The following is a 50174-nucleotide window of genomic DNA, read 5'->3' on the forward strand; positions in this document are numbered from 1 at the left end:
AACTCCACCGAACCCGCGTCATACAGATCCGTCGCGTACTCGATCGTGATGTCCAGACCACCCGGCCGACCATCCACCGAACGATGCTCGGCGAACGAGAACGTCAGATCGAACTTGGCGAACCTCAGCCAGGTGAAATCCGATTCGGTGTCCAGGTCCTCGGCGACGAGCGTCGGCGTGGCCGCGTCCGTCAGTGTGAGCATCACCTGGAACAGCGGGTGCCGGGCTGCGGACCGGTCCGGGTTGAGGGCTTCGACCAGCCGGTCGAACGGCAGGTCCTGGTGGCTCCAGGCGGCGAGGTCGGTCTCCCGGACCCGGGTCAGCAGCTCACGGAAGCTCGGATCGCCGCTGGTGTCCGTGCGCAGGACAAGGGTGTTGACGAAGAAGCCGACGAGGTCGTCGAGCGCCTGGTCCGTACGGCCGGCGATCGGCGAGCCGAGCGGGATGTCGTGCCCGGCGCCCGAACGGGACAGCAGGGTCGACACCGCCGCCTGGGCCACCATGAACACCGATGCGCCCGACTCGCGTGCCAGCTCCGCGAGCGCGGAGTGGACGTCCGGGGAGAGGTGCACGGTGTGGGTGGCGCCGCGGTAGGAGGCGACGGCCGGCCGCTGCCGGACGGCGGGCAGGGTGACCTCCTCCGGCAGGTCGGCCAATGCACCTCGCCAGTAGTCCAGTTGACGGGCGGCGACGCTCTCCTGGTCCGCGGGGTCGCCGAGCACGCTCCGGTGCCACAGTGCGTAGTCCGCGTACTGGGCGGGCAGCGGCTCCCAGGCGGGGCGCTCGCCACGCGAGCGGGTGGCGTACGCGGTGCTCAGGTCGCGCATGAGCGGCTGGTAGGACCAGCCGTCGGAGACGATGTGGTGCATGACCACCAGGAGTACGTGGTCGTGCTCGCCGAGGCTGAACAGCCGGGCACGGAACGGCAGATCGCCCGAGAGGTCGAAGATGCGCTCGGACTCGGCAGTGAGCAGTGCGGCGACGCCGTCCTCGGTCGCCGGGGTGACCGGCAGCTCCACCCGGACACTGTCGGCGGGCAGGATCCGCTGGTAGGTCCGGCCCTCGGCCTGGCGGAACACGGTGCGCAGGCTCTCGTGCCGTCCCGCGACATCGGTGAACGCGGACTCCAGGGCCGCGACATCGAGGTCACCTCTCACCCGGACGGCGAGCGGGATGTTGTACGTCGCCGACGGGCCCTCCAGCTGATCGAGGAACCAGAGCCGTTGCTGGGCCGCCGAGAGCGGCAGCGGTTCCGGCCGTTCCTGGGCGGTCAGGGCAGGGCGGGCGGACTCGCCGCCGCCGGTGGCGACGTACTCGGCGAGCAGCGCCACGGTCGGGTACTCGAAGAACTGCCGCAGCGTCAGCTGGACATCGAGGACGGTGCGCACCCGGCTGACCAGCCGGGTCGCCAGCAGCGAGTGGCCTCCGAGGGTGAAGAAGTCGTCGTCGATGCCGATCGACGGCAGGCCGAGGGAGTGGGCGAACAGGCCGCAGAGGACTTCCTCGACGGGGTTGCGCGGAGCCCGGCCACCCGGTGCCGCGCCGGCCCGGGGAGCGGGCAGTGCGCGCCGGTCCAGCTTGCCGTTCGGAGTCAGCGGCAGGGTCCCCATCGGGACGACCGCCGAGGGCACCATGTACTCGACGAGCTGCTCGCCCGCATACCGGAGGAGTTCGGCTCCGTCCAGGACGCCTTCCTCGACGGGTACGGCGTAGGCCACCAGGCGCTTGTCGCCGGGCCGGTCCTCGCGGACGATGACCGCGGCCTGGGCGACGGAGGGGTGGCGGACCAGCACGGTCTCGATCTCGCCGAGCTCGATGCGGTTGCCGCGCAGCTTGACCTGCTGGTCCGCGCGGCCCAGGAACACGACTTCACCATGCTCGTTCCAGGCGGCCAGGTCGCCGGTGCGGTACATGCGGCTGCCGGCGGGTCCGTACGGGTCGGCGGTGAAACGCTCGGCGGTCAGGGCCGGCAGCCGGCCGTAACCCTGGGCCAGGTGCGGCCCCGCGACATAGAGTTCGCCGGTCTCGCCCGGGGCGGTGTGGCGCAGCTCGGCGTCCAGGACGTACATGGCGGTGTTCGCCATCGGGATGCCGAGGTGCAGCCGGTCGAGGGTGCGCACCTCGGGGGTGAAGGCCTGGTAGCTGCAGAAGACGGTCGCCTCCGTGGGACCGTAGACGTGCACGAACGTGGTGTCCGGGCAGTGGTCGAGAGCCCGTTGGAGGGCGGTGGCGGACAGGACGTCGCCGCCGGTCCAGATCTCGCGCAGCTGCTTGAGGCCGTCGATCGCCTCGCTGGCCATGGCGTCGAAGAGGGCGGTCGTGAAGTAGGCGGCGGTCACCCGGTAGCGGGTGATGGCGTCGGCCAGCTCGCCGATGTCGATCTTCGGTGCGGACAGCACGACCGCCAGTCCGCCACGCAGCAGCGGCACCCACAGCTCGTAGGTCGAGGAGTCGAAGGGCAGCGGCGAGTAGGCGAGCACCCGCTCGTGGGCCGCGGCGCCGAAGCCCGGGTCCAGGGCCAGTTCGACCACGTTGCGGTGGGTGTTCACGACGCCCTTGGGGGTGCCGCTGGAGCCGGAGGTGAACATGATGTACAGCGGCTGGTCGGGGTGGACCGTGACATCGGGTGCGGTGGCAGCCGTGTCGGCCGTGGCGCTCGCGTCGTCGAGCCGCAGGGCGGGCAGCTCCCCCGCGAAACCGGTGTCCCCGGCCGGGCGGTCAGTGACCAGGAGGGTGGCCCCGGTGTTGCCGAGGATCCAGGCGAGCCGCTCCTCGGGCTGACGGGGGTCGAGAGGGACGTACACGCCGCCGCTCTTCAGCACGGCGAGGACCGTGATGACGTAGGCGAACGAGCGGTCGAAGAGGAGGCCCACCGCGTCGCCCGGCCGTACGCCCTCGGCGACGAGCCGGTGCGCGAGGGCGTTGGCCGCGCCGTCCAGCTCCCGGTAGGTGAGACGGCGGTCCTCACGGACGAGGGCGACGGCCTCCGGGGTACGGGCGGCCTGCGCGGCGAAGAGAGCGTGCAGCGCGCCCACGGGAAGGTTCTCGGCCGTGTCGTTGTACCTGGCGACGTGCGCGGGGACGCCGACGCCGGGGGAGAGAGCCGGATCGGTTTGCGGCTGGGACATCTCGACACCTTCTTGGTAGCTCGGATCTCGTGGTCTCGCGGCGTGCCGGGAGACCGACGGAGCCACGGTGGATGACGTGCAAATGGTGCGAAGCAGGGTGGTGGAGCGGGGGGATCAGCCGGTGCGGGAGGCCGTCGCGGCGTCGGCCGGCAGCAGGACGTCGTCCGCTTCCAGGGCGTTCGCGTGGTACTTGCCGACGGAGCTGATCAGCAGCCGGAGTTCCAGGGCGATGGCCTCGACCAGCCGGACCAAGCCGGCTTCGGCGTCCTCGTCCACGGCGAGCAGTGCGGCCCGGCCGAGGCCGACGGCGCGTGCGCCGAGCGCCAGCGCCTTCGCGGCCCTGCTGCCCTCCCAGATCCGCCCGCTGGCGAGCAGGCAGTGGTCGGTGCGGCCGATGCGGGTGAGGCACTCGCCGAGCGGGAGTCCCACCTGGCCGAGGAAGGCGGTCGGCGCCCAGGCGGTGCCGCCCTCCGCGCCGTCCACGGTGACGGAGTCCGCGCCGGCCGCCCAGGCGGTGGCCGCGGCGAGGGCCACGTCGCGGCCGGGGTGCAGCTTCACCCACACCTTCGCGCGGGGGAAGTTGTTCCGCATCAGCCGGATCTGCTGGCGCAGGATCTCCTCGGTGAAGGTGCCGGGGCTGCTGATCCGCAGCACCGAGTCGCTGTCGGCGCCGAACACCGCGTCCATGGCGTACTGTTCGGCGACCCTGCCGCCGGCCTCGCGGCCCAGGACGGTAAGACCGCCGAGCCCCGGTTTGGCGCCCTGGCCCACCTTCAGTTCGAAGGCGAGCCGGCCGGTGGCCAGCAGCGGCTCGGACACCGGGTCGCTGTAGACCAGGTTCCACACCTCGGCGTCCGCGTCCTCGGTGGACTGCTGCACCACCACGCCGCCGTGCTCGTCGTCGGCGGCGGCCGTGTAGGCGGCGATCCGGCCGAGCAGCGGGGAGGCCGCGGAGTCGGCGGCTGCGCGGTAGCCGTTGACCGGCACCACGTTCTCCCCGATGACCATCGGGATGCCGAGCTGCCCGGCCTGGCGTCCGGCTGCCTCGCCCAGGTCGTGGCTGGCGACCTGGGTCGAGCCGAACGCGGACACGTAGAGCGGCAGCCTGGAGGCGAACCCGCCGACCCGGGTGTCCAGTTCGACGTCCGTGTACAGCGGTTCACGGGCCAGGTCGATGAGCTTCTTCAGCCGCTCCGGCATGAACACCGGAGGTACGATCCTGGCGCGCTCCAGCAGGTCGTGCGGGTCCTGGCCGGCCGGGATCGCGCCCAGCATGCTGCTGCCGTAGGACTCCAGCGCGGGGAAGACCCCCGCCGCTCCGGCCCTGGCCCGGTGCCGCACCTGTTCCTCGGGGAAGCCCGCGGCGCTCAGTACCGCACTCATGCCGACACCACGCCGGGGAGCTTCGGGTAGGCGCTGGCCTCCCAGGCGGCGGTGCGGCCGGTGACGTACCGGGTGAAGCGCTCCAGGCCGATGCCGAACCCGGAGCTGGCGGGGATGCCGCGGCGGGCCAGGTCGAGGTACCAGCCGTACTTGGCGGGGTTCTCGCCGGTCTCGCGCATCCGGGTGACCAGGGCCGCGTAGTCGTGCTCGCGCTCGCTGCCGCTGGCCAGTTCGCCGTAGCCCTCGGGGGCGATCAGGTCGAAGTTCCGCAGGACGCCGGGGCGGTCGGTGTCCTCCTGGTCGTAGAAGCCCCGCGAACCCTTGGGGTAGTCGACGACGAAGAACGGGCGGCTGGTCTTCGCGGAGAGGATCTCCTCGCCCTCCCAGTCGATCTCGGCGCCGGGGTCCTGCGGGTGGCCGAGCGCCACCAGGTCCGCGGTGGCCTCCTTGTGCGTGGTGCGGCCGAACGCCCCCTGGACCACCTCCCGGAAGGCGTCCCGGTCCCGGCCGAGGAGCTCAAGGTCCCCCGGCATCTCGCGGACGACCTCGTCGACGACATGCGCGACGAGCCGCTCGGCGAGCTCCATCGCGTCCTCGCGGCGGGCGTCGCGGATCTCCACGTCGATCTGGTGGAACTCGGCGAGATGGCGGTGCGTGACGGCCGTCTCCAGCGGTTCCAGCCGCACGTTGGGCGCGATGTAGAAGATCTTGTCGAAGGCCAGCAGCGATGCCTGCTTGTAGAGGATCGCGCTGGTCATCAGCTTGTACTTGTGGCCGTAGAAGTCGACGTCCACCTGCTTGGAGCCCCGGATTCCCGGGTCGGTGACCGGTCCGATGACCGGCGGCAGCAGCTCCTGGAACCCCTGCGCGGTCAGGAAGGCGCGGGTCGCCGCGAGCATGCGGCTCTGCACCCGCAGCGTGGCACGGGTCGGTTCGGCGATCAGGTGCTGGTCGGGAGAGGCCGGGAACGAGGGCGCGACGCGGCCGTGGGACTCGGCGATCGTGCTGGTCATGGTGCTACCTCCTGGGTGTGCTGCCGATGGGCTGCCGGGCGACGGGCCGCCGTGGGGAGCGAGGGGCGGGAAGCGGACGAGGGAACGATGCGGTCGTGCCGGCGCTGGACGAACGACAGGGCGTCGAACAGCCCGGCGGCGGTGAGCCGCCGGCCGCGGTCGCGGACGGGCCCGAGGGGCATCGCCCCGATCTCGGACCAGGTGAGGCGGCCGGACCCGTCGATATGACTCCGGGTGCGGCCCGCGTTGTCGGGGTGCAGGCAGTAGGGAACGTCGAGGTATCCGCGGGCGAAGGCCTTCAGCAGGGCCTGCCCCAGGTCGTCGTCCAGGTTCAGCACGGCATCCACCAGGGCACGGGCCTCGGCGTAGACGGCGTTGTCCGCCGGGTCGGAGCTCGGGACGGGTACGTTCCCGGGCCGGTGGCCGGTCGCCGTGCGGTGCCGGGCGGCGGCCCGCGCGGCGACCCGGAGGGCCTCGACGTTCTCCGCCACGGTCGGGATGCGGTGCGCCTCGGCCTCGGTCTTCACGATCAGCCGGGCCGCCCCGGTCTCCACGGCCAGTTCGGCCGAACGTTCCAGGAGTTCCAGGGAACCGTGCCGGGTCTGCGGGTAGAGGCCCATGTAGGTGTAGAGGACGATGTGCCAGTCGGTGTCCGACAGGAACTCGCCGGCCAGCCGGTGCAGCGCGTGCATCGCGTCGCGGTCCTGGGCCGCGTTGGTCTGCTGGGCGTAGCTGAGCGAGATGCTGCGCAGCCCCGCCCGGTGGAAGAAGAGTGCCTCCAGCGCACTGATCGCGACGAGCAGTCCGGGCGGGCACAGCTGCCCGAGCATGCAACCGCCGAAGGTCTCCAGATGCGGTTCCGCCCCGGTGGCGCGCAGTCCGGCCAGGAAGTCGCAGCTCTCCTGCCAGTTGCGTACGGAGTCCAGGAGCGGGGTGCGTCCGTAGGGCAGGCAGTAGGAGACCGGTCCACCCTCCGTCGCGTCCAGGCCGAGCCGGGCCAGCGCGGCCACGATGCGCTGGGGACGTGCCGATCCGTGCCGGATCTGCACCGGGAAGCCGGCGTCCCGGACGCCGTCGAGGACCCAGCGCGAGGTGTGCGGGCTGTAGGAGGTGATGGGGAACCCGTTGAGCGGGACGCCGCCGTTCAGGGCGCGGGCCGCGGACGCCTCGTCGTTGACCCGGGTGTAGCTGTCGATGGTCATGGTGCCGACGACCGCGTCGGCCGCTCCCTTGGTGGCCAGCAGTCCGGCCCTCATCAGAGCGGGGTCGGAGAAGCCCATGCGGGGCTGCACCACGAGTGTTCCGCGGGCCTGCGCCCCGGCGACGAAGCGGCCGAAGGAGAGCGGTCGCCGGTGCACGGTGGTGCGGCTCCCGGGGACTGCCTCCTGGACCGGCGCGGTCATCGTTCCACCTCCTTGGGAAGCGAGTCGACGTAGGACTCGAAAGCGGCGATGTCGACGCCGTCCTGGAAGACCGCGTCGAACCCGGCCCTCATGAGGGCGTCGGCCTCTTCCTCCCCGTCCCCGGACACGCCGAGCTTGCCGCCGATGACCGCGGGCAGGCCGGTCAGCTCCCAGCGCGACCGGATGGCCCCGATCAGGGGCTCGGCGTCGTGGAAGCCGTGCCCGTTGACACTGCTGACGACCAGGAGGTCGGGCTGGAACTTGCAGCAGGACTCGATGATCTCGTCCTCGGGCACGCAGGAACCCAGATTGACGACCTTGTGCCCGAGGTCTTCGAGCAGCAGTTGGATGTAGATGAGATTCCAGGTGTGAGCATCGGATTGCAGTCCGGTGACAACAACATCCAGCGGCCCGGATCGATGACGAGCCGCCCATTCCGCAGGCTTCATTGTTCGCTTCGTCCACATCATTGGATGACAAGGGGAGAAAGAGGTCCAGGCTTGCCCGGAACTTCCTTTCGGCCACAACCGTAGATTCGCTCCCGAGGCGTTTCCGGCGTCACCGGCGGCAACTGGGCGGCAACAGAGGAGCAGTTGACCGACAGTCCGGTGCCGGGCCCGCGGCGGGACGTGAGACTGGCCGCACTGCACCCGCAGAATTCAGCGCCCGGCCCCGTGCACACCGCCGGCGAAAGACCGAGGAGTCATGACATGGCAGAGACCGGCCACAGCGTCCGTGCGGCGGACGTGCTCGCGGACGTCCTGGCGGAGGTACGGGAACGGGTCGACCGGCGGGAGGCGCTGGGTGAGGCCCAGGTCGCCGTGCTCGAAGCCGCGGTGAACATTGTCCGCGCAGGTCAGCTCGGGTTCGAGGTGATGCCGGTGGAGCGTTCGGAGCTGGTGCGCGAGGCGCTCGGCGCGGTGCGCGCGGCCACCGTGGCGACCGGGGTCGCCCTCAACTACGCGCACCAGGCGGCCCGTGTGCTCACCTGATCCGGCGGTCCGTCGATCCAGCGGTCCGTGGTGCCGCCGATCTGCCTGGACTTCTGCCCGGCGAACCGGTCCGCGGCTCCTAGCATTTGATGCAGCCGAAACACTCAGACACACCCGACGACATCGCGTACAACTTCGTCCAACCGAGGTGGAAATCATGGCAACCAACCCGTTCGAGGACTCCCAGGGCCGCTATGTAGTGCTGGCCAACGAAGAGGGTCAGTATTCGCTGTGGCCGGCCCGGATCCAGCAGCCGGCGGGCTGGGAACTGGTGAAGGACGAGGGCAGCAAGCAGGAATGCGGCGAATTCATCGAGGCGAACTGGACCGATATGCGACCGCGTTCGGTGGTTGCGGCCATGGGTGGCTGAACCCATCGGTCGTCCCGTTCCGGAAGGGCGGGTGCGGGGCGCAGCACGCGCCCCGCACCCGCCCCTTTTCCGTACGGCGACCGGCGCGGGTCCCCGTACCCGGGACATGCGAAAGGCCCCTGGCGGACATGGGTGGTCTCGGTCGTGAACCCATGTCCGCCAGGAGCCGATGGTGCGGGGCGGTCAGTCCTGGACGCCGCGTACGCACCACTCCAGGACCGCCGCAGCGGCGGTCATCTTGTGGTGGGCCTGCCGCCAGGCCCGGCTCGACGGGCCGTCGAGGACCTCGTCGGTGACCTCCTCGCCACGGACCGCGGGCAGGTCGTGCAGGAAGACGGTGCGCGGGCCTGCGAAGCGGTCCATGAACGCGCGGTTGATCTGGAAGCCGTCGAAGTCCCGGAGCCAGTCGGGGTTGTCCTTCGTCACGCCCATGGTCTGCCACCGGCTGGTGTACACCGCGTCCACCGGCCCCTCGACCGCGTCGGCCGTCACGACCTGGCTCACCAGGGCCTTGCCGCCGCTGAGTTCGTCCGCCAGGTCCAGGGTCTCCTTGGGCACCTCGTAGCCCGCCGGGCACAGCAGGGTGAGGCGCAGGCCGGGGGTGAGGGCCGCGGCGAGCGCGAGGGCCGCGCCCGAGCTGTTGCCCTCGCCGACGGCGAGCAGGTGCAGACCGTCGAGCGAGCCGAACTCCTCCGCCAGGGTGGCGAGATCGGCGATGGCCTGGGTCGGGTGCTCGTCCAGGCTCAGGGCGTTGACGACGGCCAGGTCCTCGCTGCTGCCGAGCCGGCGGATCTCCTCCACGTCCCCGTTGGTGCGTACGACGAGCGCGTCCAGGTACTGCCCGAGCACCCGGGCGGTGTCCTCGACCGTCTCGCCGGTGGAGAGCTGCAGTTCGTTCGGACCGAATGTGATCACATCGGCGCCGAGGCGGGTCGCCCCGCTCCAGAAGGATGTACGGGTCCGGGTCGAGGACTTGCGGAAGTAGAGACCGACCTGGCGTCCGGCCAGCGGCTTCGGCACGATGCCGTCGCGGCCGAACGTCACGGCGCGCCGGACGAGGTGGTCCAGCTCGGCGGGCGTCAGGTCGGCCAGGGAGATCAGGTTGCGCATGGGTGAGGTGCCTTTCACGAGGACGAGGACGGGGTCGGGGTCGGGGTCGGACTGCGGAACGGGGGGCGAGAGGCCCCGGGTGGCGCGAGGGGGCGGGAGGGACACGAAGGAGGGCGCGGGGAGGCCTCGGACGGGACGCGGGCGGGGCTTCCCCGGCGTCCCGGCGGGGCGGTCCTCATTCGGTCAGTGCGACGGCGAGAGCGGCGGGCCGGGTCTCCTGCTCCGCGTCGAGGACCGCGCGGACCAGATTGAGCACGGTGAAGCCCACCGGGTCGCCCGCCGTGGTGGGGAGCCGGCGGATCAGGCCGCGGACCAGCAGGGCATGCACATCACGGGCGGTCTCGGCCAGGGAGGTGCCGCAGGCACGCGCGGCGCCGTCCACCGTCCACGGGTCCTCCAGCGTCGCCAGCGTGCGGAGCAGAGCGGCGGACTGCGGGTCGAGCCCGGTCACGGCGGCGGTGAGCCGCTCGCCCAAGGTGGGGCCGGCGGCGGGATCGGCGGGCGTGACCCCGTCGAGCAGGACCAGCGGTGTGGTGCGGGCGATGTCCAGGAGCTGCTGCGGGGAGTACAGCAGCAGCCATGAGGCGGCGGCTTCCAGCGCCTGCGGCATGCCGTCCAGGGCCCGGCAGATGTGGGCCACGGTGGTGACGACGGAGTCGGTGGGAAGGAAGTCGGGTCGCATGTAGCTGACATGAGAGAGCGTCAGCTCGACGGCGTGCCGGTCCGCGACGAGGGAGCCGCCCACCGGCTCGGCGGCGAGATCGGCGGCGGTCGGCACCGCCAGTGGAGCCAGCGGGAGCAGCCGTCCACCGGGCAGCTGGACCGGACGGTCGGTGGTGGTGAGTATTTTCAGGCGCTCGCAGACACGCAGCAGACTCAGCAGGCGAGGGGTGACAGATGGTGACGCATCGTGACCATCCAACACGATCAAGGTCACCTTGGACCCTATGAGCGCGGCCAGTTCCTCGAATTCCTCGCCGTCCCGGACAAGTGCGCGAACCCACCCGGTCACGGTCGCCTGCGGATTGTTGGGGTCCGTTCCGGTGGTCTCCGCGGTGTCGTTCAGGGAGACCCACAGCACCGGAACCCGGTCCCGGGCGTGAATCACCGAGGCGGCCTCCTGGGCGAGCCGCGACTTTCCCACTCCCGGCAGACCCACCAGGGTCAGCAGCCGCTCGTGATCCGTGCGCAACCGGGCTGTCAGCGCTTCCAGTTCCGGGCGCCGCCCGATCAGCGGGCGCAGCGGAGGGGGCGGTGTGGCGAGGCCGGTGCCGTAGATGTCCTGGAAGACGCGCCCCACGGCCTTTGCATCGACGGCGAGTTCCAGCTCGACGCGCCGCGCGTCGCTGAGCCTCATGGCATTGGCGAGCAGCTTCAGCGTTTCCCTGCGCGGGTGCTGGACCCGACCCAGTTCCAGGTCTCGAATGGCTCGGACACTCACCGTGGAAAGCCCGGCGAGCTGTTCCTGAGTGAGTCCCGCCCGCCGGCGCGCATTCTGCAGCAGAACGTCGAGCCCGGGTGCGGGCTGGGAATTCATCATTGTCTCCTCGGTCTCCACATGCTCAGAAAACGCAATGGCCGGTTACCCGACCGCCCAGGACTGTCCGGAACACACGGCCCGGTCCGGGATCTTTCCGGTCCGCTCACGCTCCGTACGCTCCGTACTCTCCGTGGCAGCGAAGGCCTGCCGTCGATGAACAGACTCCATCGAGCCATTCCCGAACTCTTCCCGGTGCAGTACCGCGAGTTCCTTCTGCAAGGGCTACGATCGCCTCGCGCTGGTGAGGCGCTGCGGGTGCGCAGAGCTGAGGGGGAGGATGCGTGTCAACTGCAGAAGAGTTTCGGCTGCGCTTCAACATTCTTGGCCCGATTGAGGGTTGGTCCAACGGGAAGCGCCTCCGGCTGGGCGGTGTCATACAGGAGCGAGTTCTGGCCACTCTGCTTCTGGAGCCCGGAAAAGTGCTTCCGGTTTCCCGGCTGGTCGAGGCGGCCTGGGACGAGGAACCGCCGACGACCGCACCGCACCAAGTGCGCAAGGCAGTTGCCGATCTCCGAAGACGGATACCCGGCGGTGCCGACGTCCTCGTCACCGACGGGCCCGGCTATCGCGTAGCCCATGAACAATGTGAAATCGACGTGGCCGAATTTGGCCTACTGATACGCAAAGCGAAGCTCGCGGCGTCCGACGGCCGGACGGCCGAAGCCGCCGAGATATTGCGCGGCGCCCTCGCACTCTGGCGCGGACCTGTTCTGTCGGGCGGCGGCGGTCCGGTCATCGAGGCCGCGTCGACCTCCATCGAGGAGCGCCGGCTGACCGCGGCGGAACAGCTCTTCGAACTCCACCTCGCACTCGGCGAGGCCGCCGAACTCGTCGTCGAACTGCGGGAACTGGTCCAGCAGCACCCCTTGCGCGAGTCCCTGCGCGGCCAGTTGATGATCGCCCTGTACCGGTCCGGGCGGCAGGCCGAGGCCCTGGACGAGTACGGCAAGGTGCGCGAGCTCCTCTCCGAGGAACTCGGCATCGACCCCGGCCCCAATCTGACCAAGCTGTACGAGGGAATCCTGCGGGAGAGCCCCGAACTGGCCGGCCCCGAGCCGGCCGCCGCCCCCGTCGTCGCCGTGGCGCTGCCCGCCGAACCCCCCAGCACCCTCCCGTACGACCTCGCGGACTTCACCGGCCGGGACCGGGAACTGGCCGAAATCCTGCACGGCGCCAAGAGCGGCGGCGAGCAGGGCCCCCAGATCGTGGCCATCGACGGCATGGGCGGCTGCGGCAAGACCTCGCTCGCGGTGCGGGCCGCGCACCGGCTCGCCCCGGACTACCCGGACGGCCAGCTCCACATCGACCTGCGCGGATACACCCCGGGCGACCAGCCGGTGACCGCCGGCATCGCGCTCGACACTCTGCTGCGGGCCGTCGGCGTGCCGGGCAATCTCATCCCCGACGACGCGCCCGCCCGCACGGCCCTGTGGCGTGCCACCCTGGTCGGCAAGCGGCTGCTGATCCTCATCGACAACGCTGCCGACGCCGCCGCCATCCGTCCGCTGCTGCCCCTCTCCCCCGGCTGCCTCGTCATGGTCACCAGCCGGGCCCGTCTGGTCGATCTGGACGGCGCGCAGTGGATCTCGATCGGGGTGATGCCGCCCGAGGACAGCGCGATGCTGGTGGCCGAGACGCTCGGTGCCGAGCGCGTCGCCGCCGAGCCCGAGGCGGCCGTGGAACTCGCCCGGCTCTGCGGCCACCTCCCCCTCGCGCTGCGGATCGCCACCGCCCGGCTGCGCAACCGCCCGCGCTGGACGCTCCAGTACCTGGCGGAACGGCTGCGCGACGAGACCCGCAGGCTCGACGAGCTCAGCTCGGGCGCCCGCAGCGTCTCCGCCACCCTGCGCCTGTCCTACCAGGCCCTGGACGAGGAGTGCCGGAACGCGTTCTCGACGCTGGCCCTGCACCCGGGCAGCGAAGTGGACGTTCACGCGGCCGGTGCGCTGCTGGGCTCCTCCGCCCGGGACGCGGAGGACCTGCTGGAGATGCTGCTCGACGTCCACCTCGTGCAGCAGCCGGAGATCGGCCTCTACACCTTCCACGACCTGGTCCGCAGCTTCGCGCAGAGCCTGCTCGTCGAGTCCCCCGAGGACTCCGGGGCGGTGGAGCGGCTGCTGGGCTACTACCTGACCGCCACCGAGGTGGCGTGCGACCTCCTCTACTCCGGGCGGCGCAGGCGCAGCACCGGTATCGAACCCTCCGCGGCCGAACTGCCGGACCTCGGCACGCCCGAGCGGGCGCGGAAGTGGTTCCAGCGCGAGCAGACGTCGCTCCTCGCGGCCGTCACGCTCGCGGAGCGCCGGGGTCACGACCGCTATGTGGTGTGCCTGGCCCGCAATCTCGTCTTCCAGCTCAACGACCTCGGTCTCCTGGAGGAGTTCGGCGAGCTGAGCCGGGTCGCGGTCGCCGCCGCCGGCCGCCTGGAGGACCTGGCGCTGCTGGGGGTGAGCCTGTCCAACCTGGGCGTCGCCTGCTGGAAACTCGGCCGTCTCACCGAGGGCCTCGAAGCCGCCCGCAAGAGCCGGGACGTCGCGATCCGGCTCGGCGACCTGCACACCCAGGCCCACAGCGAGAGCATCCTCGGCCAGTTCAACAGTCTGCTCGGCGACTTCTCCGCGGCCCTGGGCCACATGGAGACGGCGATCGCGCATGAACGCGACCTGGACATGCCGCGCGCGGAGGCCGAGAGCCTGACTATCCTCAGCACGCTCTACGAACAGTGGGGACGGTACGAGGAGGCGCGGGACGCGGCCCAGCGGTCGGCCGAACTGAGCCGGCAGCTGGGGCAGCACGAGGGGTTGCCCGGCGCCGTCACCGACCTCGCCTTCGCCCACGTCGGCCTGGGTGCGTACGAGGAGGCCGACCGCTGCCTGGCGGAGGCCCGCGCACTGTACGGGGACGCCGGCAACGAGGTGAACCTCGCCCTGACCCTGGCGTTGTCCGCCGATGTGGAGAACCGGCTGGGAAGGCCGCCCTGCGTCCCGGACCAGGCGGAGCTCGCCCTCGACATGATGCGGACGAACTCCTCGCCCCTGCGCCGGGCCAAGGTGGAGAACGTGGTGGGCCGGCTGCGCCGCCGGCAGGGCGACGCGGCGGCGGCGCTCGCGCTGCACACCCACGCGCATGAACTCGCCTCGTCCCTCAGCTACCGCATCGAGCAGGCCTACGCGCTCGCGGGAATGGCCGACGTCCTCGGGGACACACCGGACGCGGCCCGGTACCGGGCGGAGGCCGAGCAGCTCTTCACCGAGATGGGCGTACCGGCGGATCACCGGCGCAGCTGACGCCCGCCCGCCGTCGCCGTACCCCGGAACAGCCCGCGCGCACGGCAGCCGCCCGGCCGGGGCCGCCGCCCCGGGACGGACAGCGACGAGCCCCGCACCGTGACTCCGGTGCGGGGCTCGTGTGTCGAGGCGGTGGGATCACATGGCGGGGGACGTCGGGCCCTTGTCGTCGTCGGTGCCCTGCGTGCCGATCACGGTCGGACCCTTGTCGTCGGTGATCGTCCGGGCGACGATCGTCGGGCCCTTGTCGTCGGCGAGCACGTGGGTGCCGATGACCGTCGGACCCTTGTCGTCGTCGGTCCCCCGGGTACCGATGATCGTCGGGCCCTTGTCGTCGGCGACAACCTGCTGAACACCCCGGGAGTCGTGCGACTGCCCCACCTCGACGGCCGTGCCGATACCGAAGGCCAGCGTCGCCGCGATGATCCCGAAGAGTCCAGCAAGCTTGCGTCCCATGTCCCGCCCCTAAGTGGTGTTTGTGAGGTTCTGCGGTGTTCCGCTTCCCGACACCACTGATGTTGCTGATCGGCGTTCCCGGTCCGTTCCTGCCCCGATACCGCCGCAGGGAACTGCCGCGGGAACGGACCGGCAACGGCTATTCCACGTCGAGCTGACAGGCGGCGACCCGGGGCCCGAGGGGGGTGAGCACCACACGCGTACGGGCCGTTCCCGACTCGTGGCCGGCCAGGTCGAGCAGCGATCTCACGAGGGAACGGAGCACCGCGCGCTCCGTCTCGTCCAGGACCGCCGGACCGGCACCGTTCCCGGGCGGCCACTCCACGATCCCGGCCACCGTGTGCATGCCGTTCTCGGTTCTGGTCTCGACGCTCAACTGGGGGCCCTCCAAGGACTCCGGCGCGGTGTACGGATGGGACTGCACACCGGACGCCACACGCTCGGCCCACCGTTCCACGGTGGACAGGTCCTGGAGGGCCTGGCGCAGTTCCGTCCCGTCGGGCGAACGATCCCTGGGGTCCTTCACGGAGTACTCCTTCTGCAGACAACTACAGAACGACCCTTGCCCTACCCGCTCCCGGTTCCCTCCCGAACAGTTCCCGCTTTCTTCCCGTTCCCGCGTTCGCTAAGGGAACGCAGCGGTAATCGATGGCCGCATGATGGCCCCGTTCCACTCAGACAGGGATCCGTGGTGATCCGCAGAGGATGCGACTTCCTGGGGGATTGAGGCGTGGCAACCAAACCATTCGTCGGCTCGGGCACGATGTGCCGGATGCCGGCGCACAAGGGATCCGGATCCTGATGGGCACCCGGATATCAACGGACATTCCCGGTCGTTTTTCGGGAATGGGGCCCTTTCTCCTCGTCTGGTCCGGTCAGGCGGTATCCCTGGCAGGAAGCGCGGCGGTCCGGTTCGCCTTCATCGTCGAGGTGTGGTCGTCCGGCGGGAACGCGACCGCCGTCACCATCCTCTCGCTGTGCGCCATGCTGCCGCAGGCCGTGTTCAGTCCCATTGCGGGCGCAATCGTCGACCGTATACCCAAGCGCACCGCGCTCCAGATAGCCGATGTCGGCGGGCTCCTCGTGGTGGGCACGCTGGCGCTGCTCCACTACCTCGGCACCTTCCACGCCTGGCAGGTCTATCCGGCCGCCGTACTGCTCGGCGTCTGCGCCGCCTTCCAGTTCCCGGCCCTGTCCTCGGCCGTTCCCCTCCTGGTCCGCAAGGACCAACTGGACCGCACCAACGGCCTGCTGGCAGGTGCGAAGAGTGCCGCCGGGATCGGCGGCCCCGCGCTGGGCGGTCTGCTCGTCACGCTCTTCGGGATCGGCCCGACGCTCCTGGTCGACCTGGCCAGCTACGCGTTCGCCCTCATCGGCATCCGGATCGTGCGCTTCAACGGCGACCGGGTGACGAAGGACGCCGCCGCGCCGCGCAAGCGGATCACCGCCGACGCCGTCGAGGGGCTGCGCTACCTGTTCCGGGTGCCCAGCCTGCGCGACCTGATCGTCAACTTCTGTGTCGTCAACCTCGTCATGGTCTTCGGCTTCGCCCTCATCTCGCCGATGGTGCTGATGCGGGCCGGCAACGGCGCACTCGCCGCGGTCAACACCTCGGTCGGTATCGGCGGAGTGGCCGGCGCCCTGCTGATGGCGGCCTGGGGCGGTCCCGCAAACCGGGGCCGGGGCATGATGCTCGGCGTGGTCGGCATGTGCCTGTCCGCCCTGGTGGTGATGAGCCTGGTGGACGGGGTGACCGGCTGGTGCCTGGCCATCCTGGTCGGCGCCCTGCTCATGACGGTGGTCAACGCCTCGATGCAGACGATCGTGCAGACCAAGGTCCCCCACGAATGGCAGGGCCGGGTCTTCGGCGCGGTGATGTTCCTGTCACAGATCTCCGTGCCCATCGCCATGGCCATCTCCGGACCGCTCGCCGACCACGTCTTCGAACCGCTGGCCGCCCGGGGGTCCGGGCTCTTCACCGTGCTCGGTCCCCTCGTCGGCGACGGTCCGGGCAGCGGCATGGCGGCCATGTTGTTCCTCGCCGGCATCGGCGGGACCGGGGTCGCCCTCTGGGGACTCGCCAGCCGCTCGATCCGGGACATCGACACCCTGCTGCCCGACCTCGACGCGCCGCAGGAGCCCGTCGAGCAGAGCGGCGGGCAAGGAGGTGAGCGGGATGAGGTGCGTGCATGAACTGTTCGAGGAGCAGGTGGCACGGACGCCCGGCGCGACAGCGCTGATCCACGGCGGCGAACGGATCGACTACGCCGGACTCGACGCGCAGGCGGCCCGGTTGGCGGGTCTGCTGGCCGCGCGGGGCATCCGGGCCGGTGACACGGTCGGGGTGTACCTGGAGCGCTCCACCGCACTCGTCGTGACGGTGCTCGGCATCCTCAAGGCCGGAGCCGGCTACGTGATGCTGGACCCCGGCTTCCCCGCCGAACGGCTGCGCGCGATGGCCGAGGACGCGAGGACGGCCGTGGTCGTCTCGGCCCGGGACGCCGCGCCCGGGATGCTCGACGTGGCACAGGTGCACATCGAGGACGCGCACGGGGCGCAGCCGCTGCCGCGCGGCGCTGTCCCGGTCCGGCCCGACGACATCGCCTGCGTGATGTTCACCTCCGGCTCGACCGGGCGGCCGAAGGGCATCGCCTCGTCGCACCACGCGATCACGTCCACCCTCACCGGGCAGACCTTCGCGTCGTTCGGCCACGGCGCGGTCTGGCTCCAGTGCGCCCCGCTGTCGTGGGACGCGTTCGCCCTGGAGCTGTGGGGGCCGCTCATGAACGGCGGGGCCTGCGTCCTGCACCCGGGGCAGCGGCCCGAACCCTTCGTGATGGCACGGCTCGTCGCCGAGCACGGCATCACCTCCATGTACCTTTCGGCATCCCTCTTCGACGTCATCGTCGACGAGTACCCGCAGGTGATGGACGGACTGCGGGAACTCGTGGTGGGCGGCGAGGCCCTGTCCGCGCCGCACGCGGCCCGCGCCCTGGAGCGCAGTCCGCGGCTGCGGCTGAGCAACGGCTACGGGCCCGTCGAATGCATGATCTTCCTGACCGTCCACCCGGTGACCCGCGCCGAGCTCGGCGCGGGCCCGGTGCCGATCGGCCGTCCGCTGGCGGGGAAGCGGCTGTACATCCTCGACGAGGAGCTCCGTCCGGTACCGGACGGCCGCACCGGTGAGATCTACGCCGCCGGGGCGGGCGTCGCCCGCGAGTACCGGGGACGGCCCGCGCTGACCGCCGAACGCTTCGTCGCGGCCCCGTCCGGTGAGCGTGTCTACCGCACCGGCGACCTCGGGCGGCGGCGTGCCGACGGAGTCCTCGAATACCTGGGCCGGGCCGACAGCCAGGTGAAGATCCGGGGCTTCCGGGTGGAGCCGGGTGAGGTCGAGAGTGTTCTGGCCCGGCACCCCGGCATCGACCGGGCGGCGGTCGTCGCCCATGAGCACCCGGCGGGCGACCGCCAGCTGACCGCGTACGTCGTACCGCACGGCGGCGCCCGGCAGAACTTCCGGGAAGCGGAGTTGCGCGCCTACGCCCGCGACGCACTGGCCGACTACCTGGTACCGGCGGTCTTCGTGCCGCTGGACGCGCTGCCGCTGACCCCCAGCGGAAAGCTGGACCGGGCCGCCCTGCCGGAGCCCGGATCCGCGACGGCCCTCGCGGGACCGGCGGCGGTGAGCGGCACCGTGGCCGCGCTGTGCGACCTCTTCTCCCAGGTGCTGCGCACGGACCCGGTCGGCCCGGACGACGATTTCTTCTCCCTCGGCGGCCATTCCCTGCTCGCCGCCCGGCTGCTGGGCCGGATCCACTCCGCGCTCGGCGCCGAGATCGACATCCGCGGGCTCTTCGAGGCGCCCACCCCGGCGCTGCTGGCCCCGCTCGTCGACGCCGCTCCCCCGGCACCCCCCGCGGCCCCGGCCGCGCCCGGCGCCGCCCCCGGCTCGCTCCCGGTGTCGCACGCGCAGCACCGGCTGTGGTTCCTGGACCGGATCGGGGCCGGTGCAGCGTACAACCTGCCGATGCTGGTCCGGCTGCGGGGCACGGTCGACCCGGCCGCGCTGGACGACGCCCTGGCCCGGGTCACCGACCGTCACGAAGTGCTGCGCACCGTCTTCGAGGAGTCCGACGGCGCCCCCGTACGACGGGTGCTGAGCGGGGCGGCCGCCCGGCCTCCCTTCCGTCACCTGCGGCTCACCGAGGAGGCGTTGGACCGGGAGATCGGGCGGGAGGCCCGCCACCGCTTCGACCTGCGTGCCGAACTCCCGGTACGGGCAACACTGTTCACCAGCAAGGAGCGCCCGGACGAGCACGCGCTGCTGGTGCTGGTCCACCACATCGCCGGGGACGGGTGGTCCCTGCGGCCGCTCTTCCGCGATCTGTCACGCGCCTACGAGGCACGGGTCCGTGGTGCGGACCCGGCCGGACTCGCCCCGCTCGCCGTCCCGTACGGGGAGCACGCCCGCCACCAGCTCGACCGGCTCGGCTCACCGTCCGATCCGCACGCGCTCGCCGCCCGCCAGCTCACGTACTGGCGCAAGGAGCTGGACGGGCTGCCGGCCGAAGGTCCGCTGCTGCCCCGCCGCGCCGGGCGCCCCGCCGTACCCGGTCCGGCCGCGCAGGTCGTGGTGTGCCGGCTCGACGCGGCGGCCCACGCCCGGGTGGCCGACTCGGCCCGTGCCCGGGGTGCCACGCTCTTCATGGCCCTGCACGCCGCGCTGGCCACCGTGCTGGTGCGGGCCGGCGCGGACGAGGACCTGGCGATCGGCGCACCGGTGGCCGGACGCGCCGGGGACGGCAGCGTCGAGGACGTCGTCGGGTTCTTCGTCAACATGCTGGTGCTGCGCACCGATCTCTCCGGCGACCCCACCGCGGCCGAAGTGCTCGCCCGGGTGCGGGAGACGGACCTCGCCGCGTTCGGCCACCAGGACGTGCCGTTCGAGGACGTGGTCGGCTCCCTCAATCCGGCGCGCTCCCCCGGCCGGCAGCCGTTCACCGACGTGGTCCTGGCACTCCAGAACAACGCGCGGGCCGAGGTCACGCTGCCCGGTGCCGAGCACGGCGTCGAGATCGTGCGCACCGGCGCCGCCCGGTTCGAACTCCTGGTGGACGTCACGGACTCCACCTCGGAGCTGGGCGCACCGGACGGGCTGACGCTGACGTTCGAGTACCGCGGGGAGGCGCTGGAGGCGGACTTCGTCCAGTGGCTCGCCCACGCCCTCCCCGAGGCCCTGGAGGCGGCCGCGTCCGCCCCCGACACACCCTTGTCGCGGCTGGGTCTCACCGAGCCGCCCCGGCGGGCCGGCGAGAGCGACCGGATCGCGGCACCGGCCCGGCCCCGAGGCATCGCGGAGCGTCCGATGACCGCTCTGGAGCAGGAAATCGCCGCCGTGTGGTGCGAGGTCCTCGGTGTGCCGAGCGCCGGCCCGGACGACGACTTCTTCGCACTCGGCGGCAACTCCCTGCGCGCGGTGCGCGCGGTGGCCCGGCTCGGCGCCGGCCGGCCGGTGACCGTGGCCCAGCTGTTCGCCGCGCCCACGGTCGCCGCCTTCGCCGCCGAGCTGGAACGGGCGGCCGCCCGGCCCGAGCCGGACGCCGCGTCCCCCATCCCGCGCCGCCCCCGGGTGCCGCGCCGTCCGCAACCCCAGACCCAGCCCAGCAGGAAGCAGGAGGAGTGGCAGTGGACCTCAGTGTGATGTTCTTCGGTGCGGACAGCACCACCGCCGGCGAGGCCCGGCACACCGAGACGTACGAGGACATCCTCGCCGTGGCCAGGACCGCCGACCGGCTCGGGTTCCACGCCGTCTGGACCCCCGAGCGCCACTTCCAGCAGGTGGGACAGGTCTTCCCCAGCCCGCCGGTGCTCAGCGCGGCACTCGCCGTCGCCACCGAACGGATCGGGATCCGCGCGGGCAGCGTCGTCCTGCCGCTGCACCACCCGCTGCGGGTGGCGGAGGACTGGGCCGTCGTGGACAACCTCTCGCACGGGCGGGTGGGTCTCTCCGTCGCCACCGGCTGGCACTCCAAGGACTTCACGCTGGCCCCCGAGCAGTACGCGGACCGCCGGCAATCCGCCCTGGAGACCATCCCGCGGCTGCGGTCGTTGTGGGCGGGCGAGCCCGCCGAGTACCCCGACGGCACGGGCACCCCGGTCTCCGTCACGCCCCAGCCCCGGCCCGTGCAGGACACCCTGCCGCTGTGGATCACCACCTCCGGCAACCCGGAGACCTGGGAAGCGGCCGGACGGCTGCGTGCCGGAGTGCTCGGCGCGACCGTCGGGCAGAGCCGGGACGAGCTGGCCGAGAAGATCGCCCGCTACCGCACCGCCTGCGCCGCCGCCCCCGACCAGCGGGGCACCGACGCACACGGCCGGGTCACGCTGATGGCCCACACCTACGTCGGCACCGACGACGCGGAGGTCCGCCGGATGGCGGGCGCCCCGCTCAAGACCTATCTCGCCTCGTACGTCCGCCAGACCGCGGCCAACCGTTCCGCGGACGCCACGACCGCGGGGCTCACCGAGGAACAGACCGCGATGCTCGCCGACTTCGCGTTCGAGCGCTATCTGAGCTGGGGCAGCCTGCTCGGCTCCCCCGGCCACTGCGCCAAGATGCTCGCCGACCTGGCCGAGCTGGGCGTCGACGAGATCGCCTGCTTCATCGACTTCGGCATCGGACGCGACGACGTACTGGCCGGGCTGCACCGGTTGGCCGAACTGAAAGAGAACCTGTGATGAGCGCCCCCACCTTTTCGCGCCCCGTCCCGGGTGCGGCGTCCCCTTCTTCCATGGCCGACCGGTTCGGCGCACTCGGCAGGGAGCAGCGGGTCCGCCTGATGCGTCGTCTGCTGGAGGCGGGGCGGGCCCGCGAGATACCCGCCGTCATACCGCCGCGCGACCCGGCCCGCCGGGTGCCGCTGAGCCCCGCGCAGCACGACCTGTGGGTGTACGACTCGCTGTATCCCGGTACCCCCGCGCTCAACCTGTGCGCCGCCTACCACTTCGAGCAGGCCGTCGACCCGGCGCATCTGGAGGCGGCGCTGACGCTGATCCAGCGTCACCACGACATCCTGCGGACCCGGATCGTGACGGACCCGTCGGGCGAGCTGCACGTCGAGTTCAGCGACGACGGGACCTTCGATCTGGAGCGCGAGGATCTGCGGGGCACCGGCAGGACGATCGACGAGGCCTTCGAGACCTTCCGCAGCCGTCCCTTCGACCTCGGCCGGGACAAGCTGATCCGGGCCCGGTTCGTCCAGGTCGACGAACGGCGTTCCACCCTGATGCTGAGTCTGCACCACACCATCAGCGACTGGTGGTCGTTCGACGTGCTGCAGAACGAGTTCGCGCAGGCGTACGGCGCCCTGCGCGACGGCCTGGAGCCGCCCCTCACCCGGCCGGCCGTCCAGTACGCCGACTTCTCCTCCTGGCAGAGCGAGTTGGAGGAGTCCGGGGTCTTCGCCAACCGGCTCGACTTCTGGCGGCGCTATCTCGCCGACCCGCCCGGTCCGCTCACCGTGCCGGGCTCCACCGTCTCCGTCACCGAGGGCGACGGCATCGCGCAGGTTCCCTTCCACGTCGACGCGCCGACCACCGCCGCCGTGCGGGCCCTGGCCCGGGAGCGCGGTGCCTCCGTCTACGTCGTCCTCATGGCCGCCTTCGCCGTCCTGGCGCACCGGGTCAGCGGCGCCGACGACCTGGTGATCGGCACCCCCATCGCCAACCGCGCGGCCAAGGGCCTGGACCAGGTCATCGGGTACGTCATGAATGCCGTGCCGACCCGCTGGAACGTGACTCCGGACCGGTCCTTCGCCGACGTGCTCGCCGGGTTCGCCGTCGATTTCCCGGACCTGATGGCCAACTCGGACGTGCCGGTCGGCCGGATCGTATCGGCCGCCGCGCCCGAGCGCAGCGCGGGCCGGGCCCCGCTGTACCAGTGGGTGTTCATGCACCTGACGCAGCAGCCGAGCGTCTCGGTGATGAAGGAGTTCGCGGAGCCCGAGCGCATCCACACCGGCGGCGAGCACGACCTCGTCGGCGTGGTGAAGGACAGCGGTGACGGCATGGAGGGCAGCTTCGGGCTGCGTACCGATGTCTTCAGCCCCGCGACGGTGGCCCGCTGGACGCAGTGCTACGTCGAGCTCCTGCGGCAGATCACCGCCGACCCCACCGCGCTCATCGGGGACATCGACCTGGTGCCCCCGGCCATGCGCGATCAGCTGCTCGCCGGATCCGCCGGGCCCACCGCCCCCGCCCCCCTCACGCTGCCCGAGCTGGTGGCCCGGCAGGCGGCCCGCACACCGGACGCACCGGCCGTCGAGTCCCCGGGGCAGACCCTGAGCTACGCCCGACTCGACGACCGGGTGGCCCGGTTGGCGGGCAGGCTGGTGCAACTCGGGGCCGGTCCCGGGCGGGTCGTGGCCCTCGCCCTCGCCCGCGGCAGTGACTGGCCGGTGGCGGCGCTGGCCGTCCAGCGCGCCGGCGCCGCCTATCTGCCCCTCGACCCCGCCCACCCGGCCGAGCGGATCCGCCGGGTCCTGGCCGAGGCCGCGCCCGTGCTCCTCGTCACCGAACCGGGCGCCACACCCCTGGAGACCGGTCTGCCGGTCCTGGTCCTCGACGAGGACGCCTGGGCCGGGGAACCGCTGCCGCCGGGTGGCCCGGAGCCCTTCGATGCCGCCCACGTCATCCACACCTCCGGCTCCACCGGCACCCCCAAGGGCGTGGTGGTCACCCACGCCGGAGTGGCCGCGCTCACCCGGAGCCTGGTGGACGGCATCGGGCTGGACGCCGACAGCCGGGTGCTCCAGCTCGGGCCGCCCTCGTTCGACATCTCCGTCGGCGAGTTGTGCCTGGCCTTCGGCTCGGGCGGAACCCTGGTGCTGCCGCCCCCGGGTCCGCTCGTGGGCGAGGCCCTCGGGACGGTTCTGACCGAGCGGCGGATCTCCTGCGCGTTCGTCCCGCCGTCCGTGCTCGCGACCGTACCGGCCGGCCCGCATCCGGATCTGCGTGCCCTCGTCGTCGGCGCGGAGGCCTGCCCGCCGGAGCTGGTGGCCCGCTGGGCCGCCGGGGGGCGACGCTTCCACAACGCCTACGGGCCCACCGAGTCGACCGTCGTCTCCACCGTCTCCGGGCCGCTGGAGGCCGACGGCACGGTGCCGCCCATCGGCACACCGGTGCCGGGCACCACCGCCTATGTCCTCGACGAGCGGCTCCGGCCGGTGCCGGCCGGAGCAGGCGGTGAGCTGTACCTGGCGGGTGCCGCGCTCGCCCGTGGCTACCTGGGACGTGCCGCGCTCACCGCCGAGCGGTTCGTCGCCGACCCCTACGGTCCGCCCGGCAGCCGCATGTACCGCACCGGCGACCTCGCCCACCGCGACGACAGCGGCAGCACGTACTACCTCGGGCGCGGCGACGAACAGGTGAAGCTGCGCGGGCTGCGGATCGAACCGGGTGAGATCGCCGCCGCGCTCGCCGAACACCCCACCGTGGAACGGGCGGTGGCCGTCGTGCGGCACGACCGGGGCGACAGCGCGCAGCTCGTCGCGTACGCGGTGCCCGCGCCGGGAGCGGAGATCGACGAGGACGCGCTGCTCCTGCACGCCTCCGGGCGCCTGCCCGCGGCCATGGTCCCGGCCGCCGTGGTGGCCCTGGACGCGCTGCCGTTGTCGTCCCACGGCAAGCTGGACCGGGCCGCCCTGCCCGCGCCCGCCGCACGGACCGCCGACGCCGTCCGGCTCCCCGGTTCGGCGCGCGAGGAGATCCTCTGCGGGCTCTTCGCCGAGCTGCTGGGCCTCGAACAGGCCGGTGCCGACGACGACTTCTTCCGGCTCGGCGGCGACAGCATCATGGCGATCCAGCTCGCCGCACGGGCGCGGGCGGCCGGACTCGTACTCTCGCCGCACGACGTGTTCACCGTACGCACCCCGGCCCGGCTGGCCGTGCTGGCCCGTACGCCCGACGTCGACGCCCCGGCGCAGGAGGACACCGGGACCGGGCGGCTGCCCCTCACCCCGGTGATGCACTGGTGGCGCGAACAGGTCCGGGACACCGCCACGTTCACCCAGTCCATGCTGTTCCCGCTGGCGCCCGGCACCGGACTCGCGGCGATCGAGGAGGCCGTCTCCGTACTGGTCGAGCGGCACGCCGCGCTGCGGATGCGCCTGGTGCGCGAGGACGACACCGGCTGGGAGCTCCAGGTGCCCGAGGAGAGCGCGGCCGCCGACGCGGCGGCCGTCCGGGTGGCCGTGCCGGCGGACACCGATCTCCACTCCCGGGCGACGGAACTGGCACGCACCATCACCCTCCGGCCCGAGCACGGCGAGATGGTGCGGGCGGTATGGCTCGATCCCGGCTCCGGCCGTCCCGGCGCCCTGCTGCTGACCGTGCACCACCTGGCTGTGGACGGTTTCTCCTGGCGGGTGCTCGGGGAAGAGCTCGCCGCGGCGCTGGACCACCGCTCCGAGGGCGACGCCGCACCCGCGAAGACCGCCTCGTTCACCCGGTGGTCCCGGCTGCTCTCCCAGGAGGCCGGGCTGCGGCTCGACGAACTCCCCTGGTGGAAGCGGCAGCTGGCGGACGACACGGCCCGTCTCGCCGACGGCCGGGGTGCGGACGGGCAGCGGGAGACCCTCACCTTCGACCTGGATCCCGGGCTCACCCGCAGTGTGCTCCTCACCCTGCCGGGCACCTTCAACTGCCGTCCCGACGCGGTGATGCTGACCGCCCTGACCGCGGCGGCCGTCCAGCGGCGGGGCACCGGATCCGCGCTCCTCGTCCACCTGGAGGGCCATGGGCGCGAGGTCGTCTCCGCCCAGGTCGATGTGTCCGGCACCGTCGGCTGGTTCACCACGCAGTACCCGGTCCGCCTGGACATCGGTGCCGCGTCGGTGGCGCCCGGCGGTCAGCCGGGAGAGGCCCTGAAGTGCGTCAAGGAGCAGCTGCGGGCGGTGCCCTCGGGCGGGCTCGGCTGGGGTCTGCTGCGCTACCTCAACCCGGAAACCGGCCCGGCACTCGCCGCGCTCCCGGTGCCCGATGTCCGCTTCAACTATCTGGGGCGGTTCGGCGCGGGCGACGCGGCGGGCGGGCGGCTGCTGGAGCCCGGCCCGGACGCCGTGCCGCTGGCGCACACCCTGGAGGTGGACGTGCTGGCCCGCGAGAAGAACGGCGAGCCCGTTCTGGAGGCGAGTTTCTCCTACCCGTCCGGGGTGTTCACCGAGGACGAGGTGCGCGCACTGGCCGGGGCGTGGTCCGAGGCGCTCGGCGTCCTCGCGGACACGTGCGGACCGGACGGCGGAGCCGTCCACACCCCGTCCGACTTCCCGCTCGTCGACCTCACCGGTGACCAGCTGGAACTGCTCGGGCAGGACATGGACTTCGGCGATCTCGACGCCGACTTCGACGGTGCCGGCTCCGCCGGCGACGAAGGGGAGCGACGATGAACGCGCGCATCGCGGACGTGCTGCCGCTCTCCCCGCTCCAGGAGGGCCTGCTCTTCCACGCCGCCCGGCAGACCGACGGCCCCGACCCCTATCTGGTGCAGGCCCGTTTCCTGATCGGCCCCGCGATCACCGGGGAAACGGTACGGGCCTCGGTCACCGCGCTCCTGGACCGGCATCCCAATCTGCGCGCCTGCTTCCGCCACGAGCGCCTGGACCGGCCGGTCCAGGTCGTGCCGAAGGCGGTCCGGGTGCCGTGGACCGAGGTGGACCTGGCGGGCCTCGCCCCGGACGAGGTGCGGGTGCGCACCGACGAGGTGCTGCGCGAGGACGCGGCGCTCCGCTTCGACGTGGCCCGCCCGCCCCTGGTCCGTGCCACGTTCCTGCGGCACGACACCGGTGCCGAGCTGATCGTGTCCTTCCACCACATCCTGCTGGACGGCTGGTCGATGCCGGTCGTCGAGCGGGACCTCGCCGCCCTCGTGGCGGGCCGGCCGCTGCCGCCCGCCGCGCCCTACCGGGACTACCTGGTGTGGCTGGGCGGTCAGGACCGGAACAAGGCCGAAGCCGCGTGGGGCGAGTCGCTGGAGGGCCTGGAACGGCCCGCGCTGCTGGCCCCTGCCGGACCGGACACGGCACCCGACCGTTCGCGGCTGTGGCTGACCGCCGGCCTCACCGAGACGCTGATCCGGCGGGCCGCCGCGGCGGGCGTCACCCTCAATACCCTGGTGCAGGTCTCCTGGGCCCTGGTCCTGGCTCGGCTGACGGGCTCCCGTGACCTGGTCTTCGGCGCGGTCGTCTCGGGGCGCCCGCACGACCTGCCCGGTATCGAGTCCATGGTGGGGCTGTTCATCAACACCCTGCCGGTGCGGGTGCGGCTGCGGGACGGCGAGCGGGTGGAGGAGCTGCTCCGCCGGATCCAGGACGAGCAGTCCCGGCTGCTGGAGCACCACCACGCCCGCGCCGCCGAGGTACAGCGCGCCGTGGGGGCCGGTGAGCTCTTCGACTCGATCATCGCCTTCGAGAACTTCCCGCGGGGTTCCGGGAGCGACGACGGCCCCGGCACCGTCCGCCTGGCGAAGGTGTCGGACGCGACGCACTACCCGGTCACGATCGCGGCGGTCGCCGAGGACCGGCTGCTGCTGTCCGTGAGCTGCCGCCGGGGCATCTCCGCCGCCGCGGTCGCCGAACACCTGGCGCACGTACTGGAGCAGCTGGCCCGCTCGCCGCGGACACCGGTGGAGGACATCGACGCCCTGCCCGAGGCGGAGCGGCACCGCCTGCTGGCCCTGGCCGACGGCCCGACCCGCGCGCCCGCCGCACCCGCCACCCCGACCGGGCGATTCGCCGCCCAGGTGGCCCGTACCCCGGACGCGCCGGCCGTCGACACGGACGGCGAGACCCTCAGCTACGCCGGGCTCGACGCCGCGTCGGACCGGCTGGCCGGCCGCCTCGTCCGGGCCGGTGTGGCGCCGGGGCACACCGTGGCCCTGCTGCTGCCCCGTTCGGCCTCCATGGTCGTGGCCCAGCTCGCGGTCCTCAAGGCGGGGGCCTGCTGGCTCCCCCTCGACCCGGCGCACCCGTCGGAGCGGCTGGCCCGGCTGATGTCCGCGGCGGCACCCTCCCTGGTCCTCACCGCGGGGACGGATCCGGCCGCCGCCCGGCTGCCCGCCGGTACCGCGCTGCTGGACGTCGCCGAGGAATCCGGGTCCGCGTCCGCCTCCTTCGACGGTGTCCCCGCCGATCCCGGGGCCGCCGCCTGCGTGATCTACACCTCCGGCTCCACCGGAGAGCCCAAGGGGGTGGTGGTCCCGCAGCGGGCGATCACCGAACTCGCCACCGACGGCCGCTTCGCGGGCGGTGCCCACGACCGGGTGCTGCTGCACAACCCGTACACGTTCGACGCCTCGACCTACGAGGTGTGGGTCCCGCTCCTGAACGGCGGGACCGTGGTCGTCGCCCCCTCCGAAGCGGTCACCCCCGACCTGCTGGAGCGGGTGGTCCGGGAACGGCGGGTCACCGGGCTGATGCTCACACCCGAACTGCTGCGCACCGTCGCGGAGATCGCGCCCGGCGCGCTGTCCGGGCTCCGCGAGGTGTGGTCCGGCGGCGACGTCCTCGCGCCCGACACCGTGCGCCGGCTCCGGGAGCACTGCCCGGACACGGTGGTCGTCAACGGCTACGGCCCCACCGAGACGACGGTCTTCGCCACCGCGCACACCGCGTCCGGGGAACCGGCGGGGCACCCGGGCGCCGTTCCCATCGGGCGTCCCCTGGACAACACCCGCGCCCATGTCCTGGACGTCCGGCTGCGCCCCGTCCCGGCGGGCGCCACCGGTGAGCTCTACATCGGCGGCAGCGGGCTCGCCCAGGGCTACCTCGGGCGGCCGGTTCCCACCGCGGAGCGGTTCGTCGCCGATCCGTACGGACCGCCGGGCAGCCGCATGTACCGCACCGGGGACCTGGCCCGCTGGACGCCGGACGGCGTGCTGGAGTTCGCGGGCCGGGCCGACGACCAGGTCAAGGTGCGTGGTTTCCGCGTGGAGCCCGCCGAGGTCGAGGCCGCGCTGGCGGGCTGCCCCGGCGTGGCGCGGGCCGTGGTCGGCGCCCGGCCGGACGCGGCGGGCGGCAAGCTGCTGGCCGCCTGGCTGGTGCCGGAGCAGGACGCGGACCGGGAGGAGCAGTGGCACCGGACCCTCGCCCGGGTGCGGGCGCACGCCACCGAGCAGCTGCCCGCGCACCTGGTGCCGTCGCTGTGGGTCCGCATCGACGAGGTGCCGCTCACCCGCCACGGCAAGGTCGACCGGGCCGCGCTCCCCGACCCCGGACCCGGCGGGGAAGCGGCGGCCGACCGGGCACCGCGCACTCCGCGCGAGCGGGAGCTGTGTGCCCTGTTCGGCACGGTGCTCGGTGTCCCCGCGGTCGGGCCCGACACCGACTTCTTCCTGGCGGGCGGCCATTCACTGACCGCGCTGCGCCTGAAGTCGAAGATCGAGACGGTCCTCAACGTACGGATCCCGGTCTCCGCCCTGTTCGACGCGCCGACCCCGGCCGCTCTGGCCGCCCGGCTCGACGCCCCACCGTCCACGAACGGCCCCGCTCCCCGGACACCGCTGCGCGCCGCTCCCGGACGCCCGTCGTCCGCGACGGCGCCGGAGGAGCCGCACCACAACAGCCTGGAGCCGGTGCTCACCCTGCGGACCGGTGGCAACCGCACCCCGCTCATCTGTGTGCACCCGGGGCTCGGTCTCGGCTGGTCGTACGTGAACCTGCTGCCGCACCTGGACCCGGCCCGCCCCGTGCACACCCTGCAGAGCCCGGCGCTGCTGAGCGGCGTCGGCCAACTCCCCCCCACCATGGGCGAGATGGCGGACCTGTATCTGCGGAGTGTGCGTGAACTCCAGCCGCACGGACCGTATCTGCTGCTCGGCCGGTCCTTCGGCGGTCCGCTCGCCTACGAACTGGCGGTGCGGCTGCGCCGGGCCGGCGAGGAGATCGGGATGCTCGCCGTGGTGGACGCCATGCCGATGCCGGACGAGATCAGGCGCACGCCGCCGGACCCCGCGGCCGTCGAGGACGAGATGCTGCGCATCCTGCTCCATTCCCATGCCCCGGAGCTGCCGTTGCCGGCCGGCCCGCTGGAGCGGGCAGAGGTGTTCTCCATGGCCCGCGACGGTGCCTTCGACGGCCTTTCCGCCGCCCGCCTGCACACCCTCGTCGACACAGGGGCGCATCACACCGCGCTCGTACGGGAGTGGCGCCCGTCCGGCTACGACGGCCGGACGACGCTCTTCTCCGCGACGCACGACGACTGGCCGACCACGGCCGAGAAGACCGAGGCCTGGCAGCGCGTGACCGCCGCGCTCGACGTGCACGAACTGGACTGCGGTCACAGCGACGTACTCACTCCGGGCCCGGCGGCCGAGATCGCCGCGGTCCTCGAATCCGCCCTCCGAGGGGACTGAAACCCATGACCGTCGACGCCGTCGATCTCATCGACCTCTACGCCGGGGAGGGCGGCGGGGACGAGGAGTACGAGTTCCCCGCCTCCGACGCCCAGAGCCGCCTGCTGGTCCTCGACCAGCTGAATCCGGGCTCCCCCCAGTACAACGTCCCGGTCGCCTTCGCGGTGCACGGGTCCTTCGACACCGCCGCGTTCGGCCGCGCGCTGAACGCGCTCGTCGCCCGCCACGAGGCACTGCGGACCGTCTTCCGGACCGCCGAGGACGGCACCCCGGCGCAGCGCGTCTCGGCCGTCGGGCGGGTGCCGCTCACGGTCCGGCGGGACGTGCCCGCCGACCGTGCGGACGCCCTGGTGCGCGCCGAGGCCGCCCGCCCCTTCGACACCGCCGAGGGGCCGCTGCTGCGCTGCACCGTGTACGCCGTCGACGACGGCAGCCACCGGGTGCTGCTCGTCGCCCATCACCTGGTCTGCGACGGCTGGTCGCTCGGCCTCATGCTGGAGGGGCTGTCCGAGGGGTACCGGCACGAGGCCGGGGGGCAGGCGTACCGGCCGGCCGAACTCCCGCTCCAGTTCCCCGATTACGCGGCCTGGCAGCGGGAGCGTGCCGCGGACGGTGCCTTCGAGGCGTCCGTGGAGCACTGGGTCGACCGGCTGCGCGGCGCGCCCGCCGCCATGGAGCTGCCGCTGGACCGCCCGCGCCCGCCGGTCCGCACGGCCGCCGGGGGCACCGAACGCTTCCTGCTCGATGCCGAGGTCAGGGAGCGCCTGGCCGAGGTGGCCGCGGTCCAGGGCGCCACCCCGTTCATGACGATGTTCGCGGCGTACGCCGCGTTTCTCTCCCGCATCTCGGGCGGCGAGGACCTGGTCATCGGCTATCCGGCGTCGGGGCGCGAGCGGCCCGAACTCCAGGAGATGGTCGGGATGCTGACCAACACCCTGGCGATGCGCGTGGACCTGTCCGGCGACCCCTCGCTCGACGAACTCACCCGCCGTGTCCGGGCCTCGATGCTGGCGGCGCAGCCCCACCAGGACGCACCGTTCGAGGCGGTCGTCGACACCCTCGCCCCGGTCCGTGAGACCAGCCACGACCCGGTGGTGCAGGTGGCGCTCAGCTACGAGGACGAGGTCGCGCCGGAGCTGGCACTGGCCGGCGCGACGACCGAACGGCTCCCCCTGACCCTGGACACCGCCAAGTTCGACTTCCACCTGTTCATGGAGCGGTGGGGCGCCGGACTCGCCGCCCAGTTCATCTACCGCAGCGACCTGTTCGAGGCCGGCACGGTCCGCCGCTGGACGGACAACTTCCGCACGCTGCTGGCCGGGCTCCTCGCGGACCCGTCCGCACCGCTGTCCGCCGTGGAGCTGGTGCCGGCCGACGAGCGCCGCCGGATCATCGCGGGCGCCGACCGCCTCGCGGAGGCCGCGCCGCTGGACCGCCTGGTGCCCGACCTGATCGCCGACCGGGCGGCCGAACACCCCGATGCCACGGCCCTGGTCTGCGGCGACCTCCGCCTGAGCTATGCCGAACTGCTCGCCAGGGCCGACGCGCTGGCCGCCCGGCTGCGCGCCGCCGGGGTGCGGCCCGGCTTCCGGGTCGGTCTGCTCCTGCCGCGCTCGGCCGACCAGGGCATCTCGGCCCTCGCCGTCCTGCGCGCGGGCGGCGCGTACGTACCGCTGGACCAGGCCCACCCGGAGGCCAGGCTCCGCCACATGGTGGAGAGTTCGGGCACCGGACTCCTCCTGACCTCCCGGGAGACCGCGGAGAAGGGGGAGAGCCTGGAGGTGCCGTGCATCCGGGTCGACCGCCCGGCCGTCACGGACCCCGTCACCCCGGGGGCCGCCACGCCCGGTGCCGCACCGGGCCCCGAGGACCTCGCCTACGTCCTGTTCACCTCGGGCTCCACCGGCGTCCCCAAGGGCGTCGCCATCGAGCACCGGGCGCTGCTCAACCTCACCCGGGCGGTCCGGCACTCCTTCCCGGTCGACGCCGACGACCGGGTGCTGCAATTCGTGTCGTTCGGCTTCGACGTCGCCGTGTCCGACCTCTTCTTCCCCTGGGTGGCCGGAGCGGAACTGCACATCCCGCGGGAGGACGAGCGGATCGGCGAGGCGCTGCTCGAACGGCTGCGGGACTCCCGCATCACCTATGTGTTCCTGCCGCCGTCCGCCGCGATGCTGCTGCCCGACCTGACCGGGCAGCTGCCCGACCTGCGGACCGTCGCGGTCGGCGGCGAGGCCTGCCCCGCCGAACTGGTCGAGCGGCTCAGCGCACCCGGCCGGCGGATCGTGAACGCGTACGGCCCCAGCGAGGTGACCGTCTACGCGACCACCGGGGACCTCACCCCGGGTGAGCCCGTGGTGCTCGGCGGCGCCGTGCCCGGGGCCCGGGTCTACGTCCTCGACGAGCGGCTGCGGCCGGTCCCCGCCGGGGTGGCCGGTGAGATCTATGTGACCGGTGCCTCGCTGGGGCGGGGCTACATCGGCCGGCCCGGCCTGACCGCCGAACGGTTCGTCGCCGACCCGCACGGCGCACCGGGCACCCGGATGTACCGCACCGGGGACCTGGGCCGGATCGACGCGCACGGCCTGATCCACTACCTCGGCCGCTCCGACCTCCAGGTCAAGCTGCGCGGCGTACGCGTCGAACTCGGCGAGATCGAGACCCTGTTGGCAGGCGCGCCGGGCGTCGCCCTGGCGGCGGCCACCGTCCGTGGCACGGGCACCGCGCAGCGGCTCGTGGCGTATGTCGTGGGCCGGGACGGGGCGGCGCCCCCGGACGCGGAGCTGCGCGCCCATCTCGCCCGACGGCTGCCCGGGTCCATGGTGCCCGAGGTGTTCGTGCGCCTGGACGAGATGCCGCTCAGCAGCAACGGCAAGATCGACCGGGCCCGGCTCCCGGAACCCGCCACCGTGCGGTGCCGGCCGGACGGCTCGACCACCGTCGCGGGCACCGCGACCGAGCGGCTGGTGGCGGGCCTGTGGGCCCGTGTGCTCAACCTCGAACTCGTCGCCGTCACCGACCACTTCTTCGATCTGGGCGGCAATTCGATCCGGCTGCTGAGCGTCCTGTCCGCCCTGCGCGAGCTGGGGACGTACGGCGAGCTCAGCCTGGTCGACCTGTTCCGTCACCCCACCGTCAGTTCCCTCGCCGCCTATCTCGACCGGGCGGTCGCCGGGACCGCAGCCGGGGCTCCCGCAACCGCCCCTCCCGCCGACACGGCCGCCGCGCGCGGCGGTGACCGGCACGCACGACGCACCGCCGCAGCCCGACGACTCAGCTACCGGAAAGGCACCACACGATGACCGAGAACGCCAGCGCCGCCGAGCCTCTCGCAGCCGACTCCGCGATCGCGGTCGTCGGGATGAGCGGTCGCTTCCCCGGCGCCCCCGACCTGGACGCCTACTGGGCGAACCTGCTCGGCGGGCTCTGCTCGGTGACCGATTTCACCGAGGAGGAACTGATCGCCGACGGCGCCGACCCGCAGGAGGTGCGCGGCCGCGACCACATACCGGCCAAGGGCCATCTCGTGGACGCGGACCGCTTCGACGCGGAGCTGTTCGGCTTCAACCGCACCGAGGCGGCGGCCCTCGACCCCCAGCACCGGCTGCTCCTGCAGACGGCCTGGTCCGCGCTGGAGGACGCCGGCCGCAGCCCGCTCGGCGGAACGGCGCGTACCGGCGTGTACGTCGGCGGCGGCCCCACCGAGCACATGCTGGCCGCGCAGACCGACCCGCGGCTCGCCGCGTCCATCGGGGCGCTTCAGGTACGCATCCTCACCGACCGCGAGTTCCTCGCCCCGTGGATCTCGTACCGGCTGGGCCTGGAGGGCCCGAGCCTGACGGTGCAGACGGCCTGCTCGACCTCGCTGACGGCGGTGCACCTCGCGGTGCAGTCCCTGTTGCTCGGCGAGTGCGACACGGCGCTGGCCGGAGGCGTCGCCGTGGACACGGTGCGCAAGCGGGGCTACATCCACCAGCAGGGCGGCATCTACTCGCCGGACGGCCGCTGCCGTCCCTTCGACGAGCGGGCCGGCGGCACCGTGCCCGGCAACGGGGTGGGCGTGGTCGTGCTGCGCCGGCTGTCCGACGCGCTCGCCGACAACGACCCGGTCCGGGCGGTCATCCGGGGCAGCGCCGTCACCAACGACGGAGCCACCAAGGTCGGGTTCACCGCGCCCGGCGTCGACCAGCAGACCGCCGCGATCGTGGAGGCCTGGGCGGCGGCCGGTCTCGACCCGGCCGACGCCCAGTACCTGGAGGCACACGGCACGGCCACCGCGCTCGGCGACCGGATCGAGGCGGCGGCGGCGACCGCCGCGTTCAAGGGCGCGCTCGGCACCGGGCGGATCGGGATCGGCTCGGTGAAGTCGAACATCGGCCACCTGGACGCCGCGGCGGGCGTCGCCGCACTGATCAAGTCGGTGCTCATGCTGGAGCACGCGACCCTGGTGCCGAACGCCGACGCAGGCAGACCGCACCCCGAACTGGGCTTCGACGACTCGCCGTTCCACCTGGTCGAGCGGGCGACCGCCTGGCCGGAGCCCGAGCTCGGTCCCCGGCGGTCCGGGGTGAGCTCGGTCGGCATCGGTGGCTCGAATGTGCACGTGGTCCTGGAGGAGGCGCCCCGGCGCAGCGATGCGGGGGAACCGGACGCCCAGGGCGCACCGGAGGTCCTGCTGCTGTCCGCCCGCACCCGGGAGGACCTCGCCGCGATGGCCGGCCGGCTGGCCGGGGCGCTGCGGGCGCCGGGTGCCCCGTCGCTCGCCGACACCGCGTACACGCTGTGCCTGGGCCGTGCCCCGATGGCCGTGCGCGGCTATGTGCGGGCCGGGGACCGGGCGGGGGCGGCGGATCTGCTCGCCGAACTGGCCTCGGGCGGTGCGGCGGGCCTGGGCGGGCCCGACCCGCTCGGCGAGGCCTGGCTGGCGGGTGAGCCGGTGGTGCGGGAGGGCGGCGGCCGACGGGTCGCCCTGCCGTCCTACCCCTTCGCCGGGGAGAGCCACGGCGCCTACCGCCTCGGCCCGGTCGCACCGGGCGGCGAGCAGCCGGAGCAGGGCGGCGGTTCCGCCGACCTGGAGCAGGGCGTCCGCGCGCTGCTCGCCGACGCCCTGGGTCTGACGGACACCGACGACCCGGAGATGACGTACTTCGCGGCCGGCGGCGACTCCCTGACCGCCGTCCACCTGGTCGGCTGCCTCCGGGACGACTTCGACCTCGACGTCCCCATCACGCTCTTCCTGGAGCAGCTGACGCTGCACGAGATGGCCCGCCGGATCGTCGCGGCCGGGGAGGGCGACGACTCCCTCGACGCCCTGCTCGCGGAGTTCGAGGCGGAGTGAGTGAGGACACCGCACAGGGCTTGGGCCCCGACCCGGAAGGGGGTCGGGGCCCAAGCCCTGTGCGGTGCGTGGTGTCAGGCGAACGTACGGGCCGATCGACCGGGCACGCGCGCGGCGATGAGATCCGCGACGAACGTCAGGTGGTCGCCCAGGAAGAAGTGGCCGCCGGACAGTACATGCCGCTCGAAGGGACCTTCGGTCTCCTGTTCCCATGCCTGTACGCCCTCGGCGGAGACCCGGGGGTCGCTGTCACCGGTCAGCGCGACGACCGGGCAGCGCAACGGCGGCCCGGGTACATGGATGCGGGAGAACAGCATGGCGTAGTCGGCGCGCAGCGGTGGCAGCGCGAGCTGGAGGATCTCCGGATGGGTCAGCAGTTCGTCGTCCGTGCCGGACAGCAGCCGCAACTCCCCGATCAGGTCCTCGTCGCTGGGCGGGTCGGGCAGCCGCGCGGTCCGCGGCAACGCCGGGCCCTCGCTGCCCGAGACGAACAGCGCCGCGGGCTCCCGCCCCTCGGCTGCGAGCCGCCGCGCGGTCTCGAACGCCAGGAGCGCGCCCATGCTGTGGCCGAACAGGACCAGCGGCCGGCCCCCGCTCGCGGGGAGTGAGGCCAGCACCGCGTCCACGACATCGCCGAGCCGTTCGGCGAACGGCTCGGCCATGCGGTCGTGCCGCCCGGGGTACTGCACGACCAGCGCTTCAGCCCTCCCCCCGACCTCGGTCGTCAGCGAGTGATAGCCACTGGCCGAACCACCTGCGTGCGGGAAGCACAGCAACTGCGCTCCGGCGTCGGGGGCCGGGCGGAAGCACCGTATCCAGTTGTCCACGACATCCCTTCTCTCGTGTTCTCGGTCCGGTCCGTGACCGAATCCGTGAACGGTCTCCGCTCACTGTTCGGCGGCGATCCAGCTTTCCAGCTGTTCACGGGTGGTCGCCGGGTCCGCGACGAGAACGGCGAGTTCGTCGTCGCGGGATTCCAGTGTCGTCAGGGCGGGGCAGTGGTGGCAGGCCTCGACACCGACCTGGTTCCACCACTTGCAGTGCGGGCGGAGGTGGCACCGTGGCACGGCGACCGGTCCGGGCTCGGCCGGTACGGTCGTGATCCGTTCGATCAGCCCGCAGGCCTCGCCGACCCGGTTCGCGCAGTCCGATACGCAGTGCGACGCGAACCGGAGCACCCGGTTGGGGGCGATCCCCTCCGGAATGCTACCGAGAACTTCGGCGGCGGGTACGGGTTCGGCCAGGTAGACGACCTGATCGTGCTCCCCGGACCGTACGCCGAGGACAACGGTCTCCGGGCGGCTGGCATCACCGCTCGGGCACCATCTGAGGGGGCTCTCCTGCCCGTCCCGGGCAAGGTCCGCAGTGCTGTCCACGGTGCTCACCTCCTATTCGTCAGCAGGAACGCGGGACAGTCGAGTTGAGGACCATGCCACCAATGACTCCATCGGTGACGGCACCCTTCTGCTGCTCGGCGGCGACCGCCTGCGCGATGCTCCTCGCGAGCTGCTCCTGGGTGGTGATCCGCTCCGGGCGCTCGGCGGCAGCGGCGCTGGTGGTGCCGCCGACCGTGACGAGACCGGCAACGAGAGCCGCGGCAGCGGCCGCCGTACGAATGCTGTTGTTCATCCCTGTCCTCCATGGCGTCGGTCATTGCTTACAGGAGTCGACGCTAGAGTCCGGGTCCCGGCGCGATCGGCAGTTCCGGCGGCGGCTTCGGGGGCGGCTTCGGGGGCGGCTTCGGGGGCTTCGCGGGAGGCTCGGCCCACCGATTGCTGATTGGGCGAACACTCAATAATGTCGCCGGTATGTCGTCAAGCATGCAGCGGAAGCGGATCCGGAAGTCCCCGTCGGACCGACGTGCGGAAATCGTCGACGCGGCGGCGGCCATCGCCCTGGCCGAGGGGCTGGAGTGCATCACCCTGCGCCGGGTCGCCGAACAGCTCGGTGTCCGCCCCGGTCTCATCGGCCACTACTTCCCCGCGGTCGAGGACCTGGTGGCCGAGGCCTTCGGCACCGCGGCCGGTGCCGAACTGAACGCCCTGCTGCCGACGGACCGGGCAGCGGGAACACCCACGGACCACCTCGCGCGCTTTTCTTCGCGCTCGCGACGGGCGCCGCGTACGACGACATCAGCCGGCTGTGGATCAACGCCCGGCACCTCAGCCGCTACCGCCCCGTCCTGCGCGACCGGGTCGGCCACCAGGAAGCCCTGTGGCGGGGCCATCTGGAGGCCCTCGTCCGGGACGGCGTCGACTGCGGCGAATTCCACACCACCGACCCGTATGTGACGACGGTTCAGATCCTGGTCGTCATCGACGGCCTCGGCGCACACGCCAACACCGAAACCGGAGACCGCCCCGAGGTCGTCACGCGTATGGCCGTCAGCACGGCCGAACGCGAACTCGGCCTGGCGAGCGGCACGCTCAACGGGCACGGCGCCGCGCTCGACGCCGGTCGCACCGACGCACGCGCGGGGTCCGGCTCCGACGGCTCCCCCGCCGGTTCCGGGGCCTGAACCCCTCGGTCCGCACGCCGGCGACCGGCCCCGGCCAGGTCCTCGTCCTCGTCCTCGTCCTCGGGACGGGTTGTCAGTGGTCGTTCATAGAATCCCGCCATGAGCGATTCGGTGAGCAGAGACGCGTCGGCCCGTGCCGGATCCCACCAAGTGGCCGACGGGCCGTTGCCCATCGACATGGCCGTCGCCCGCCGGGTCGCCGGGGCGAAGCGGGTCGCCGTGTCCGAAGCCTGCCGGGCCGCCGGGATTCCGGACGGGAGCGGCTGATGGACGCACCGTTCTTCCACCACGGGGATCTCGTGGTGCAGGGGCATCTGGACGTGATGGCTCCGTTCGTGGTCACCGGCTCGTTGACCGTCGAAGGCTGTCTGTCCGATTGCGGCCCGGACTCCGTCGTCGCGGTCGGCGGTGATGTGACGGCCCGCGCGGTGCGCACCGGCGGCGAGATGTCCGTCGGCGGCGACATCGAGGCCGAGGTGGTCCACGGCTACTACAACGACCACACCCTCCAGGCGGCCACCATCCGCGCCCGGCTGGTCATCGAGGACGAACACTGCACGATCGCCGCGGTGGAGGCGGAGACCCACTTCGACCTGGACGACTACCAGCAGGCCTACGGCGACGGGGTGCGGGAGCGGCTGCGCGGACTGCTGGTGGGCGAGGCGTTCGGCAACGAGGAGGACGAGGACGAGGAGCAGTTGGACCGGCCGCTCCTCTTCGACCGCTTGCGCGAGGGGCTACCGGTCTTCCGCGCGAACGACGCGACGGCTCCCCGGCCCCGCGTCACCACCGCACGGGACACCGCGGAGAGGTAACGCCTACGAACACAGCGCCGCCACGACTCTGCCGCGGAGAAGCTCGTACTCCTCACGGAGTCGCACGATCTCCGCAGGCCGTTCGATCACATCCCCGCCGACGACGATCTCTTCCGGGCCGAACTGCTCGCGGGTGAGATCGACCTCGACCCCCATGCCCAGCCGGTTCCACCAGTGGTAGTCCACTCGCTCGCCGTTGACATGGACCTCGCCACGGATCAGATCACCGCCCAGAAGGTCATGCACCACCAGGGCGGTGACGCCGCACTGGTCGCGCGCCGGATTGTCCGAGGTCCAGTTCGGACGGTGATCCGGCGTCGTGGTGTCCGCGCCCCAACCGCGTCGAATGGCCTGCTCGATGTCGTCGAAGTTCCTCGGTGTCATACCGCTCAGCCTCGCAGACGCCTCTGACAATCCGCTCGACCACTCATGCCGGTGCACGGATCTGCCGATGAGCGTGTGGTCGTCGTCCACCTGCCGCGGTTCACCGCCGAGCCGCCGGCCGCGGGACTTCCCGGAGGAGTCCCCGGGCGTTGAACACGGGGGTCCCCCCGCGCGTACCCCTGGGCGAGACGGAAGTCCTGAACACTGCGGAAGGGAAAGCCGGTATGAGCACATCGCGGAACCACGAGGGACGTCCCGGGCGGCGGGCCGTTGTCGTCGCGGCCGGGGCCGCTTCGGTGGCGGCCGTACTCACCGCCTGCGGAAACCAGAAGGACTCGGGCGGTTCGGATGCGGTCGAACCGGCCGGCACCGGAACGGACGGCAGCGACGCCGCACTGGCGAGGACGGCCGACATCCCCGAGGGCGGCGGAAAGGTCTTCGCCGACCGGGGCGTCGTGGTGACGCAGCCGAAGGCCGGAGAGTTCAAGGCGTTCTCGTCGAAGTGCACCCACCAGGGGTGCACGGTGTCGAGCGTCTCGGACGGCACCATCAACTGCCCTTGCCACAGCAGCAGGTTCGACGCCTCGACCGGCGCCGTGGCGCACGGACCCGCCACCGAGCCGCTGCCCGCCAGGAAGATCGCGGTCACGGGCGGCTCGATCACACTCAAGCCCTGACCGCGTCGAAACCGAGGGAGGAGTACGCGGCGATGGCGGCGGCGGCCGGGATCACGGCGAAGCTGCCGCCGGAGTTCCGGGGCGGTGCCGTGTACGACGTCGCCGGACGGTGCCCGAGGTGGACCAGGCAGCAGGCGACGAAGAGCAGTACGAGGCCCGCGTGAGCCAGAAGACGATCTACGACACCGCCGTCGAGCCGATCCTGGCCGCGGCCGGACGCGCCGCGACGGACTGACCGCTTCCGGCGGAGGGGGCCTCCAGGGCGTCCCGCCTCCACCGGCAGGGGGTCGGTGTCCGGGCGCCACGCCGCGGGGCGGGCGGGTCCTCCGGATCAGGCCTCAGGAAGAGCTCCTGACGGAGGTCCGGCTCAGCCAGCAGCCCAGTACGTCGTCCGTGTTCGTGATGGTGGCGACGAGGGCGAGCGTGTTGCGGATCATCGCGGGGGTGTAGTCGGCCGGCACCCCCGCGATGGCATCGGACGGCACCACGGCCGTGTAGCCGAGATTCACCGCGTCGAACACGGCGTTGGGGATGGCGACATTGGCCGAGACCCCGGTGACGACGAGTGTCCGGCAGCCGAGGTTGCGCAGCAGCGCGTCCACATCGGTGCCGGCGATGGGCGAGAGGCCGTGCAGCCTGCGCACGACGAGGTCCTCGGCGGCCACTTCGATCGGCGCGGCGATCCGTACCGCGGTGGTGCCGGAGTGCTGCTGCACGGGCAATCGGCCGGCGGCCCGGAAGAGCCGGGCGTTGCTGTTGGCGCCCCGTCCGTCGGGGCGGCGTTCGGCCACCGCGTGCAGCACCTGGACCCCGGCCTCGTGGGCGGCCGCGACCAGCCGGGCGACACGGTGCAGGGCGCCGGACGACCGGGCCTCGTCGGCCAGTTCGGGCAGTGCGCTACCCGGGCCCACGACCCCCTGCTGGCATTCGACCGTCAGAAGCACGGTGGTGGCCGGATCGAGCTGCTCGGCGAGCTGATTCTTCGACGGCACGGCTGGCCCTCTCTGCGGCGGAACGGGCGCGCGAGGGTAACCGCCATTGCTTGATGAAGGAAGAGGCCCCATGATCTCTGACACGTAGTCAGCAACTGGGAGGAGGCGCCCCCATGACCGCCACTCAGCGACGGGGCCGTCGGATCATGATGACGGACGCCGAACGCGACACCTATCTCACCGAGCAGCGCACCTGCCGGGTGGCCACCGTGGCCGAGGACGGCCGCCCGCACATCGGCGCCCTCTGGTTCACCTGGGACGGAACCTCGCTCTGGCTGTACTCGATCACGCGCAGCCTGCGCTGGTCCCAGCTGCGCCACGACCCGAGGATCGCGGTGGTCGTGGACGACGGGGTGGAGTACGGGGATCTGCGCGGCATCGAGCTCTCCGGCGAGGCCGTCCCGGTCGGCGAGGCGCCCCGGACCGGCGAGCCGTGCCCCGAACTCGGTGTGCCGGAACGGTTGTTCGCGGCGAAGTACTTCGGCATGGACACCATGCCGCACGACGGCCGTCACGCCTGGCTGCGGCTGACGCCACAGGCCATCACCTCCTGGGACTTCCGGAAGCTCGCGGGGCCTTCCCTCACCTGAGAACCCCCACCCCCACCTGCGCCTACGGCGCGTCCAGCTCCTGACCGGCCGCGCGCAGGGCCGTCACCGCCGCCCTGATCGACGGACGCCGGTCCGCGTCGGTGCGCCACACGGCGTGGACATGGCGTCGCATCTTCTGCCGTACGGGCACGAGCCGCACCCCGTCCGGTACCGGCCCCCGGCCGAGTCTGGGCGCCACGCAGACGCCCATCCCGGCGGCGATCAGGGCGAGTTGGGTGTGGTGCTCGCCCGCCAGGTGCGCGATGCGCGGTTCGATGCCCTTCGAGCGGAGGGTGAACATCAGCCAGTCGTAGCAGAACTCGCCCTCGGGCCAGGACACCCAGTCGTCGTCGGCGAAGTCCTCCAGGTCCACCTCGGCCCGGTCGGCGAGCCGGTGGCCGGCCGGCATCGCGATGTCCGGTGCGTCGTCCAGGAGTTCGACCTTGGCCAGGCCACCGGGCACGGGCAGCCGCTTGTTGCTCCAGTCCAGCACCACCGCGAGGTCGGTGTCGCCCCTGATCACGGCACGGATTCCGTCCTCGGGCTCCAGTTCCCGGGTGCGCACGCGCAGTTCGGGGTGGTCCCTGCGCAGCGCGTGGAGCGCCGCGGGGAAGAGTCCGCGCGCCGCGGTCGGAAAGGCGGAGAGCCGGATCTCGCCCACCACCTCGCCGCGCTGCGCCTCGATGTCGGACTGGGCCAGCTCGACCTGGGACAGGATCCGGGCCGCGTGGTCGGCGAGCAGCCTGCCGGCGTCGGTCAGCCGGACCCCGCGCCCGTTCTTGGCCAGGAGGCGTTGCCCCACCTCGCGCTCCAGCTTCGCCATCTGCTGGGAGACCGCCGATGTGGTCACATGCAGCCCCTCGGCGGCGCCGCTCACGGAACCGTGCCGGGCCAGTGCGTCCAGGGTGCGCAGGCGCTCCAGATTCAACATGTAAGCAATGCTACGCAGACCCTCGCACAGAATCTCGCTTGTTCTACGTGGTCCGCTTCGTCATCGTTGAGCCCATGAGCCCCGCCGCCACACCGAAGACCACATCTCCCGCCGAGCCGTCCGCCCCGGCCCCGACGGCTGTCCCGGTGGCCGCCCCGGCTCCGGCAACCGCCGCTCGCCCGGCGCTGGACTGGCGGATCCGGTTCGGGGCGCTCTCGCTCATCCGGGGCTTCAGCTTTCTCCTGATCAAGGTCGGCACCGAGGGGTACGCCCCGTTCCAGGTCACCCTCGGCCGTCTGCTGTCCGGCACGGCGGTGCTGGCCGTCGCGATGGTGGTCCGGCGTGAGCGACTGCCCCGCGGCGCCCGCACATGGGGGCACCTGGCCGTCGCCGCGTTCTTCCTGAACGCGCTTCCGTTCTCGCTCTTCGCCTATTCCGAGCTGACCATTCCCTCGACGCTGGCCGGCATCTGCAACGCGACCTCGCCCCTGTGGGGCATGGCGCTGTCGCTCGTCGCACTCTCCGAGGACCGGCCGACCCGTCGCCGGGTCGCCGGACTCGGGCTCGGCTTTCTCGGCGTGCTGACCGTGCTCGGCGCCTGGCAGGGTTTCTCCGGGCTGGACTTCAGCGGCACGGCCATGGCCCTGCTCGCCTCCCTCAGCTACCCGATCGGCTGGATCTACGTCCGCAGAACGCTGGCGGGCAGCAGCTCTTCGACGCTGTCGCTCACCGGCAGCCAGCTCTTCCTCGGCACGGTGCAGATCGCCCTGGTGACCCCGCTGTTCACCTCGGCTCCCGATGGATTCCCGCTGCTCCCGACCCTGGCCGTGGTGGCCCTCGGGGCGCTCGGTACCGGCCTCGCGGTCCTGATGCAGTACGGCCTGGTGGAGGAGGTCGGACCGACGACCGCGCAGATGGTCACCTACTTCATCCCGGTCATCGCCACCGCCGCCGGAGTGGTCCTGCTCGGCGAGCAGCTGAGCTGGAACACTCCGGTGGGAGCCCTCGTGATCCTGGCGGGCGCCGCTCTCACCCAGAGCAGGGCCCGGAGCGGCCGGGCCTACGGCGGCCGGGCCAGGACCGGGGATCACCCGTAGTTCAGCGGCTTCACCGGTCCCGTCGCTGCCGCCACCGCATCCGCCAGTGGCCCGATGTCGGCCTCGGCGAGCGACGAGACGGTGAGCCGGATCCCCTGGGGCGCGGTCATCCGGAACCGCGCCCCGGGCGCCACGGCCCAGCCGGAGTGCAGCAGCCTGGCCACGGCACCGGTCTCGTCGCCGACCGGCACCCACACATTCATCCCGCTGCGTCCGTGGGCCGCCACACCCCGCTCCGCCAGCGCCCGCACGAGGCCGTCCCGCCGGTCGGCGTATGCCCGCGCCACCTCGACCGGGTCGACGGCATCCGAGCTCCACAGGTGCACCACGGCCCGTTGCAGCAGTCGGCTGACCCAGCCGGGGCCCAGCCGCTGCCGCCCCGCCACCCGGTCGACCGTGACCGGGTCACCGGTCAGCACGGCGACCCGCAGGTCCGGCCCGTACGCCTTGGCGACGGACCGTACGAAAGTCCAACGGTCCGTGGCACCCGCCAACGGGTGGAGCGGCAGATCGACGATGCCGTGCCCGTGGTCGTCCTCGATCAGCAGGACATCGCGGTGTCCGGCGAGGACGCCTCGCAGCTCGAACGCGCGCCCGGCACCGATCGCCGCGCCGGTCGGATTCTGCGCGCGGTCCGTGACCACGAGCGCGCGGGCGCCGGCGTTCAGCGCGTGCTCGACAGCGTCGGGCAACGGCCCCTCGTCGTCGACCGCGACGGGAACGGGGCGCAGCCCCAGCGCCGGTACGAGATCCAGCAGGCTGCCCCAGCCCGGGTCCTCGACCGCCACCGCGTCACCGGGCCTGAGGTGCGCGACCAGCACGCGCTCGATCGCGTCCAGCGAGCCGGAGGTCGCCACCACGGGTCCGGCCGTCACTCCGTCGGCGTCCAGTGCGGCGCGGGCGAGCGCGGCGAACTCCGGGTCCACCGGCGCCTGTCCGTACATGCCGGGCTGCCGCGCGTACTCCGCCGCGACCGCCGCGAAGGCTTCGTCCAGCGCGGGCAGCAGGTCCGGGTCGGGGTTGCCCGCCCCCAGGTCCCGCACGCCCGCCGGCGCCTCGACCCCGAGCGATCCGCGCACCGTACTCGCGGGACGCGGCCGCACCCTGCTGCCCCGGCGCCCGGCCGTCTCGATCACCCCGCGCTCGCGGAGCGTGCGGTAGGCGGCCGCCACCGTGTTCGGATTCACCCCCAGCCGATCGGCCAACTCCCGCATGGGAGGCAGCACTTGGCCGGGTTCGAGCCCACCGGACCCGACCCCGCTCTCCACGCTGGCGGCAATTTCCGATGCGCGCCGCCCAACAATCCGATACTCTCCTAGCACAAACAAGATTATGCACTAGTGCAATGGAGTAAGCAATGTCGGACACCGCATCGCCGCAGACCACGGGCCCGGACACCCCAGCCGGATACGAGCCGACCGAGCGCACCGTCCCGACCCGTTCCCGCGAACGGGCGGCATACGACCGGGAGGTGGTCCACTCGATACTCGACGAGGCGTACGTCTGCCACCTCGGCTTCGTCCGTGACGGCGCGCCCGTCGTCCTCCCGACGCTCTTCGGCCGGATCGACGACCGGCTCTACGTGCACGGCTCGACGGGCTCCCGCCCCCTGCGCGAGGCAGGCCGCACCGACCCCGGACTGCCGGTGTGCCTGACGGTGACGCATGTCGACGGGCTGGTGCTGGCCCGCTCCGCCTTCCACCACTCGATCAACTACCGCTCCGTGGTGGTCCACGGCGTCGCACACACGGTCACCGACCCACAGGAGCGGCGGACCGCTCTCGACGCCATCGTCGACCACGTGGTGCCGGGCCGGTCCGCCGACTCACGGCCCGCCGACGAGAAGGAGCTGGCCGCGACCGCGGTGATCCGGCTGGACCTGCGGGAGGTGTCCGCCAAGATCCGCACGGGCGGCCCCAACGACGACCCCCGCGACCTCGCGCTTCCCCACTGGGCGGGCGTCGTCCCGCTCGCCCGCGGATACGGGACGCCGCTCCCTTCGGACGACCTCGACCCGGCGATCGGGGTGCCGGACTACATCACCGCACTCTGACGCACGCCGAGGCTCGGGCCCACAGCCGGGCAACGGGTCCGCCGTCCCGGCGGTCGGGCCGGCACGGCCCCCGGCTCGCCCAGGACCGCGACGAACCGCTCGATGCCTGCCCGCGGGCCCGGCCGTCCGTCGCCGTCACGTCGCGGCACGCCCGGCGGACAGCTCCCCCTCGGCGGCTGCGCGGCCGGCGTCCGGCCCTTCGGCAGCCCCCGCGGCGAGCCCCGACGCGACGGGACCCGAGGGCGTCCGCGGTGTCGACGACTGGGCGATGAAGGCACCGAACAGCACCATGGCCCCGCCGATGAGCTGGGGAGCCGACAGGTGCTCGCCGAGCATCACCCAGGCGAGCACGGTGGCGATGACCGCCTCGAGACAGGCGACCACGCCCGCCACCGCGGGAGAGAGCAGCCGCACCGAGATCACCCCGGTGACGTAGGCGATCACGGTCGCCAGCAGCACGATCCAGACGAGCAGCAGCCAGGCCGGAACATCCGTGCCGTCCATGCCGGCGCTGCCACCCAGGACCGACCAGTCCATGCCCCAGGGCCGCGCGACCACCGTGAGGACGACCGCACCGCTCAGCAGCCCGTAGGCGATGACACCGACCGGATGCGGCGGTTCGACACCGTCCGCCCCGTCCGCACTCCCCTGGTCCGACAGGACGAAGTAGCCGACCTGGCAACCGGCGGCTCCAAGCGCGAGCAGCAGTCCGACCGCGTCGAAGCTCAGCCCCGACCAGACCTCGACCACGCATGCCAGCCCTCCGACGGCGAGCACCACGCCGACCGCGGCCCGCCGGGTGACCGGCCTGCGCTGGACGAACCGGACCCAGCCGAGAACGAGCGCGGGCGCCAGGTATTCGACGAGCAGCGCGACACCGACGGGGATCCGGGAGATCGCGGCGAAGTAGCAGGCCTGTACACCCGCGACGGCGAGCAGCCCGAAGCCGAGCAGCAGGACCGGCCGGCTGCGCACCAGGCCCCGGTGACGCCAGGCCACCGGCAGCATGACCAGGGCCGCGCCCGCCACCCGCAACCACACCACGTGGAGCGGATCGAGCCCCGCCTCGATCAGCGGCTTGGCCGCCACCCCTGAACCGCCGAATGCGAACGCCGAGGCCAGGGCTAGTCCCAGGCTGGCGCTTCTCCCCTGAGACGCGTGCATCGGCCCATCATGACAGCTGCGGTCAGTAGCGTCATCCCGATGACCCCTGACAGGTTCGCCGCCGGGTACGGGGTTCCGCCGCAGCCTTCCGCATCAGCTCCGGGGGACGGGCGCACACCGGACGATCAGCCTCCGGCCTCCCACACGCCCTGATCGGAAGCATCCGCGATCCGGGCGGCGAGCCGATCCGCGTCGATCCCGCCCCGCACCAGCACCTCGACCGCCCGGCACTCGTGATCCATGGCCAGTGCCGCGAGCAGATCGAGCCCTCCGGCCCGCGCATCGCCGCGCTTCTCCGCCCGTTCAAGCGCTCCGGCCATTGCCGAAGCGGCCGAGGGCGACCAGCCCTCCACCCCTGAGTCCCGCACGGCGGAGTCCAGGTCCGGGACGACCGGAACGGCGCCGGAGTCCTCCACCGAACCCTGCCAGCGGAGTCCGTATCCGATACTGCGCTGGACGAGATAGCCGAGCACTCTGGCCAGTTGAGGGCCGCCCTCGAAGGCCGCCCGCACCGCGGGGTCCGATTCGACGAGGGAGTGCAGCAGATGCGCCGTGTCGATCTGCCGGTCACCGTCGCGCAGTGCACGCCTGCGGGCGCCCGTCACCACCGCGGCCAGCTCCACCGTGAGTCTGGCGTCGAGCTCGGCACGGTTCGGTACGGGCTGTTGAGGAATCCGCGGCGTCCGGTTTTGCACACCTCTTACCCCATCAGACCCGCAGCGCCGATACATCCCCGGAGGGACTCATCTAGGCATCCCACGCAAGTTGGGCACACCCGAACGGTTTCTCCTCCTTGCGGATGAGATCTCGCCATTTCCGGATCCGATCGGTGAAAAGGGCGCGCGCCGCCTTGCCACGCGCTCCCTGAGCAACCGGATGCCGCCCTCGTACGTCCCACAGGCCATACCCCCATGCGACAGCCGGAAGGGAGACCGCGGACGTGTCCTGGTTGGTCGCCCTGCCGGCACTCGACGGGCGGGAGTACGTGTACCGGGTCCACGCACCGGCCGACGCACTGCACGCCGACCTCTTCTGGGCCGCGTTCCACTGCCACGACGACGGTCCGTACCCGCGCGCCTTCGACCGATTCGACGACGCCCTGATCTGGCGCGCGGGAGCGTAAGGAACCGGCCATACAGATCTGACGGTTCATCAGTATTGAATGTTCCAGTCACTGCAGCTACGTTCCGCGACACCGTAACCCGCCGAGAAGGGGTGGTCGCATGGCCGAAGTCAGTGCAGAGGCGCGCATCGAAGCACCGGCCGAGAAGGTGTGGGCCCAGCTGACGGACTTCACCGCGTACGGCCAGTGGAACGCCACTCACACCAGCTTCCCCAAGGGCGGTCCGGCGACACTCGAACTCGCGGCCACCTACGAGGAGAACATGAAGCTCATGGGCTTCCCGGCCGAGGTGACCTGGACGGTGGCGGAACTGGAGACCGCGCGCCTGCTGGCCGCCAAGGGCAAGGGCCCGATGGGCGTCAACCTGTCCATGCGCTACTCACTGACCCCCGACGGGGACGCCACCACGGTCCGCATCGACGGGGAGTTCACCGGCGCCGCGGTCTCCCTGATGGCGGGAAAGCTCAAGGACTCGGCGACGGCCGCGCTCGTCGAATCACTGCGCAAACTGGGCGGACTCATCGCCCCCTGACTCCACCCCGCCGACGGGAAGTGCCTCGCGGCTCGGCCGCGAGGCCCTTGTCACCACATCCGCGGGCACCACGCCCACGGGCTCAGTGCTCGTCGGCAAGGATCAGGTACAGCTTCTTACGGGCGTCGTTGATGACCGTGAGAGCCTTCTGGCGCTGATCGGCCGAGCCGGTCTTCCAGACCTGGCCGAACGCCTCCATCAGGCCGAAGCCGGCCTGCCGGATCTCGTTGACGCTCTCCCAGTCGACACCACGCCCGGCTTCCTCCCAGGGCGCCTCGGGCCCCGACTCCGCCTCGGTGCGGCCGGTGTCGGTGAGCGTGAACAGCTTCTTGCCGCCCTCGCTCGCACTGACGATCAGCCCCTCGTCCTCCAGCAGCTGAAGGGTCGGGTAGACCGAGCCGGGGCTGGGCCGCCAGGCCCCGCCACTGCGCTCGCCGATCTCCTGGATCATCTCGTAGCCGTGCATCGGCCGGTCCTTCAGCAACGCCAGGATCGACGCGCGTACGTCACCACGCCGCGCCCTTCCCCTGCCGCCACCCCGGCCGCGCCCACCCCCGAAGGGTCCACCCCCGAACGGCGGTCCGAACTGCCCGAAGGCCGCCCGTCGCCCCTCGAAGTCGCCACGCCCCTGATGACCGGGCCCGCAGTGCCCACGTCCAGGTCCGAACTCGTGCTCGTGTCCATGTGAACGCATCGTTACGCTCCTTCCATCGTTGATCTGTCGCGATGCGTCAACGATATATCGGAACCGATCGCCTGGCAATCCCTTGCTCGGATGCTGTTTGACCTGTGTCAGTGGGTGTTGATCGATTGCCAGCGAAGGCCGATCGATTGACTTCTGTGCCATTTAGGGATGACTGTCTGCGGGGTTTGTGACAGTGGAGGATGGCCGCAGACGGCGACGATCACTCTGCCCGACGGGTCTGTAGTGTGCGGCAATGACAAGAAGCGAGCGGCTCGCGGAGCAGTTGGATTGGTACTGGCGCAAGAACCTGCGGCCACGGCTGGACGGTCTTACTGACGAGGAGTACTTCTGGGAGCCGGTGCGCGGCTGCTGGAGCATCCGCCCACGTGGCACGTCGGCCGCACCGATGTTGGAAGGCTCGGGGGAATGGACGATGGACTCCGCGTCTCCTGCCCCGGTGCCGGCACCGGTGACCACGATTGCCTGGCGGCTGGCGCACATCATCGTCTCGTGCCTGGGCTATCGGGTCGGATGGTACTTCGGCGGCCAGGACGTCGACTCCCAGACATTCGCCTACGCGGGGACCGCTGACGAGGCGCTGGAACAGCTCGATGAGATGTATGGGAGATGGAACGCGGGGGTCCGCGAGCTCTCGGACGCTGACCTGGACAATCCGCCCACGGTGGGTCCCGAGCGGTTTCCCATGGAGAACAGGGTCCTGCACGTCAACAGGGAGCTGATCCATCACGGCGCCGAGATCTCCCTGCTGCGCGACCTCTACCGCTGGCAGGACGGAGCCGGACCGCACCGAATATGACTTTCGGTAACCGGCGAACGAGCTTCGGAAACTTACGTGGAGTCCGTGACGCTCCATGGCTGCTGCCGCCGATAGGCCTCACGATCTTTAACCGCCGTTCTGCCTTCCCTACGTTCTCCTTCGGGACAGGACAGCGTCATCTTCCGTCGCCGATATGCCTTCTGGCGACAGCGCTGAGAGCATGTCCGGCGCTGTGACCTACGACTTCCTTCTGGCATAGGGCCTGAACATACTGGGCAGCGCGGTAATTCAAGGGATTCGTTGCGGGTCGGGGGGGGGGGGGGGGGGGCCCCCCCCCCCCCCCCCCCTTGGGGGGGAACGTCCCCGAACAAAAAAGAGAGGGGGGGGTTTTTTGCCCCCCTCTCCCTCC

The 50174-nt window shown here is 72.2% G+C and carries 39 protein-coding genes and 1 pseudogene; 21 read left to right on the top strand and 19 right to left on the bottom strand.

The features are described from left to right. From ACFVX4_RS34260 to ACFVX4_RS34280, 5 genes are all read right to left on the bottom strand, one after another. On the bottom strand, positions 1 to 3128 hold a 3128-nt coding region (locus ACFVX4_RS34260), incomplete at its 3' end, for an amino acid adenylation domain-containing protein (RefSeq protein ID WP_389985108.1). A gap of 114 nt (positions 3129 to 3242) precedes the next feature. Continuing rightward, on the bottom strand, positions 3243 to 4511 hold the full coding sequence (locus ACFVX4_RS34265) for a glutamate synthase-related protein (protein ID WP_389985111.1): 1269 nt from the start codon (positions 4509 to 4511) through the stop codon (positions 3243 to 3245). Then, on the bottom strand, positions 4508 to 5524 hold the full coding sequence (locus tag ACFVX4_RS34270) for an asparagine synthetase A (RefSeq protein WP_389985114.1): 1017 nt from the start codon (positions 5522 to 5524) through the stop codon (positions 4508 to 4510). The genes ACFVX4_RS34265 and ACFVX4_RS34270 overlap by 4 nt, the downstream gene beginning before the upstream one ends. Further along, positions 5521 to 6927 carry a methylaspartate mutase gene (locus tag ACFVX4_RS34275; protein ID WP_389985117.1) on the bottom strand — a complete coding sequence of 469 codons (1407 nt, stop codon included), beginning with the start codon at positions 6925 to 6927 and terminating at the stop codon, positions 5521 to 5523. Before ACFVX4_RS34275 ends, ACFVX4_RS34270 begins: the two co-directional genes overlap by 4 nt. Continuing rightward, complete coding sequence (locus ACFVX4_RS34280) at positions 6924 to 7376, bottom strand: cobalamin B12-binding domain-containing protein (protein ID WP_389985120.1); 453 nt, start codon at positions 7374 to 7376, stop codon at positions 6924 to 6926. Before ACFVX4_RS34280 ends, ACFVX4_RS34275 begins: the two co-directional genes overlap by 4 nt. 261 nt (positions 7377 to 7637) lie before the next feature. On the opposite strand from ACFVX4_RS34280, the gene ACFVX4_RS34285 reads away from it, so the two are divergent. Together ACFVX4_RS34285 and ACFVX4_RS34290 are read left to right on the top strand one after the other, a co-directional pair. After that, positions 7638 to 7919 (top strand): hypothetical protein, encoded by a 282-nt coding sequence (locus ACFVX4_RS34285; RefSeq protein WP_389985123.1) that lies wholly within the window; start codon positions 7638 to 7640, stop codon positions 7917 to 7919. Between the two features lie 157 nt (positions 7920 to 8076). Then, positions 8077 to 8289: an MbtH family NRPS accessory protein gene (locus tag ACFVX4_RS34290; RefSeq protein WP_093549323.1), complete on the top strand. Its 213-nt coding sequence runs from the start codon at positions 8077 to 8079 to the stop codon at positions 8287 to 8289. Positions 8290 to 8472: 183 nt separating this feature from the next. Here ACFVX4_RS34290 and ACFVX4_RS34295 read toward each other — a convergent pair whose 3' ends face one another. Next, on the bottom strand, positions 8473 to 9399 hold the full coding sequence (locus ACFVX4_RS34295; RefSeq protein WP_389985126.1) for an ornithine carbamoyltransferase: 927 nt from the start codon (positions 9397 to 9399) through the stop codon (positions 8473 to 8475). Positions 9400 to 9574: 175 nt separating this feature from the next. After that, positions 9575 to 10939 carry a helix-turn-helix domain-containing protein gene (locus ACFVX4_RS34300; RefSeq protein WP_389985129.1) on the bottom strand — a complete coding sequence of 455 codons (1365 nt, stop codon included), beginning with the start codon at positions 10937 to 10939 and terminating at the stop codon, positions 9575 to 9577. 596 nt (positions 10940 to 11535) lie between these two features. Between ACFVX4_RS34300 and ACFVX4_RS34305 the strand changes: the two genes are divergently transcribed. After that, positions 11536 to 14226, top strand: a complete 2691-nt coding sequence (locus ACFVX4_RS34305; protein WP_389985131.1) for a BTAD domain-containing putative transcriptional regulator — start codon at positions 11536 to 11538, stop codon at positions 14224 to 14226. A 138-nt stretch (positions 14227 to 14364) separates the two neighbouring features. Here the strand turns inward: ACFVX4_RS34305 and ACFVX4_RS34310 are convergent, their stop codons facing one another. Both ACFVX4_RS34310 and ACFVX4_RS34315 read right to left on the bottom strand, forming a co-directional pair. Next, positions 14365 to 14682, bottom strand: coding sequence for a hypothetical protein (locus ACFVX4_RS34310; RefSeq protein WP_389985134.1), 318 nt, complete (start codon positions 14680 to 14682; stop codon positions 14365 to 14367). 139 nt (positions 14683 to 14821) lie between these two features. Next, on the bottom strand, positions 14822 to 15208 hold the full coding sequence (locus tag ACFVX4_RS34315; RefSeq protein ID WP_266422464.1) for a hypothetical protein: 387 nt from the start codon (positions 15206 to 15208) through the stop codon (positions 14822 to 14824). A 320-nt stretch (positions 15209 to 15528) separates the two neighbouring features. Between ACFVX4_RS34315 and ACFVX4_RS34320 the strand changes: the two genes are divergently transcribed. Genes ACFVX4_RS34320 through ACFVX4_RS34350 form a run of 7 tightly spaced genes read left to right on the top strand, consistent with a single transcriptional unit; the run spans position 15529 to position 35426 of the window. Then, positions 15529 to 16875 carry an MFS transporter gene (locus ACFVX4_RS34320; RefSeq protein ID WP_389985137.1) on the top strand — a complete coding sequence of 449 codons (1347 nt, stop codon included), beginning with the start codon at positions 15529 to 15531 and terminating at the stop codon, positions 16873 to 16875. Further along, positions 16859 to 20383, top strand: coding sequence for an amino acid adenylation domain-containing protein (locus tag ACFVX4_RS34325; protein WP_389985140.1), 3525 nt, complete (start codon positions 16859 to 16861; stop codon positions 20381 to 20383). Before ACFVX4_RS34320 ends, ACFVX4_RS34325 begins: the two co-directional genes overlap by 17 nt. Beyond that, positions 20368 to 21420 (top strand): MupA/Atu3671 family FMN-dependent luciferase-like monooxygenase, encoded by a 1053-nt coding sequence (locus ACFVX4_RS34330; RefSeq protein ID WP_389985143.1) that lies wholly within the window; start codon positions 20368 to 20370, stop codon positions 21418 to 21420. Before ACFVX4_RS34325 ends, ACFVX4_RS34330 begins: the two co-directional genes overlap by 16 nt. 53 nt (positions 21421 to 21473) lie before the next feature. After that, positions 21474 to 26126: an amino acid adenylation domain-containing protein gene (locus ACFVX4_RS34335; RefSeq protein ID WP_389985146.1), complete on the top strand. Its 4653-nt coding sequence runs from the start codon at positions 21474 to 21476 to the stop codon at positions 26124 to 26126. Then, positions 26123 to 30088, top strand: coding sequence for an amino acid adenylation domain-containing protein (locus ACFVX4_RS34340; RefSeq protein ID WP_389985149.1), 3966 nt, complete (start codon positions 26123 to 26125; stop codon positions 30086 to 30088). The genes ACFVX4_RS34335 and ACFVX4_RS34340 overlap by 4 nt, the downstream gene beginning before the upstream one ends. 5 nt (positions 30089 to 30093) lie before the next feature. Beyond that, positions 30094 to 33390 carry an amino acid adenylation domain-containing protein gene (locus tag ACFVX4_RS34345; protein WP_389985152.1) on the top strand — a complete coding sequence of 1099 codons (3297 nt, stop codon included), beginning with the start codon at positions 30094 to 30096 and terminating at the stop codon, positions 33388 to 33390. Further along, positions 33387 to 35426 carry a beta-ketoacyl synthase N-terminal-like domain-containing protein gene (locus tag ACFVX4_RS34350; RefSeq protein WP_389985155.1) on the top strand — a complete coding sequence of 680 codons (2040 nt, stop codon included), beginning with the start codon at positions 33387 to 33389 and terminating at the stop codon, positions 35424 to 35426. Before ACFVX4_RS34345 ends, ACFVX4_RS34350 begins: the two co-directional genes overlap by 4 nt. A gap of 74 nt (positions 35427 to 35500) precedes the next feature. On the opposite strand, the gene ACFVX4_RS34355 is transcribed toward ACFVX4_RS34350, so the two are convergent. From ACFVX4_RS34355 to ACFVX4_RS34365, 3 genes are read right to left on the bottom strand one after another with little or no spacing between them, the layout of a single operon-like run. Continuing rightward, positions 35501 to 36253 carry a thioesterase II family protein gene (locus ACFVX4_RS34355; protein ID WP_389985158.1) on the bottom strand — a complete coding sequence of 251 codons (753 nt, stop codon included), beginning with the start codon at positions 36251 to 36253 and terminating at the stop codon, positions 35501 to 35503. Between the two features lie 60 nt (positions 36254 to 36313). Next, positions 36314 to 36802: a hypothetical protein gene (locus tag ACFVX4_RS34360; RefSeq protein WP_389985161.1), complete on the bottom strand. Its 489-nt coding sequence runs from the start codon at positions 36800 to 36802 to the stop codon at positions 36314 to 36316. 19 nt (positions 36803 to 36821) lie between these two features. Further along, on the bottom strand, positions 36822 to 37055 hold the full coding sequence (locus tag ACFVX4_RS34365; RefSeq protein WP_389985163.1) for a hypothetical protein: 234 nt from the start codon (positions 37053 to 37055) through the stop codon (positions 36822 to 36824). 191 nt (positions 37056 to 37246) lie between these two features. On the opposite strand from ACFVX4_RS34365, the pseudogene ACFVX4_RS34370 reads away from it, so the two are divergent. The 4 genes and pseudogenes from ACFVX4_RS34370 to ACFVX4_RS34385 all read left to right on the top strand — a co-directional run. Then, a pseudogene (locus tag ACFVX4_RS34370) lies at positions 37247 to 37375 on the top strand (TetR family transcriptional regulator); the annotation flags it as partial. Then, entirely contained in the window at positions 37339 to 37944 is a 606-nt protein-coding gene (locus ACFVX4_RS34375) for a TetR family transcriptional regulator C-terminal domain-containing protein (protein ID WP_389985166.1), read from the top strand. The pseudogene ACFVX4_RS34370 and the gene ACFVX4_RS34375, both read left to right, overlap by 37 nt. Before the next feature lie 99 nt (positions 37945 to 38043). Further along, positions 38044 to 38211: a hypothetical protein gene (locus tag ACFVX4_RS34380; protein WP_389985169.1), complete on the top strand. Its 168-nt coding sequence runs from the start codon at positions 38044 to 38046 to the stop codon at positions 38209 to 38211. After that, positions 38211 to 38759 (top strand): hypothetical protein, encoded by a 549-nt coding sequence (locus tag ACFVX4_RS34385; protein ID WP_389985172.1) that lies wholly within the window; start codon positions 38211 to 38213, stop codon positions 38757 to 38759. The genes ACFVX4_RS34380 and ACFVX4_RS34385 overlap by 1 nt, the downstream gene beginning before the upstream one ends. Before the next feature lie 3 nt (positions 38760 to 38762). On the opposite strand, the gene ACFVX4_RS34390 is transcribed toward ACFVX4_RS34385, so the two are convergent. After that, entirely contained in the window at positions 38763 to 39143 is a 381-nt protein-coding gene (locus tag ACFVX4_RS34390; protein WP_389985210.1) for a hypothetical protein, read from the bottom strand. A 224-nt stretch (positions 39144 to 39367) separates the two neighbouring features. Here ACFVX4_RS34390 and ACFVX4_RS34395 point away from each other — a divergent pair, with 224 nt between their 5' ends. Further along, entirely contained in the window at positions 39368 to 39820 is a 453-nt protein-coding gene (locus ACFVX4_RS34395) for a Rieske (2Fe-2S) protein (RefSeq protein ID WP_389985174.1), read from the top strand. Positions 39821 to 40158: 338 nt separating this feature from the next. On the opposite strand, the gene ACFVX4_RS34400 is transcribed toward ACFVX4_RS34395, so the two are convergent. Continuing rightward, positions 40159 to 40812, bottom strand: coding sequence for a cysteine hydrolase (locus tag ACFVX4_RS34400; RefSeq protein ID WP_389985177.1), 654 nt, complete (start codon positions 40810 to 40812; stop codon positions 40159 to 40161). Between the two features lie 113 nt (positions 40813 to 40925). Here ACFVX4_RS34400 and ACFVX4_RS34405 point away from each other — a divergent pair, with 113 nt between their 5' ends. Beyond that, the gene (locus tag ACFVX4_RS34405) at positions 40926 to 41402 is read left to right on the top strand and encodes a pyridoxamine 5'-phosphate oxidase family protein (protein ID WP_389985180.1); all 477 of its coding nucleotides are present in this window, start codon (positions 40926 to 40928) and stop codon (positions 41400 to 41402) included. A 22-nt stretch (positions 41403 to 41424) separates the two neighbouring features. Here ACFVX4_RS34405 and ACFVX4_RS34410 read toward each other — a convergent pair whose 3' ends face one another. Continuing rightward, positions 41425 to 42333, bottom strand: coding sequence for a LysR family transcriptional regulator (locus ACFVX4_RS34410; protein WP_389985183.1), 909 nt, complete (start codon positions 42331 to 42333; stop codon positions 41425 to 41427). 74 nt (positions 42334 to 42407) lie between these two features. Between ACFVX4_RS34410 and ACFVX4_RS34415 the strand changes: the two genes are divergently transcribed. After that, a complete protein-coding gene (locus tag ACFVX4_RS34415; protein ID WP_389985186.1) occupies positions 42408 to 43430 on the top strand; it encodes a DMT family transporter in 1023 nt (340 codons plus the stop codon). On the opposite strand, the gene ACFVX4_RS34420 is transcribed toward ACFVX4_RS34415, so the two are convergent. Further along, positions 43421 to 44752 (bottom strand): aminotransferase class I/II-fold pyridoxal phosphate-dependent enzyme, encoded by a 1332-nt coding sequence (locus ACFVX4_RS34420; RefSeq protein ID WP_389985188.1) that lies wholly within the window; start codon positions 44750 to 44752, stop codon positions 43421 to 43423. The genes ACFVX4_RS34415 and ACFVX4_RS34420 overlap by 10 nt on opposite strands. Before the next feature lie 35 nt (positions 44753 to 44787). Between ACFVX4_RS34420 and ACFVX4_RS34425 the strand changes: the two genes are divergently transcribed. Then, a complete protein-coding gene (locus ACFVX4_RS34425; protein ID WP_389985190.1) occupies positions 44788 to 45483 on the top strand; it encodes a pyridoxamine 5'-phosphate oxidase family protein in 696 nt (231 codons plus the stop codon). Between the two features lie 135 nt (positions 45484 to 45618). Here ACFVX4_RS34425 and ACFVX4_RS34430 read toward each other — a convergent pair whose 3' ends face one another. Both ACFVX4_RS34430 and ACFVX4_RS34435 read right to left on the bottom strand, forming a co-directional pair. Then, a complete protein-coding gene (locus ACFVX4_RS34430; RefSeq protein WP_389985192.1) occupies positions 45619 to 46647 on the bottom strand; it encodes a DMT family transporter in 1029 nt (342 codons plus the stop codon). A gap of 125 nt (positions 46648 to 46772) precedes the next feature. Continuing rightward, on the bottom strand, positions 46773 to 47342 hold the full coding sequence (locus ACFVX4_RS34435; RefSeq protein ID WP_389985194.1) for a Clp protease N-terminal domain-containing protein: 570 nt from the start codon (positions 47340 to 47342) through the stop codon (positions 46773 to 46775). A gap of 245 nt (positions 47343 to 47587) precedes the next feature. Here ACFVX4_RS34435 and ACFVX4_RS34440 point away from each other — a divergent pair, with 245 nt between their 5' ends. After that, complete coding sequence (locus ACFVX4_RS34440) at positions 47588 to 47770, top strand: hypothetical protein (protein ID WP_389985197.1); 183 nt, start codon at positions 47588 to 47590, stop codon at positions 47768 to 47770. 100 nt (positions 47771 to 47870) lie between these two features. Continuing rightward, positions 47871 to 48302 (top strand): SRPBCC family protein, encoded by a 432-nt coding sequence (locus ACFVX4_RS34445; RefSeq protein WP_389985200.1) that lies wholly within the window; start codon positions 47871 to 47873, stop codon positions 48300 to 48302. Positions 48303 to 48384: 82 nt separating this feature from the next. Here the strand turns inward: ACFVX4_RS34445 and ACFVX4_RS34450 are convergent, their stop codons facing one another. After that, the gene (locus tag ACFVX4_RS34450; RefSeq protein WP_389985203.1) at positions 48385 to 48996 is read right to left on the bottom strand and encodes a PadR family transcriptional regulator; all 612 of its coding nucleotides are present in this window, start codon (positions 48994 to 48996) and stop codon (positions 48385 to 48387) included. Positions 48997 to 49240: 244 nt separating this feature from the next. On the opposite strand from ACFVX4_RS34450, the gene ACFVX4_RS34455 reads away from it, so the two are divergent. Next, positions 49241 to 49804: a DinB family protein gene (locus tag ACFVX4_RS34455; RefSeq protein WP_389985207.1), complete on the top strand. Its 564-nt coding sequence runs from the start codon at positions 49241 to 49243 to the stop codon at positions 49802 to 49804. Positions 49805 to 50174 lie beyond the last annotated feature (370 nt).

It is taken from the genome of Streptomyces sp. NPDC058240, assembly GCF_042882135.1.
In the GTDB taxonomy this organism is placed as follows: Bacteria; Actinomycetota; Actinomycetes; order Streptomycetales; family Streptomycetaceae; genus Streptomyces.

What these genes read in the sequence shown, in the direction of transcription:
- ACFVX4_RS34265 (WP_389985111.1), bottom strand. Translation starts at nt 4,511, where the DNA reads ATGAGTGCGGTACTGAGCGCCGCGGGCTTCCCCGAGGAACAGGTGCGG.
- ACFVX4_RS34270 (WP_389985114.1), bottom strand. Translation starts at nt 5,524, where the DNA reads ATGACCAGCACGATCGCCGAGTCCCACGGCCGCGTCGCGCCCTCGTTC.
- ACFVX4_RS34275 (WP_389985117.1), bottom strand. Translation starts at nt 6,927, where the DNA reads ATGACCGCGCCGGTCCAGGAGGCAGTCCCCGGGAGCCGCACCACCGTG.
- ACFVX4_RS34280 (WP_389985120.1), bottom strand. Translation starts at nt 7,376, where the DNA reads ATGAAGCCTGCGGAATGGGCGGCTCGTCATCGATCCGGGCCGCTGGAT.
- ACFVX4_RS34285 (WP_389985123.1), top strand. Translation starts at nt 7,638, where the DNA reads ATGGCAGAGACCGGCCACAGCGTCCGTGCGGCGGACGTGCTCGCGGAC.
- ACFVX4_RS34290 (WP_093549323.1), top strand. Translation starts at nt 8,077, where the DNA reads ATGGCAACCAACCCGTTCGAGGACTCCCAGGGCCGCTATGTAGTGCTG.
- ACFVX4_RS34295 (WP_389985126.1), bottom strand. Translation starts at nt 9,399, where the DNA reads ATGCGCAACCTGATCTCCCTGGCCGACCTGACGCCCGCCGAGCTGGAC.
- ACFVX4_RS34300 (WP_389985129.1), bottom strand. Translation starts at nt 10,939, where the DNA reads ATGATGAATTCCCAGCCCGCACCCGGGCTCGACGTTCTGCTGCAGAAT.
- ACFVX4_RS34310 (WP_389985134.1), bottom strand. Translation starts at nt 14,682, where the DNA reads ATGGGACGCAAGCTTGCTGGACTCTTCGGGATCATCGCGGCGACGCTG.
- ACFVX4_RS34320 (WP_389985137.1), top strand. Translation starts at nt 15,529, where the DNA reads ATGGGGCCCTTTCTCCTCGTCTGGTCCGGTCAGGCGGTATCCCTGGCA.
- ACFVX4_RS34325 (WP_389985140.1), top strand. Translation starts at nt 16,859, where the DNA reads ATGAGGTGCGTGCATGAACTGTTCGAGGAGCAGGTGGCACGGACGCCC.
- ACFVX4_RS34335 (WP_389985146.1), top strand. Translation starts at nt 21,474, where the DNA reads ATGGCCGACCGGTTCGGCGCACTCGGCAGGGAGCAGCGGGTCCGCCTG.
- ACFVX4_RS34340 (WP_389985149.1), top strand. Translation starts at nt 26,123, where the DNA reads ATGAACGCGCGCATCGCGGACGTGCTGCCGCTCTCCCCGCTCCAGGAG.
- ACFVX4_RS34345 (WP_389985152.1), top strand. Translation starts at nt 30,094, where the DNA reads ATGACCGTCGACGCCGTCGATCTCATCGACCTCTACGCCGGGGAGGGC.
- ACFVX4_RS34350 (WP_389985155.1), top strand. Translation starts at nt 33,387, where the DNA reads ATGACCGAGAACGCCAGCGCCGCCGAGCCTCTCGCAGCCGACTCCGCG.
- ACFVX4_RS34365 (WP_389985163.1), bottom strand. Translation starts at nt 37,055, where the DNA reads ATGAACAACAGCATTCGTACGGCGGCCGCTGCCGCGGCTCTCGTTGCC.
- ACFVX4_RS34380 (WP_389985169.1), top strand. Translation starts at nt 38,044, where the DNA reads ATGAGCGATTCGGTGAGCAGAGACGCGTCGGCCCGTGCCGGATCCCAC.
- ACFVX4_RS34385 (WP_389985172.1), top strand. Translation starts at nt 38,211, where the DNA reads ATGGACGCACCGTTCTTCCACCACGGGGATCTCGTGGTGCAGGGGCAT.
- ACFVX4_RS34390 (WP_389985210.1), bottom strand. Translation starts at nt 39,143, where the DNA reads ATGACACCGAGGAACTTCGACGACATCGAGCAGGCCATTCGACGCGGT.
- ACFVX4_RS34395 (WP_389985174.1), top strand. Translation starts at nt 39,368, where the DNA reads ATGAGCACATCGCGGAACCACGAGGGACGTCCCGGGCGGCGGGCCGTT.
- ACFVX4_RS34405 (WP_389985180.1), top strand. Translation starts at nt 40,926, where the DNA reads ATGACCGCCACTCAGCGACGGGGCCGTCGGATCATGATGACGGACGCC.
- ACFVX4_RS34410 (WP_389985183.1), bottom strand. Translation starts at nt 42,333, where the DNA reads ATGTTGAATCTGGAGCGCCTGCGCACCCTGGACGCACTGGCCCGGCAC.
- ACFVX4_RS34415 (WP_389985186.1), top strand. Translation starts at nt 42,408, where the DNA reads ATGAGCCCCGCCGCCACACCGAAGACCACATCTCCCGCCGAGCCGTCC.
- ACFVX4_RS34425 (WP_389985190.1), top strand. Translation starts at nt 44,788, where the DNA reads ATGTCGGACACCGCATCGCCGCAGACCACGGGCCCGGACACCCCAGCC.
- ACFVX4_RS34430 (WP_389985192.1), bottom strand. Translation starts at nt 46,647, where the DNA reads ATGCACGCGTCTCAGGGGAGAAGCGCCAGCCTGGGACTAGCCCTGGCC.
- ACFVX4_RS34445 (WP_389985200.1), top strand. Translation starts at nt 47,871, where the DNA reads ATGGCCGAAGTCAGTGCAGAGGCGCGCATCGAAGCACCGGCCGAGAAG.
- ACFVX4_RS34450 (WP_389985203.1), bottom strand. Translation starts at nt 48,996, where the DNA reads ATGCGTTCACATGGACACGAGCACGAGTTCGGACCTGGACGTGGGCAC.
- ACFVX4_RS34455 (WP_389985207.1), top strand. Translation starts at nt 49,241, where the DNA reads ATGACAAGAAGCGAGCGGCTCGCGGAGCAGTTGGATTGGTACTGGCGC.